We start from the raw sequence: 54809 nt of genomic DNA, 5'->3' as shown, positions 1-54809 counted from the left end.
TGAGCAGTTGCGCAGACTCCTGCGGCTGCTCAATAGGGTGATGGGGCATGGGGCGACCTTGTTATGAGGGCGCACCAGCGCCCTTTGTCTCATGCCGTATTTCAGCCCCGGCCGTATCTCAGGTCAAATTCTTTGAATTGATGACGCGATTCAAATTGCAAATCAGCGCACGGCCCCGGCAAAGCTGGCACATTGCTGGCGCCAGGCCTGGGACTGCATGAGCGCCAGCGCGGCCTGCTGCGCGCGGGTCGCCTGCTCCTGCGAAGGGGTCAGGAAAGCAATGGCCGTCTGCACCTTGGGCGCAATCAGAGGACGCACCGAGATCCGGGCCGACTCGGGCAGCGTCGCCACCAGCGCACCAGGCAGCACGCTGTGCAGACCGCCTTCGGTCACGGCCAGCATCAGGCTCAGCACGGAATTGGTCTCCATGGCCGCACTGACCTCGCAGCCGGCTGCCACAAAGCTCTGGTCCACAATCAGCCGGTTATGCATGTCCGGCGTCAAAAGACATAGCGGCAGCCTGGCCGCCTGAGCCCATTTCACAGGTTTCTGGCTCTGCTCCCCAGCCGCAGGACTGAGCAGGAAATAATGCTCCTGATACTGCGGCCACATGGTGATGCGGGCGCTGCGTGCCGTGCGGCGGCCCGACTCCAGCCTTTCGCTGTAGCCCAGGGCCAGATCTAGCGAGAGATCTTCGAGTCCGGTTTCTATCTCAAGCGAGCTCATGGAGAGCACCATGGGCGTGATGCCCGGGTGCTGGACCCGCAGCAGCGCTGCAAAGCGCGTCAGCATGGGGATGGCCGTAGGCACGGCAGCCATGCGCAGCAGACCCTTGAGCTGGCCGGCTGCGGCGCTCAGATCCTGTCTCAGCGCCTCCTCGGCCCTGAGCATGGACAGTGCCGTGGCCAGCACCTGCTCGCCCTCGGGAGTCAACCCGCCAAACACGCGGCCGCGCCTGACGATGACGGCACCGAACTCGTCCTCCAGCGCCTTGAGCGCATTGGACAGTGCAGGCTGCGTGATATGGCAGGCCTGCGCCGCCCTTGCGAAATGGCGGTGCTCGTTGAGCGCCACCAGATAACGCATGGAGGTCAGAAGGTTCATCAGGTATTGCTGCTCACCGTGATCGTGGGGAACTTGCTGGAGAAGTCCTTGGCCTTGAGAGCCACCTTCACGGCCAGATCGCGCGCCACCTTTTTGTAGACCTGTGCGGCTTCACTCTCGGGCTCGGCCACCACCGTGGGCTTGCCGCTGTCGGCCTGCAGGCGGATCTGCAGCGACAGGGGAAGCGCCCCCAGATAGTCGATGTTCTGTTCTCCTGCCATCTTCTTGCCGCCGTCTGCGCCAAAGATATGTTCGACATGGCCACAGTTGGTGCAGACATGGGCAGCCATGTTTTCGACCAGGCCGAGAATCGGCACGCCGACCTTCTCGAACATCTGAATGCCCTTCTTGGCATCGATCAGGGCGATGTCCTGGGGCGTGGTCACCACCACGGCACCCGTCATGGGCACGCGCTGGGACAGCGTCAGCTGGATGTCGCCGGTTCCGGGCGGCATATCGACCAGCAGATAGTCCAGATCCTTCCAGTTGGTCTGGCGCAGCATCTGCTCCAGCGCCTGGGTGGCCATGGGACCGCGCCAGATCATGGCCTGGTCGTTGTTGACCAGCAGACCGATGGACATGACCTGCACGCCATGGTTCTCCAGCGGCTCCATGGTCTTGCCGTCATGGCTTTCGGGCTTGCCCGAAACACCCATCATCATGGGCTGGCTGGGGCCGTAGATGTCGGCATCCAGAATGCCCACGCGGGCACCTTCGGCGGCCAGCGCCAGCGCCAGATTGGCCGTGGTCGTGCTCTTGCCCACGCCGCCCTTGCCGGACGAGATGGCGATGATGTTCTTCACGCCGGGCAGCAACTGCACGCCACGCTGCACGGCATGCGAGGCCACCTTGGTGGTGATGTTGACCGAGATATTGCCCACGCCCGCCACAGTCCTGGCCGCAGCGATGAACTGGCTGCGCAGGGCAGGCTGCAGGCTCTGGGCCGGATAGCCCATCTCCACATCGAACGAGACATCGTCACCGGCAATCTGCAGATTGCGCAGGGCGCGCGTGCTCACAAAGTCCTTGCCAGTGTGCGGATCAAGCACGGTGGCCAGCGCGCTCAGAAGCGCTTGTTCTGTAACAGCCATTGGATTTAGTTTTCCAGAGGTTTCTTCAATGAGGGATAGTCTAGCGAAGCTGTCCAACCCCTGTGCACAGGAGACAATGCAGCCCTTTGCCCAAGATTTGAGAGACAGCCCGTGAAATTGAAGATGGCCGAAAATTCCCTGTTTGCAGTCCTGATGCGCTCACGCTGGTGGATCAGCTTTGCGATCTGCGCTGCGGTGGTGCTGGTGTCGCTGGCGGTGTTCCCCAAAGACATTTCGCCTTTTGCCGCTCTGGGAGCCTTCCCGTTCTTCGTCGTCGGCTGCATTGCCTGCTACAAGCAGCTGCGGGCCCCCAGCCCGGCCAGGCTGGAGCAGATTCAGCAGGTGATCGCCGAGCAGTCCTGGGCCGACTTCAGCGCACAGTTGCAGACAGCCTGGCAAGCCGAAGGCTATGAGGTTCAGCGCCTGAACCAGGCCGGTGCCGATCTGCTGCTGACACGCAACGGTCAGACCAGCGTGGTCGGCGCGCGCCGCTGGAAAGCCGCCGCCCATGGCGTGGAGCCGCTGCGCGAGCTGCAGGCCGCACAACACAAGCTGAAAGCCGATCTCTGCGTTTACGTGGCTCTGCAGCCTCTGGGCGAAAATGCCGCCAGCTGGGCCGCGCAGAATCAATTGGTGGTGCTGGATGCCAAGTCCATCGCCACGCTGATTGCCAAGAACCAGAAAAAGAGCTGACGGCCGCAGCAGACTGTCACCAGGGCCGCCGGCCCGTTCGATGGCCCGGCCCACCTACCGCCCGCGGCCCAATCCGGGCACACTGCAGCCATGGCGGCAGTGCAGTTCTCTCCCACCCTCCCACCCAGTCTTGCCGAAGCAGAGCGGCAGAGCTCCATAGGCCCTAGCTCCAGCATCGGGCAGACCGGCCTGTTGCTCAGCGGCGGCGGCGCCCGGGCTGCCTACCAGGTCGGCGTGCTGGCCGCCATCGCCGAGCTGCGCCGCGCTCGCGGTCTACAGCATGGCCCCAATCCCTTTCCAGTGCTTGCTGGCACATCGGCAGGCGCCATCAATGTCGCAGCCCTGGCTTGCCATGCCGATGCCTTTGACAGCGCAGTGCGGCGCATGCTGCATGTCTGGGGCCATATGCATACCGAGCAAATCTACAAGGCCGACTCTCTCAGCGTGCTGCGCAGCGGCGCACGCTGGCTGACGCTGTTGTCGCTGGGCTGGGCGCTGGCCCGCTGGAGCCGCATGCGCCCGCGCTCGCTGCTGGACAATGCTCCGCTCAAAACCCTGATGAACAGCGGCCTCATGCCTTTCGAGCGCATCCCACAGCTCATCGACAGCGGTCATCTGCACGCCCTGGCCATTACCGCATCCAGTTACAGCAGCGGTCAGCACATCACTTTCTTTCAGACTCGCGAGGCTTTGAGCCCCTGGGTGCGCGACCAGCGCAAGGCCGTGCAGACCCTGCTGACCGCCGATCACCTGCTGGCCTCGTCGGCCCTGCCCTTCATATTTCCAGCCATGCCGCTGCCCATGGACGGACATCTCGAGCATTTCGGCGACGGCTCCATGCGTCAGACTGCGCCCCTGGCACCAGCGATTCATCTGGGCGCCAGCAAACTGCTGGTCGTCGGCGCGGGCAGACGCCACGAGCCTGTGAGCAGTCAGCCGCAGGTCGATGCCAGCTATCCCACACTGGCCCAGGTGGCCGGGCACGCGCTGTCCAGCATTTTTCTGGACACGCTGGCTGTGGACATAGAGCGTGCCGAACGCATCAATCACACGCTGAGCCTGATTTCTCCGGCCGAGCGCATTCACAGCCGGCTGCGCCCTATCGAGGTACTCGCCATCACCCCCAGCGAGCGCATCGACGATATTGCCACGCGCCACATCGACAAGCTGCCGCTGCCGGTGCGCACCTTGCTGGCCACGCTGGGCGTGCGCTCAGGCACGGGCAACCCCATGCGTGACGGTGCGCTGGCCAGCTACCTGCTGTTTGAGCAAGGCTATACCCGTGAACTGATAGCACTGGGCCGCAAAGACGCACTGGCCCGAAGTGAGGAGCTGTGCGCCTTCCTGGGTTGGCCTAAAGAATGTAACAAATGTTAATGATGCGAAAGGAGCTAGGCAAATGATGCGTGAGACACTTTGCATGACCTTCATCATCTTTCCGGCAATCGCCTAGTGACTCCATCCCCACAGCCCATCCGCGCTTCCAAATCGCTCAAGCTCTCGCTGATCCTGCCTTTTGTTGCACTGATTGCGCTGCTGACATCGGCCCTGGGCATGCTCTGGTACTGGACGGGCAGCAACACGGTGTCCGCCTTGTCCGAACAGGTGATGGAAGAGAAAGCCGAGCGTATCGCGCTGATCGTGGATCGTCACCTGCACCCATCCAGCGCCGTGCTGGAGGCTGCGTTTCCCAGTGGCCAGCCCGTAGCTGCCGATATCCGCGAACATATTCCCGACCTGATCTCCCGGCTGTGGGTGGCGACCTCGCTGCATACCCGGCCCAATGACTATGTGTATTACGCCAATATCGCGGGCCAGGGCATTGCTCTCAAGCGAGTGGCTCCAGAACTGGGCCAGTTACGCCTCAAGACTCGGTCCGGCGAGCACCGCAGCTACTTCAAGGTCGCCAGCATGCATGCCGAGCCGATCTACGAATCCACCGAAACCAATCTGTTCGAGCCGCGCCAGCGCCCCTGGTTCAAGCTTGCGGCGGAGTCGGCCGATGTGATCTGGACGCCTGCCTATATCGACTTCAGCGCCAAGGACCTGGTGCTCACGCGCGCGCGCCGCATTCTCTCCAGCAAGGGCAGCCTCGAGGGTGTGGTTGCCACTGATATTTCGCTGCGCGCGCTCAATGAATTCGTCAACCAGCTGCATCTGAGCGAACATGGCCGCGCCTTCATCATCGAGGCCGACGGCTCCCTGATCGCCGCCACCGGCATGCCCAACATCCACCGGCGCGAAGACGGCAAGCTGGAGCGCATGAGCGCCGCCAACAGCCAGGACCCGCTGATTCAGGCGGTGTACGACAAAATCCAGGGCGCCTTCCAAGCCTCGCTGTCCAGCGACGGCCCCGACACGGCCCTGCTCGAAGATGACAGGCACAACCATATTCGCATTGCCTACCGGCGCCTGAGCAATGGAGCCGGTCAGGACTGGATGGCCGTGGTGGCCGTGCCGCACAAGGACATGCTGACCGGCGTCTACCGCCATATGGCCCTGGTGGGCAGCCTGGGCCTGCTGGCCCTGGTCGTGGCCGTCGTCATCGGCACCCGCATCTTCGGCGCCGTGGCCAACGATATGCGCTCGCTGACCCGCGCCGTGCGCCGCGTGGGCCTGGGCGAAATCGACACGCCGATCGAAGTACAGCGCCGCGATGAAATTGGCGAGCTGGCCCACAATTTCCACCGCATGCGCCACAGCCTGTTTACCGATGCACTGACCGGGGCCAGCAACCGCAGCGCACTGCAGCATATTCTGACCACACTCACCCGCCCCCTGCCCGGCCAGAGCATGGCCACCCCGTTTGCCCTGCTGTTTGTGGACCTGGACCGCTTCAAGCCGCTCAATGACCGCTGGGGCCATGACAACGGCGATCTGGCACTGGCCGAGATCAGCCTGCGCCTGCGCAATCTGCTGCGCCCCGATGACGTCGTGGCGCGTCTGGGCGGTGACGAGTTCATCCTCATCCTGCGCGGCGTCAGCGACGAGGAGCAGGTACAGGCCGTGCGCCTGAAGATAGAGCATGCGCTGCAGCAGCCGCTGGGCACGCTGCAAGGCATTCCCGAGGGCGAAGCCGTGACCGTGGGCGCATCCGTGGGACAGGCCCTGTATCCCAGGGATGCCCAGGATGCACAAAGCCTGCTCAAGGTGGCCGACCAGGACATGTATCGCAACAAAAGGCCTTCGGTGGGCTGAGCGCAGCCTCGGCTATCGCTTCCAATTTTGAAGCTGCTTACGCTTTATATTCATAGAATTACTATTAATTTCAGCTTGAAAACAATATGTTCACTATGTAATTAGCTATAAAAAGCAAAGCGAATGCCGCTCCCGAACGAACTCGGCGGGCACCGCCGCAAAACCCGCGCCCGCAGCCTGATGCCAAGCCCTTCTAGAATGACGGGTTCTCTGTGAAAGCTGTTTCCTCATGACCGCACGCAAACTATTCGTCACCACCGCCCTGCCGTACGCCAACGGCAACTTCCACATCGGCCACATCATGGAATACATCCAGGCCGACACCTGGGTGCGTGCGCAGCGAATGCAGGGCAATGCGGTCAACTTCGTGGGTGCCGACGACGCCCACGGCGCGCCCATCATGATTGCCGCCGAAAAGGCCGGCAAGACGCCCCAGCAGTTCGTGGCCGACATCGCCGCCGGCCGCAAGCAGTATCTCGACGGCTTCCACATTGCCTTCGACAACTGGAGCAACACCGACAGCGCCGAAAACCACGAGCTGTCCAAGCAGATCTATCTGGACCTGAAGAAGGCCGGCTTCATCGAAACCCGCACCATCGAGCAGTTCTTCGATCCCGAGAAGAACATGTTCCTGCCCGACCGCTTCATCAAGGGCGAATGCCCGCGCTGCCACGCCAAGGACCAGTACGGCGACAACTGCGAAGTCTGCAGCTCGGTCTACGCGCCCACCGACCTCATCAACCCGTTCTCGGCCCTGTCGGGTGCCACGCCGGTGATGAAGTCGTCCGAACATTTCTTCTTCAAGCTCTCCGATCCGCGCGCCGTAGAGTTCCTGACCGAGTGGACGCAGAACGGCAAGCATGTGCAGCCCGAAGTGGCGGCCAAGATCAAGGAATGGTTCGGCGTGCGCACCAACCCCGACGGCTCGACCAGCGAAGGCCTGGACGACTGGGACATCAGCCGCGACGCGCCTTACTTCGGCATCGAGATCCCCGACGCGCCGGGCAAGTACTTCTATGTCTGGCTCGATGCGCCCGTGGGCTATCTGGCATCGCTCAAGGAACTGCTCAACCGACGCGGCGAAGACTACGACGCCTATATGGCCGACCCCGACCTGGAGCAGTACCACTTCATCGGCAAGGACATCATCACCTTCCACACCCTGTTCTGGCCTGCGATGCTCAAGTTCAGCGGCCGCAAGACGCCGACCAGGATCTGCGTGCACGGCTTCATGACCGTGAACAACGGCGAGAAGATGAGCAAGAGCCGCGGCACCGGCCTCGACCCGCTCAAGTACCTGTCGCTCAAGATGAACCCCGAGTGGCTGCGCTACTACCTGGGCGCCAAGCTCAACGGCAAGAACGAAGACATCGACTTCAATCCCGAAGACTTCATGCTGCGCGTCAACTCCGACCTGATCGGCAAGTACGTGAACATCGCTTCGCGCGCCGCAGGCTTCATCAGCAAGCGCTTTGACGGCAGGCTGGGTCAGGTAAGCGAAGACGGCCAGGCCCTGCTGGCCGCGCTTCGCGAGCAGCAAACCGCCATCGTCGCCGCCTACGAGGCCCGCGACAGCGCCCGCGCCGCGCGCGAGATCATGCTGCTGTGCGACAAGGTCAACAGCTATGTGGACGCCAACAAACCCTGGGAACTGGCCAAGAAGGAAGGCATGGATGCGCGCCTGCACGATGTGTGCACGACCTGCATCGAAGCCTTCCGCATCCTGACCATCTACCTGAGCCCCATCCTGCCCGGCGTGGCCGCCGAAGTGGCCCGATTCCTCATCGTGCCGCCCGAGAGCTTTGCCGACGTGGTCAAGCCCCTGGGCGCAGGCCACCAGATCGGCATCTACCAGCATCTGATGCAGCGCGTCGATCCCAAGCAGCTCGAAGCCCTGTTCGAAGCGCCCGCCGGCCAGGCCGCCCCCGCCACCGAACCCGCCAAGGCCGAGAAGAAGGCTGCCAAGAAGGCCGAGCCCGTGATCGACCCCAATGCCCCCGGCGGCGAGCCGCTGGCCGAGACCATCAGCATCGACGACTTTGCCAAGGTCGATCTGCGCATCGCCAGGATTCTGGAATGCAAGACGGTCGAAGGCTCGACCAAGCTGCTGCAGCTGACGCTGGACGTGGGCGAGAAGGACGAAAACGGCCAGCCCAGGACCCGCAACGTGTTCAGCGGCATCAGCAGCATGTACCAGCCTGAGCAGCTGCAGGGCAAGCTGACGGTGATGGTGGCCAATCTGGCACCGCGCAAGATGAAGTTCGGACTGTCCGAAGGCATGGTGCTGGCCGCCAGCCACGCTGACGAGAAGGCCCATCCCGGCATCTATGTGCTGGAGCCCTTCCCCGGCGCCATGCCCGGCATGCGGATTCATTGATCTCATGATCCCCCCTGAGTCGCCTTCGGCGCCTTCCCCCCGAGGGGACGACACCTTCGCCGCGAGGCGGCAGGGCCGCCTTAGGCGCTTGCCCGGTGTCTCCTCCCGGGGGCGTGCCTCATCAGGCTCCTGCGGCTTCTGGCTGGCTGGAGTTTTTTTATGCCTGGCGCTTTCGGGCTGCACCGTGATCGCCGTCACCGGCACTGCCATCAGCGTGACAGCCGGGGCCGTGGGCCTGGCCGCCGATGCCGCCATCGGCACAGCCAAGATCGTGGGCAAGGGGGTTGGCAAGGCCGCCGATGCCTTGATGGATGAGGATCAGCCCGATGCCAGCGGCGTGAATATTCGCTACCGCGATCCGTCGGCAAGCGCTCCCGCAGCGGCAGAAATGCCGGCAGCGACCGCCAACACCATGCCTGCCGCGCCCTCTGACGGGCTGCCGCCGCAAAACTGACGAATCACCCGCATCCGTTCACAGGAAACCGCATCGCGCTACACATCAGATAGCGCAATGCGGTTTTTTCATGCCCTGGCGCGCACCCACAAGCACAAGCGCAGCGCATAACTAAATAACCAATAACTTCCTGTTACACCACCGGGATATTGAGCTTGTCAGAGCCGGTCCGCTTCCTAGAATCCGACTCCATCAGCTCTGCCTGCTCCGCCCCTGCCCAGAAGAATGCTCGACATTCACCACACATAACAAAGGCCGCGCACATTCAGGCATCGAGGTCATAAATCCCCCACGCGGCCTTGCGTGGGGACAACGGGAGGCCCCATGCGATCGAAACCCTTGCTCACTTCAGCGCGCTCTGCGCTATGGCTGGCTCTTGCCCTGGCAGCGCCGCTGCCCAGCCTGGCCAGCTCTGCTGCCACCTCCTTGCGTGTGCAGGATGTGGCCGTGCTGGCTGCCAGCTGCGCCAACTGCCACGGCCCGGACGGCCGCTCCACGGGCGTCATTCCCCAGCTGCGCGGCCTGCCCGAGGCCCATCTGCTGCAGCGCCTGCAGGCCTTCAAGGCCGGCACCGCCAAGGACGCCACCGTCATGACCCGTCTGGCCAAGGGCTACGACGATGAGCAACTCAAAGCGCTGGCCCAGTGGTTCAGCAAGAAGGGCCAGTAATGCAGATCAATCGTCGTCAAATTCTCGGCGGTGCCGCCGCCGGCGCAGCCAGTTTCGCCGTGCCCGCCATCGTGCAGGCCAAGGCAGCTTCGGCCCATGTGGTCGTGATCGGAGGCGGCTTTGGCGGAGCCACGGCCGCGCGCTATCTGCGCCAGTTCGCACCGCATATCCAGGTCACACTGGTGGAGCCGGCCGAGCGCTTCTATACCTGCCCCTTCTCCAATCTGTACCTGGCCGGCCTGCGCAGCTGGGACAGCATAGGCCACGGCTACGGCGGTCTGCGCAAGGCCGGCGTGAACGTGGTCCATGCACGTGCCGACCAGGTCCTGACCGACTCCAGGCGCGTGCTGCTGTCCAACGGTCAGGCGCTGAGCTATGACAAGCTGGTACTCTCGCCCGGCATCGACATGCGCTGGAATGCACTGGAAGGCTATGACGAGGCGGCCGCCCAACTCGCTCCCCATGCCTGGAAGGCCGGAGCACAGACCCAACTGCTCAAGAAGCAGCTCGAAGCCATGCCCGACGGCGGCAAGTTCGTGATGGTCATCCCTGCCAACCCTTTCCGCTGCCCGCCCGGTCCCTACGAGCGCGCGGCCATGGTGGCGCACTACCTCAAGAAGCACAAACCAAAGTCCAAGATTCTGCTGCTGGACGACAAGGATGCCTTCTCCAAGCAAGGCCTGTTCATTCAGGGCTGGAAAGCGCTTTATGGCGACATGATCGAATGGGTCAAGCAGGCCGATGACGGCAAGGTCACACGCGTGGATGCCAGGAACCTGGAAGTGGAAACCGCGTTCGGCACCAGGCACAAGGCCGATGTGCTCAACGTCATCCCGCCCCAGAAGGCCGGCTTTATTGCCGACCGTGCCGGCGTGACCAATGCCAGCGGCTGGGTGCCCGTCAAGCCCGAGTCCTTTGAGTCCACTCAGGTCCAGCATGTCTATGTGCTGGGCGACGCCACGATTGCCGCGCCCATGCCCAAGTCCGGCTTTGCCGCCAATACGCAAGGCAAGGTGGCCGCTGCCGCGATTGCCGCCGAGCTGAGCGGCCAGCCCCTGCCTGCGGCGGCCTTTGCCAACACCTGCTACAGCTTGATCGGCACCGACTACGGCATCTCCGTGGCCGGCGTCTACCGCACGGCGGCGGGCAAGCTGATCGAGGTGCCAGACTCCGGCGGCGTGAGCCCCTTGAACGGCGATGCCGCCTTCCGAAAGGCCGAGGCCGACTACGGCGCAGCCTGGTACAAGGCGATCAGCGCGGATATCTGGGGTGGTTGACTAGAGGCATCCCCCTGAGGCGCTGACGCGCCTTCCCCCTTCTCTCGCGACGCTTCGCTTGCGGGAAGGGGGACGCTGGCTTTGCTGCGGGACTGCCCTTGCTCGCCAGCCCGAGCGAAAGTTCACGCTTCATGCGCTGGATGCGAATCTCTGCCACCCGCCCTCCTCTGCTTTATTGAACGACTGATATGTTGTTGTGGTCTGTTTTTTTGCTGGGCATGGCCTTCGGCGTCGCCGCGCGGCTCGGACGTTTCTGTCTGCTGCGCGGGCTGCGCCAGCAGGTGGGACTGGACGAGGAAGCCGCGCCCGGCCAGGCACCTGCATTGCAGGGCTTTGCCCTGGCACTGGCCGTGGCCTTGCTGGCCTCGCAGGGGCTGCAGGCTCTGGGAATGCTCAATCTGAGCCAGGCCGCCATTGCGCGGCCCAGCTTTTCCATGGCTGGCGTGCTGATTGGTGGTTTGCTGTTTGGCATCGGCATGGTGCTGGCACGCGCCTGCGGAGCACGCTCTCTGGTGCTGCTGGCGGGAGGCAATCTGCGCTCTCTGGTCACCCTGGTGTTTCTGGCGCTGGGCGCACAACTGGCCATGACCGGTGTGCTGACGCCTCTGCGCCTGTGGCTGCAGACCCTCGCCCCCCTCACTCTGGCTCACGCCACCCTGCCCGCCTATCTGCCCTCCTTGAATACATGGCTGCTGACGCTTGGTCTGGCCTTGCTGCTGCTGGCCTACGCCCTGCTGCGTCCCGGCCTGCGCCAGAGCCGCTTGCAGTGGGGCAGCGCGTTGCTCATAGGCCTGCTGGTGGCTGCCGGCTGGTGGCTGACTGCGCATATCGGGGTCGATGAGTTCGAGCCGGCCCGCCTCACCTCGCTGAGCTTCATCGGCCCGATCGCCGAGACCCTGCTCTATCTGCAACTGTCCGTGGGCCGCGAACCCGGCATAGGCCTGGCGCTGACGGCGGGCGTGCTCGCCGGCGCATTTCTCGCAGCCCTTGGCAGTCGCACGGCACGCTGGGAAGGCTTTGACTCCACCAGCCGCCTGGCTGCCAGCGCCGGTGGCGGCCTGCTGATGGGCGTTGGCGGCGTGCTGGCCGCAGGCTGCTCCATAGGCCAGGGGCTGAGCGGGCTGTCCACGCTGTCACTGGCCAGCTTTGCGGCCGTTGCCGGCATCCTGCTCGGAGCGCTTCTCAGCCTGCGCCTGCTGCGCCAGCAATAGCGCTGGCTTCGCTTGGGTATTCACCTCCGGATCAGGACCTGCTCCTAGAATCTCCAGCCACCAGCTCTGCTTGTGCCGCGTGTCGGCTGAGAGGCAATCCCATCGCGCTGCGCCCAAGCTTGCTTCCCTCCACCGAATCCGAGGCCTGGATCAGGCCCTCATTCCCATTACAGGAGCAATGCTCATGCAACGTCGCCATTTCCTCTGGACTCCGCCCGCACTCGCCCTGGGCGCCGCTGCCGGCCCGGCAATGGCAGCACCCGCCATCATCAGCAGCCAGTCGCCCATCCTGCCGCGCAAGGGCAAGGGGCCGCGTATCGTGATCTGCGGCGGCGGCTGGGGCGGCCTCACGGCGGCACGCTATCTGCGCGAGCTGATTCCCGCTTCTGACGTCGTGCTGCTGGAGCGCAATCCGACCTTCTGGTCCGGCCCCATGAGCAACAAGTGGCTGGTGGACATAGTTGGCACGGACTTCGTGAACCGCGACATGCTGCACCCGGCCAACAAATACGGCTACACGCTGCTGCAGACCGAAGTCACAGGCTTCGAGCGCGACAAAAAGCTGGTGCGCACGGCCCATGGCCTGATCGAGTACGACTTCCTGATTCTCTCAGGCGGCATTCGCAACGATTACGAGGCCTGGTTTGGCAACGACCAACACGCCATCGAGTACACGCGCACCCACTTTCCCAACGCCTACATCCCCAATCAGGAAATGCTCTCGCTCAAGAGCAAGGTCAAGAACTTCAAGGGAGGCACGCTGGTGATGACGCTGCCGCCACCGCCGCATCGCTGCCCGCCCTCGCCCTATGAGCGCGCCTGCCTGATCGCCTGGCATATCAAGAAGAACAAGATTCCCGGCAAGATCCTGATCCTCGACCCCAAGCCCAAGATCGCCCCCATCGGCGTGGGCTACAAGCAGGCTTTCGAAGAGCTGTACGCAGACATCATCACTCATGTGCCCAATGCCGGCGTCAAGGAAGTAGACCCCTTCAACAAGCAGATCAAGACCGCTGCGGGCGACTTCAAGTTCGACGACGCCATCCTCATGCCGCCCCACCAGGCCGCCGACATGGTCTGGAAGGCGGACCTGATAGGCAAGGATGCCGCCACCGGCAAGCCCACGGGCTGGGCCGATATGCATAACCGTCTGTTCCATGCCAGGAGCGACGACCGCGTCTACTTTGTGGGCGATCTGATGGGCGCGATCTCGCCCCAGTTCGGCCACTATCCCAAGAGCGGCCATGTGGCCAACTACATCGGCAAGATCGTCGCCCGGAACATTGCCGAGCGCGTGGCCGGCAAGGAGGTCGTGGCCCGGCTGCCCGACAACCTCTGCTACATGATGGTCAACGGCGACCCTCAGGAAGAAATTTCGGTGAAGTTCGAATACGAGGTGGACGCCAGCGGCCAGGTCAACCAGACCCAGATCGACATGGATGTGCGCACCTCCGATCTGGTCAAGGAGGACTTTGCCTGGATCAACGGCAAGTTCGGAGATTTCCTGGGCACTTAAATCTCCCCCTGAGCGGTTTTGCCGCTTCCCCCTCTCTCTTCGGGAGGGGGACGACGCCCTCTGCTAGGCGCCCCCGCCGCGAGGCGGCTCTTGCTTGGCGTCTCTCGCTTGGAGTCGGTGCGATTTTTGAAGTTTTGTTAATTGGATTGAAGAGAAGCAATGTTCAAGAACACCACCCGTAGAAGCATGGTGCTGAACTCGGCGGCAGTCGGGGCCAGTCTGGCTCTGCCCGCATCGGCTCTGGCGCAAGCCAGCAGCGCGGCCAAGAATCCGCTGGTCGGGCCACTGGCGCCGAACCCAGCCGAGTTCAAAAAGCTCATGGAGCAATTCACCGGCGGCAAGGCCACTCAGGCCGATGGTCTGCAGCTGGAGGTGCCCGTGCTGGCCGACAACCCCAGCGCCGTGCCCGTCAAGGTCAAGGTGATGCTGCCCATCACCGAGCAGGACTGGTGCGAGGAGATCATCGTGCTGGCCGAGCTCAACCCCTCGCCACTGACCTGCCGCCTGCAGTTCACCGCAGCGGCCGGAACGGCCGAGGCGGCGGTGCGCATACGCCTGTCCCAGTCGCAGACTGTTCACGCGCTGGCGCGCATGAAGAGCGGCAAGGTACTGGTCGCCAAACAGGCGACGACCGTGGCCGCCAGCGGCTGCGGCATGTGAATCTGGAAACACCCCCTGAGTCGCTGCGCTCCCTCCCCCTCTGTTGTGCCACGCTTTGCGTGGCCGAGGGGGACACCGCCCGCGCGGCAGGTCGGTCTTTGCGCGGCGGTTGCTGGCCCAGGCCCACTTCTGGTTCGGGGCGTAGTTGCATCCACATTCACGATGGATGCCTGAACTGAAAGGAATTTAGATGAATAAGCCACCCCGCGTCTGGGTCAGCAATGCCAGCCCCAAGAAGGGCGAAGTGCTGCGCGTGCGCGCGCAGATGGAACATGTCATGGAAAGCGGTCTGCGCACCGACCCGGCCACGGGCAAGGTGCGCCCGCGCAATATCGTCAGCCGCTTTGAAGCCAAGCTGGGCAATACCTTGCTGTTTGCCTGGGAGCCAGGTATTTCGATTGCCCAGAACCCTTATATCGAGTTCACCTTTGTGGCGCGCGAAAGCGGCGAGCTGAATATGCAGTGGAAGGACGAGCAAGGCCAGACACTGAGCGCCCAGAAGACAATCAGCGTCGCCTGATCGCGAGCTCCCCACGCCTGCCCACTACGTGTGGCCGCGGCCCCGGCGTTTTCATCTTGGGCGGCCCGGCGATGAAAAAGCCCCGTCCGGTTTGCACCGGAGCGGGGCTTTTTCATGGATGACAGACCTCAGTTGCCCTGATAGCGGCCGGGGCGATGGCTGATCCACAGGAACATGCTCATGATGACCGCAGCGAGCACCGAATACGCCACACGCTCCAGCGGCACGATGGCCAGCGCCAGCAGCACAACAGTGCAGTCGATCATCATCTGCACCTTGCCGGCGCGAATGCCGTAACGGTCCTGCAGATAGAGAGAGACGATGGTGGCTCCGCCCAGGCTGGAATGATGCCGTGCGAGGAACAGGCAACCCGACCCCATGAGCAAGCCTCCAGCCACGGCCGCATAGAGCGGATTCAGATAGTCGATATGGATGAAGCGCGGGCCCACATCGGCCATCAGCGCCAGCATGGCAACCGAGACAAAGGTCTTGATCGTGAACTCCGCGCCCATGCGCCTCCAGGCAAACCAGTAGAACGGCAGATTGATGACGAAGAAAATGGCGCCGAAAGGCAGTCCCGTCACATAGTGCAGCAAAAAGGCCACGCCCGCCGTGCTGCCCGTGAGCAGTCCCGCCTGCGCAAACAGCATCATGGTGATGGAGACAAACAGCGAGCCCGTGAACAGGGCCTGCGCGTCCTCGAAGCGGCCATGGCGCAGGCCCGAAGTGGCCGGCGCAGCAGCAGCGGGGGCATCCATGCGGCCGGCCAGAGCAGAGCTGGCCGAAGAAGATAGCGGTGTCGACATGTCGGGTAAGACAGCAAGATTGATGCCCATGATCTCGATAAAGACCGGGGCGAGCCGGTGCGGATAACACCGGGAAACCCCTTAATTTTACGGATGGACTCATGCTGTATGCACATGATTTGCTGCAACGCAACAAATCCCGAAGGGGAATTTCAGGCGCAACTCCGTCGTATATTTCAAGCTTTTCGGCATCCATCGCTTACAGGGAAAGCGTCAAAAGCTATCAATTCAGAAGCATCTCGACTCCCCCGCCACCACAGCATTCAGCCCCTCTTCAGACCAGAGGCAAAAAAGCCCTGTCTGCGCCATCGCAAACAGGGCTTTGAACAGATCCGGTGGCTTTGCAGGCGATCAGCCGCGCGACTCGTCGGGCAGGCGTTCGCGGTTGAGCGTGCGCAGCACCCGGCCATCGGCGCCAAAGGTCACCGTGAACTGCATCTCGCGCGTGGGCGGATCGATGTAGTTCCAGTCCCAGTCGGTTTCCTGCTTGAGCTTGTAAGTCATCATCTTGGCAGGCTTGCCCAGCATGCGGCGCACCTCGTTTTCCTCCATGCCGGGCACGACCTTGGCAAACACATGCGGGGCCAGCACCTGGCGCAGCGCACTCATCTTGCCGTCAGTGTCTATGGTGATCATGTAGTTCCTGGCGCCGGCCGGCTGACGGTTGTACTCGAAGGTGCGCGAGCCGTCTTCCTCGTTCCAGATGCGCTCGGGCTCGCCGAACCGGGCGCGCACATCGGCCTCGGTGGACAGGCCTTCCTCCAGCTCCTTGATCTTCTGCTCGTCGCAGCCCAGCAGCGCCAGGGTGCTGATAGCAGCCGCCACCAGGGCCGCCGTCAAACGGGAAAAAATATTCATGGGCTTGGATCACAATGCTTGCCAGACAGAATGCGAATTCTGACATCAAGCCACCCGCGCACGCGCGCCACTTTTGCAAATGCTTGTCAAAACGGAGCTATCCCCAGTGAGCACAACCATAGAGCAGCTGTTTTCCCAATTCACCAGCGCCGCACAGGCGGCCCAGGATCAGCAGGACAAATGGCTGATCATCGATCCCGTCTACGAACACCTGGAGACACTGCAGGACGCCGCACTGGAGCAGGTTCTGCCGCATATCCTGACGCTGATCGAAACCTATCCCGAACTGGACTATGGCGGCCCCGGTCCGTTCGGTAGCCTGATCGAGGAGCACCCCATGGCCGCCTACACCCCGGCCTTGCTGGCGTCGCTGGAGCGCCAACCCAGCGTGCAGGTGATAGGCTGGCTGGACCGCACCATGCGCGTGGACGAGGACTTCCAGCGCAACGACCCGAACCCGGTCGGATCCGCCGAATTTGCCGCTGTGCTGCGCAAGATCGTCGATTCGCCATTGGCCTCGGACGACTGCAAGGAGTTCGCGCAGATCTGTCTCAAGGATCTATAAGAACGAGCTTGCGATCTCTACGCAGCCGCGTTGGAGCGCAATCGGGATGAGTTCGAAGCGGTGGCTCGCCGCTTGCACCGGGGTGCAAGCAAGAGTCAGCGCGTAGAAATCGCCCGATTTCGCTCCAACCCTTCGGGACAGTGTCTTTGCGGACGCCCGGTCAGGGGCGGTCTGCGGCGTTGCCTCGCCGTCCGCGCAAATCCTCGCAACAGCAGAGCTATTGCTGCGGTATCGCGCGCGGGGGGCCGCCCCCTGGCATCCCATCCCGCAAAGCCTCTGTCGCGGCGCGAGGAGATCGCAAGCACGTTCTAAAGGCCCGGTGCGGGCCTGGCGCCCGCGTCGGGCTAAAATCCGCTGTTCTGAGAGGTTTTACACATATGTCTTTCTTCCGTCGCCCCGACTACCGTTCCGACACCACCAACTTCATCAACGACCTGAAGCAGCAAAAGCCCGAGCTGGACAAGCAACAGCAAGCCGGTCGCGCCCTGCTGTGGGACAAGGACGTGAACTATGAAGTCTGGGAAGATCTGCGCGCCGGTCGCGTGGAACAACAGCCCTACGTGTACCAGACCAACCACTCCTGATCTTTTCGATGAAATCAGCCTCAAGCGCTTACTCATCAAGCGCGCTCAGCTCTGCAATCCATAGCAGACCATGAGCGAGGCTGAAAAACAGACCCTGTTGCCGGGCCAGAACCCGGACGCTTCTGATCCGTCGCCTTCGGTCGTCGATCAGGTGGCCCTGGCACGCCTGTACGGCGAGCCCCTGTTTGCGCTGCCCCAGGATCTCTATATCCCGCCCGATGCGCTGGAAGTCTTTCTCGAAGCCTTTGAAGGCCCGCTGGACTTGCTGCTCTACCTGATCCGCAAGCAGAACTTCAATATCCTCGACATCCCCATGCTGGACGTGACGCGCCAGTACATGACCTATGTGGACGAAGTGCGCAGCCGCAATCTGGAGCTGGCAGCCGAATATCTGCTGATGGCGGCCATGCTCATCGAGATCAAGTCGCGCATGCTGCTGCCGCCCAAGAAGCAGGAGGACGGCGAAGAAGCCGAAGATCCGCGCGCCGAGCTGGTGCGCCGCCTGCTCGAATACGAGCAGATGAAGCTGGCCGCCCAGCAACTGGGACAGCTGCCCACCTACGGGCGCGACTTTCTCAAGGCCACGGTCTATATCGAGCAAAGCCTGCAACCGCGCTTTCCGGATGTGGAAATCGGCGAGCTGCAAGCCGCCTGGCGCGACATCCTCAAGCGCGCCAAGCTGGTGCAAAGCCACAAGATCACGCGCGAAGAGCTGTCGGTGCGCGAGTACATGAGCCAGATCCTCAAGCAGCTGCAGGGTCAGCGTTTTGTGGAGTTCGAGCGCATCTTCAATCCGGAAAAAGGCTCGACCGTGCTGGTCGTCACCTTTATCGCCATGCTGGAGCTGGCCAAGGAAACGCTGATCGAAATCACCCAGGCCGAAGCCTACGCGCCCATTTATGTGCGCCTGGCCTATACCCCGGTGTGAGGCTGGAGAACAGTTGCAGGGCCTCGGCCTTGTAACCCTATGGCCCACCAGAAGTTCAGCAAGGGCTTACATTCGCATCCTTGGCTGCAGCACGCCAGCCTCCTGTTCCACCGCGCCTTGACGCGACACCTACGACATGACATACAGCGTCAAAGAAATTTTCTACACCTTGCAGGGCGAAGGCGGCCAGGCCGGCACGCCGGCCGTGTTCTGCCGCTTTGCGGGCTGCAATCTGTGGACCGGCCGCGAGCAGGACAGGCCCAAGGCCATCTGCCAGTTCTGCGACACCGATTTTGTCGGCACCGACGGCACGCTGGGCGGCAAGTTCGCCACGGCCGATGAACTGGCCGAGCGCATCCTGAGCCAGTGGCCTGCCGACGACAGCCGGCACCGCATGGTGGTGCTGACTGGCGGCGAGCCTTTGCTGCAGGTCGACCCAGCCCTGATCGCAGCCCTGCATGCGCGCGGTTTTCGTATCTCGGTGGAAAGCAACGGCACGGTGGCCGCACCCGAGGGCATAGACTGGCTGTGCATCAGCCCCAAGGCCGGTGCCGACTGGATTCAGCGCAGCGGACAGGAGCTCAAGCTGGTCTGGCCTCAGCCCACGTTCGATCTGGCGGCCATTGAAGCCAGCACCGAGTTCCAGCACTATTTTCTGCAGCCCATGGACAACGCCCAGCAGGGCAGCAATATTGCCGCCTGTATCGCGCAATGCATGCAGCGCCCCGGCTGGCGCCTGAGCCTGCAAACCCACAAGCTCACGGGAATTAGATGACCCCCCTGAGTCGCTTCGCGCCTTCCCCCCGGGGGGACGACGGCCTTTGCTGCGGGGCGGCCCTTGCTGGCCGTGCGCCATGGGGTTCGTTCCCAGCTCAAAGGCCGAAGGCAATGCTCAGCGCCACCGATCACTGATATGCAGTTCACCGTTCACCAGCGTTTTTTCTTCGATGCCGCCCATACCCTGGAGCGGGCTATCGAGACCGAGGGCAGCCGCCGTATTCACGGCCACACTTATTGGGCGGAAGTCAGCGTGAGAGGCCCGCGCAATCCGGACAACGGCATGGTCATCGACCTCGGCCACCTGCGCGCGCGCCTGGAGCTGCTGCGCGATCAACTAGACCATCACTTTCTCGATGAAGTGCCGGGCCTGGGCAAGCCCACGCTGGAAAACCTCTGTCTCTTCATCGCCAATGCCCTGGCCGATCTTGAGCCCGCTCCCAGCCGCATCCGCGTCTGGCGCGACAGCATCGGCGACGGTTGCGTGCTCGATCTGTCCTGAAGACAGCCGCCGCATAAGCCCCGAAACAAACCCCAAAAAAAGGCCCCGCTATTGCGGGGCCAGCTTGCTGAGAGTCAGACGGCTTCCCCACCAGGAGGCCTAACTCGGCAAGATCATCAGGCAGCAGAGTGCGGCAGCCGCCGCAGCTCTTTGCTGCCCATGCTCTTAGAAATTGTGGCGCAGGCCGATTTCGTAGCCCGTCAGGCTCTTGCCCACAGCGGGTGTAGGGCTCAGCGACGAACCCAGCTTGCGGGAAGCCTTGTCGTCGTTGCTCATGCGTGCCACGGCCGCATAGATTTCGGTGCGCTTGGACAGCTTGTAGCCATAGCCCAGGGCAAGACGCTGGGAGTCCGCATCGTTTTGCTTCTTGTCCTTGTACCAGGTGTAGGCAGCGCGCAGTTCGCCGGCTCCCAGAGGCATTTTCACGCCCAGGCTGTACAGATCGACACGCTTGCCGTTGCCGCGGTCGGACGCGATCAGCAGCATGGGAGTGACAACGCCGAAGTTGTAGGAAGCGCCCAGATTCATGGTCTTGTAGTCCACGCCAGCGGCAGCCGTGCCGCCGCGGGCGATGCCGTAGGCTGCGGCAACGTTCAGGGGACCGTTGGCATAGCCCAGACGCAAGCCGGTGGAGCTGGCCAGGCTGTGGTCGTCGGCCTGCTCGCCGAAGCTGTGGGTCAGCTGACCGTAGACGCCACCCAGCTTGGGCAGCAGATAGCTGATGGCATTGGAGTTGCGCTTGGGGTTGGAACCTTCGGAGGTGCCTGCAGCCGAGCCGCTGATCAGGTTATGGCCGTTGATGGCGCCCATGCCGGTGTCGCCAAAGGCATGGAAGGTTTCCAGGTTCTGGTAGGCGGGGGTCTTGTCGCGACCCAGGCGGACTTCACCGAAGTTGCCCAGCAAACTGACGGTGGAGCGGCGATCGAACTTGAAGCCGGAAGCCGTGCCGCCGTCCACGCTCAGGCTGCCCTCCAGCCAGAAATCGGCCTTCAGGCCGCCGCCCAGATCTTCCACGCCGCGAAAGCCCAGACGGCTGCTGGAGTTGCCGCCGTTGGCCAGGCCGGAAACACTTTTGCTGGTCGTGGAGATGTGGGCCACCGACACGTCGGCCACGCCAAAGACGGTCACGCTGGATTGAGCCAGAGCACCGGCGGAAACGGTCAGGGCGGCAAGGGCGAGAAGAGTTCGTTTCATGCTGTTCACTTGTTTGTAGAAATGAGAAAGCCCATGCAGTACGGAAATGGCCTGCCTTGGACGGGCCCCGTCTGGGACTGAAGTCATTAAACAAAGTGAAAATGAAACATTAGTTACAACCCTTAAATTCCCAACAAAACAACAATCTCAACCACAATCGTCACATCGTCCTACATCAGCGGTTGGCAGAACTATCGACATCGAGAATGCGCAGGCGCCGCATTTCCCTGTCAATGCCCTCAATGAACTACATGGGTTTTACCGATCGCATTTAGACTTGCGTGATTTTTCGCAAGCACAGGCCTGCCCCATTCCAGCAACGCGCAAAGCGCCCCAGAGAGACAACCATGTTCCGCACCCTGCTCAAATCCAAGATCCACCGCGTCAAGACCACGCAATGCGAGCTGCACTACGAAGGCTCCTGCGCCATCGACGAGGATCTGCTGGATGCCGCCAACATTGCTGAAAACGAACAGGTCCATATCTGGAATATCGACAACGGAGAGCGCTTCGTGACCTACGCCATCAAGGGCGAGCGCGGCTCGGGCATGATTTCCGTCAACGGTTCGGCCGCTCGCCGCGCCAGCGTGGGCGATCTGCTCATCATTGCCGCCTTCGCCCAGGTTCATGAAAGCGATGTGGCCGAGCACCAGCCGCAGCTGGTCTTTGTGGACGACAGCAACAAACAGGTCGAGCTGCGCCACAAAGTGCCCACCCAGATGCTGTAAAAACGGCTTTTGCCTCCAACACCGAGCGAGAGAACTCCATGCCTCATCTGCATATTGAATACACCGACAACCTGACCGGCCTGAACGAGCGCGAACTGATGCGCGACATCAACGCAGTGGTCTGCTCCCATCCCACCGTTCTCGATGAAGCCGATGTGAAGGCCCGTATTGCCCGCCTGAACATGGACCATGTCTATATCGGCACCCAGCCCGAAAAGCGCGGCTTTGTCCATGTACACCTGCAGCTGATGGCAGGCCGCAGCACCGAAGCCAAGAAGCAGATGTCGGACGGCATTGCCGAAGTCCTGAGCCGCCTCGTGCCCCAGCCTGCCGATGTGATGGTGCAGCTGAGCGTGGACGTATCCGATATGGACAAGGCCACCTACTTCAAGGGTCGCCTCTAAGTCCTTCACGACTCCCGCAACAGCGCCCGCAGCCCATGCTTGCGGGCGTTGCTGTTTCAGGGACATCGGCCTGAATAAAAATCGCCTTGCCTTCTCCAAAGGCACAAACAGCTCTTGAATCATGAGCAGACCTGACTCTCGCCCCCGCTGCCCCCACTGTCACCGAGCACTGCGCACCTGCATCTGCTCGCTGGCCCAGGCGGTCGCGCATCAGGCCGAAGTGCTGATCCTCATGCATCCCATGGAAGTGCATGAAGCCAAGGGCACGGGGCATTTGCTGCATCTGTGTCTGCCGCATAGTCGGGTCATGGTGGGCGAGGAATTCGATGCCACCGAGCTGGAAGCGGCTCTCCATGGAAGCTGGGCCAGCTGGGCCGATACCGATGGTGCGCCACGCCACAGCCTGCTGCTCTACCCCGATACCGCAGAGCAGGATGCCGCCCTGGGGCTGGCTGCGGCCAGCCCCCTACCCTTGCCCTGGCCGCAGCCGCCAGAGCGCCTTCGGCTGGTGGTCATCGACGGCACCTGGCGCAAAAGCCGCAAGATGCTCTATCTCAATCCTGCACTGCAAGCCCTGCCCCGCCTGCCCCTCCAAAATGTGGAGGACTCCGGCTACGCCATCCGCAAGGCCCATCTGCCAGGGCAGCTCTCCAGCTTCGAGGCAGCGGCCCAGGCCCTGGCACAGATACACAACTGGACCTCAGATGGGTCAGCCAATGCAACACTGCATGAAGTCTTCAAGCAGTTTGTGGCGCAGCAAATGCAGCTGCGCCAACACAATCAGGCGCCCCAAAGGAGCGCCTGATGTTCAGCCGTCAAACGGCTTTTCGACTCAGCGGTTGTTGACCACCTGCTCGGGCACATCGGCAGGCTTGGCGGGATCGGTCACCACCAGAGCGGGGCCGCTGCGCTCGCTCTTGCCGCGCTTGCGCTCTGCTGCTCCATCGTCGGCGCTCAGGCTGTCGCGGGTGTTTTTCTGCACGGCAATCGCACCGAACAGGGCCAGCGCAAAAGCCATGGCATAGAAACCTTTTTCGCTGAGCTGCAACGTGGCGTTGAAGAGACCTGTGCCCAAAAGCAGCACCGCGATGATCAGCGCCACCCAGCTGATGCCGTAGTAAATGCCGGTCACGGCAACGCCTTCGAGCTTGTCGCGCACGGTTTTCTGCAGCGAGATGGCCGAGTACAGGCCCAGCACCAGCACGGCAAAGTAAAAGCCTTTCTCGTTGAGCTGCATGGCTGCATTCCACAGCCCGGCCATGAAGGCTACGACACCCAGCAGCAAGGCGGCCCAGGATGCGCCGACAAAGGCGGTTGAAGGCTTGTGGCTGGTGACGGCTTGAGAGTTCATGAGCTTGTCTCGAAAGTTGTGGTGAACGGATAGTAGAAAATCCATTCTCTCAAGCCAAGAGTTTCTTCACAAGGTATCGCCAGAAGATACCCAAAGAGCTATTTTTACTCACCAGGCGCTGGGCTTGGGTTGCAAGCATGCTTACATATGCCCTGAGCTACAACCATTGCCAGGCCATCGCGCGCAGGCTCTGGGCCTCAGTCCTCATCCTCGACTTCGTCCCCATCCATGGCGGCATTGAGCTCCTCCTGGACATGAGGCGGCATGCCGTCTTCCCAGCCATGCTCGTCGACATAGGCATAGATATCGGGTTGCTCGCCGGGCACGGCCTGCAGCATGATGGCCGGAATCTGCCATTTGGCTTCATCGCCCTTGACGGCTTCGCTGGTCCAGTCATAGCCAGGATGCTTTTCATTGCCCGTGGGCGAGGCCAGATCGTTGGCCGGATCCCAGCCAATGGTGGCCGGAGCAAGATTGCCCTGTTCAAAGCGCTGGCTCAGTGCCTGCACACGGGCCCAGCCTGAGCGGTTGATGCTGGGGACCTTGTCCTGCGAAGCATAGTGCTGGAAGTAGCCCGGCTGCTGATACCAGTACAAGGCCTTGGCAACGGCCGGCTCCAGCTTGGGATACTTGCTGATCCAGTCGGGCAGCGCGCTGCCGTTGTCGTAGTTCATGGTGGTGACCACGGCCAGCCACTGAAGGGGCGTGGCAGTGGCCAGGAATTCCTTCATCAGGTCCAGATACAGGGCATCAAAGTCGTCGTCATCCATGGCTGAGACTCCTCCAGGTTGCTTACATCCGCACGATAACAAACCAGGCCTAGGCGATCAAACGAGCATCCAGCCAGCCACGCAGGCTATTGATAAAGGCCCAGCCGCTGGCATGACGCGCCTGCTCCAGCGTCACCACCTGCTCCGTCAGCCGGCCCTGGGACAGGGCCAGTGCCCGCCCCACGCCCGGCAGCAGCCCGCATTGCAGCGGCGGGGTGACCCAGCGCCCATCCAGCTGCACGGCAATATTGCCGCGCGTGCCTTCGGTGATCTGACCGTCCTCGTTGAAAAGCACGATATCGAAAATGCCGGCGCTCTGGGGCTTGAAAGCGTCGTAATGCTGACGTACCGAGGTTTTGAAACGCACCACATCACTATGCGCCACCGCGTTTGCAATGGGTTGATGCGCCAGCTGCAGCGCCACCGGCTGGACCGAGGGCGGCAATGGCTCGGCCGTGATCTGCACTTCACCGGTGATCGAAAGCGCCAGCCGCACGCGCCAGTCGCCCATGGAATGCGTCTGACTGGCCATGCGCTCCATATCGGACTCCAGCTGCATCTGCATCAAGGGATAGCGAAAATGCTGTGCAGTAATCTGCAAGCGGGCCCAGTGCAAGGCCCAGTTCTGCCAGCGGCCATCCTTGAGCGCCAGGGTTTCGAGAATTTCAAGATTCGTGTTCATGCTCCAACACCTTGCTCAAGCACCTTTAGAAAAGCCTGCTTGTGCTGCCATTCCATCCATTCATCGGCCGCATTGGCGCTGGCCGTGATGCCGCTGCCTATGCCGCAGCTCAGGCGCCCATTCCTGAGCACCACTGTGCGAATGGGAACATTGAAAGTTGCATGAATACTCCCCGGCTTGGCCCCGGGTCGCACCACGCCCAGCGCACCGCAGTAGACACCACGAGGCTCGGGCTCCAGCTCGCGAATCAGGCGCATGGCCTGGCGCTTGGGCGCCCCGGTGATCGAGCCGCAAGGGAACAGCGCCCCGAATACATCCATCAGCCGCACATCCGGGCGCGTGCGTGCCACCACATCCGAGGTCATCTGCCAGACGGCCGGCAGTGCCTGGACCTGAAACAGCTGCGGCACTTTCACGCTGTACGGCACGGCTATGCGTGACAGATCGTTGCGCAGCAAGTCCACGATCATCACGTTCTCGGCCCGCTCCTTGGCCGACTCGCGCATGGTTTGCGCGGCCTTCGCATCGGCTTCGGGGGTCCTGCCGCGCGCCGCCGTGCCCTTCATGGGGCGGGTCAGAATCCGCTCGCCGTCCCAGTCGAAAAACAACTCCGGGGACAGCGACAGCACCTGCATGTCGCCGCTGTCGACCAGCGCCGCATAGCCTCCGGGCTGGGCCTGCTGCAGCCTTGCAAACAGCTCTTGGGCCAGGGCGGAAGTATCGGACTCTTTCTCCCCCGAAAGCTCTGCAATCAAGGGGGCCGTGTAATTGATCTGATAGCAGTCGCCCGCCGCGATGGCCGCATGAATGCGCGCCACATGGGCATCGAACTGTTCGCGGCTCAGAGCCGTCTGCCAATGTATTGCCGCAGAAGGCACGGGCGGGTTCTGCCCGCAGGCAGCCAGCGGCCCACGATGCAGGCCGAACCAGACCAGCGGCTGGTCAGTGGAATTCCTATGCACGGCCTCGGCATAGGCGCGATCAAACCCGCTGGCCGCCTCATAGGCCAGCCAGCCCACGCACCACAGGCCTTGCTCGGCAGCCTGCTGCACGGCTTCCAGCACGGCAGGTACGTCCTCGGGCCGATACGCTTGCAAGACCTTCTCGGGCTCGCCAAAGCCATGCTGCAAACGGGCAGCACCCGTCTGCCAGGGAGCGGTGAAATCAAGAACGGTTTTCAAGTCAGATCACCTGCAAGCACACTATCAATATGCGCCGAATGCTATCAAACTTGCTATATCCATCAGCCTGGCATTGCCGGCATAAAAAAACGCGCTGAAGGAATCCCTCAGCGCGCATCCACCAATGGGCCACCTCTGTCGGGTAGCTAAGAGAGAACTCTGTTACTTGCCGCCCAGTTGCGACTGGTACTTGGCCACGGCAGCCGTGTAGGCGGGGCTGGCCAGCAGACGCTGGTATTCGGCATAAGCCTTGCGGTACTCGGTGCTGAACTCTGTTTCGACATAAGCCGCAGGCGTGGGCATATAACCCAGACCTGCACGCTGGTACATCTCAAGGTCGGCCATCACTTCGGCACGACTTTTGCTGGAGGTTACGGAAGTTTGGGGGAGGTCTTGAGCCATGGCAACCGCGGCGCTGGCGGTCAGCACAGCTGCGGTCAACAAACGGGTGAGGGAGCGCATTTTCAATCCTTTCAACGGCGCAGCGGCGGAAAGAAGACCTGCCGCGTGCTGCACGACTGAACTATGCGCCCGGCCCCCACGAGCCGTCTGTGCGTTTTCTCACGCAAAAACTCATTTCACATTGCGAAAAATCAATGCGCTTCTTCGAGCAACAGCCGCAGGCCATCGACGCGGCAAAGACGCAGATTGCGCCCTTCACGTCTGAGCAGACCCAGGCGCGTGAGCCGCGACATCTCGCGTGCGACCTCTTCGCGGCTGGTGCCCAGCATCAAGGCCAGATCGTTCTGGCGCGGAGCTGGCGACAGCAGGGCCTCGTCGTTCTCGATTCCCGCCATCTCGGCCCGCTCCAGCAACTGGGCATGCAGGCGGCCTCGCACCGTGAGGGTTCCCAGACTGACCACACGCCGTGCCAGCACCCCGGCCAGCTCGCTGAGCCGCTGAACCACGGCCCGCATGACCAGAACATCGCTCATGATCAATGCTTCGAGCTCTGCACTGGAAAGCGATGCCACCAGGCTTTCATGCGTGGCCTGCACCTGCACGGACACATGCTTGACCAGAGGCTTGGACGCGAAAGCACCAAAAAAGAAACCGGGCTCCAGATAACCCAGAATCATGGCCCGCCCGCTGGTGCTGTAGCTGCCGACACTGAGCTGGCCGTTGATCAGCATGTACATGCGCTCATCGGTATAGGCCCCGTGCAGCACCTGTCCCGACTCCAGCCGGTGCCAAAGGCATTGCCCCGCCAGCACGGACAGCCTCTCGTCGGACAGCGACTCCAGCCAGCTCACGCTGCGCAGCCCCTGCCAGGCCACGGCTGACACAGGCGCTGAAACCGAGGGCTGCGGGGGCTCGAGCATGGACATGAACAACCTTGTGCAAAAAGAAATGGAAGGCCGCAGAACGCAGGGCCATGCAATGCATGGCCACACAGCATAGTAAGGTGGCCGACAGCAGCCATACCCTTTTTCAACGTGGCGCTGCAGCGCAGCATCGCATAGACTCGCGGGCAAATTTGCCTGCAGGCTTTTCTGCGGGGCCCAGCCATAGACAAGACCAGGAGACATCCCATGACCGCTACCGGCACGCCTTACGGCACCATCCCCCCCTCTTCGCCCCAGCCCCAGCGCCGCCCCGTCAGCCTGCCGCGCCTGGCTCAGATGCGCGCGGCCGGTGAAAAAATCACCATGCTGACGGCCTATGACGCCACGTTTGCCGCAGTGGCCGACGCGGCCGGGGTGGAGTGCATCCTGGTCGGCGACTCGCTGGGCATGGTCTGCCAGGGCCTGCACAGCACCGTGGGCGTGACGCTTCAGGATATGGCCTATCACACGGCCAGCGTCACGCGCGGCCTGCATCGCGCCCAGGCCACAGCCTGGGTGATTGCCGACATGCCCTACGGCAGCTATGCAGAAAGTCCCGAGCAGGCCATGCGCAGCGCCTGCCAGCTGATGCAGGCCGGCGCCCATATGGTCAAGCTCGAAGGCGGTGGCTGGACCGCTCCCACCGTGCGCTTTCTCGTCGATCGCGGCGTGCCCGTCTGCGCCCACCTGGGACTGACACCGCAGACCGTGCATGCACTGGGCGGCTACCGCGTCCAGGGCAAGGACGAGCAGGCAGCGGCCACGCTGCGCCAGCATGCGCTGGAGCTGCAGGACGCCGGGGCCGCCATGCTGGTGCTGGAGATGGTGCCCGCAGCCCTGTCCGCCCAACTGACCGAAGAGCTGCCGCTGTGCCACACCATAGGCATTGGCGCGGGCAATGGCACGGCCGGCCAGGTTCTGGTGCTGCACGACATGCTCGGCGTAAACCTGGGCAAGATGGCCAGGTTCGTGCACAACTTCATGGCCGATGCAGGCAGCGTCAAGGGCGCCATGGAGGCCTATGTGCAGGCCGTCAAGAATGGCAGCTTCCCCGACAATGCCCTGCACGCCTGGTGAACCCGGGCCTTTGTTTTCGTTTTCCCCCACTGTTCGAGTCATGCAAATCGTTCACACCATCGCCGACCTGCGCGCCGCTCTGGCCGGTCGCGGTCGCCCTGCTTTCGTACCCACCATGGGCAATCTGCACGAAGGCCATCTCTCCCTGGTGCGCCAGGCCCGCCAGCACGGCGATGTGACCGTGGCCAGCATCTTCGTGAACCGCCTGCAGTTTCTGCCTCACGAAGACTTCGACAGCTACCCGCGCACCTTCGATGCCGACTGTGCCAAGCTGGAAGCCGAAGGCTGCGACATCGTCTTCGCGCCCAGGGAGAAAGACCTCTACCCCGAGCCGCAGACCTTCAAGGTCCAGCCCGATGCGCAGCTGGCCGACATCCTGGAAGGCCACTTCCGCCCCGGTTTCTTCACCGGAGTCTGCACCGTGGTCATGAAACTGTTCCAGGCCGTGTTTGCCACCACGGGCGGAGGCACGGCCGTTTTCGGACAGAAGGACTATCAGCAGCTGATGGTGATCCGCCGCATGGTGCAGCAGTTCGCCCTGCCCATCGAGATCATCGGCTGCGCCACGGCACGCGCCGACAGCGGCCTGGCCCTGAGCTCGCGCAACGGCTACCTCAGCGACGAACAGCGCGTGCAGGCCATGGCGCTGTCGCAGGCGCTCAAGGCCCTGGCCGATGCCGCGCGCCAGGGCGGCAATCTGGCCGATCTCGAAGCGCAGGCCATGGCCGCGCTGCGCGCCAAGGGCTGGGAGCCCGACTATCTGAGCGTGCGCCAGCGCAGCGACCTACAGACACCTGTCGATGCGCGCAGCGGCGATCTGGTGGCCCTGGGTGCGGCACGCCTGGGCAGCACCCGGCTCATAGACAACCTGGAGTTCTAGGATTCCGCATCCCTCTTAGGCACGGGGCAAGGGCATGCCGGCCCTTGCCTGGCGCCCTTGATTCAGGCCGCGCCGGTGTCCAGCGTCAGGAACAAGACAAAGGCATGGAGCGCCATCAGCACTGGTAGGAGTCCACCGACGACTGACTGGGCAAAGCCTGCAGCGCAAGCCCCTGCCCCTTGAGCCGGCAAAACAGGCCGCTGCCCATTTCCAGCTCCAGCACAAAATCGGCATCGCTGACAAAAGGCAGGGGCAGGCTGCGCAGACGCTGACCAGCAATATGCAGCTGCGCTTGCCGGACACGGCCCACGGCGGCCAGGATTGGAGTCAAATCAGCCTCTGAAGCTTCTTCAGTAAGCGCAATGTGCTTGCATATCAATAGCAACGGCTGCCACAGGCCCTCCCCGGCCCCGGCTCGGTCACCGTCAAGCACACGGGCAGCGGAAAAGCGGATCTGCAATGCGCCGTCCTGCAGGCTGATTGCGGCGACCTCGGAATCTTCAAACTCGAAATTCATGGGCCCGAGCATAGCGCTCTGGCACCTTGGCAACAGCAGCCAGGGCCGCTGCCGCGCATACTGCCGGCTACTCCACACAAGAAGGAACGAGGAGCCAAATGAGCGAAAAACTGTATCTCGATGATCTGTACGTGGGCCAGAAGTTCGTCAGCGAGGGCTACCCGCTGGATGAAGCGCAAATCATTGCCTATGCCAGGCAGTTCGACCCCCAGGTCTTTCACCTCGACCCCGAAGCCGCCAAGCACACCTTCTTCCAGGGCCTGGCCGCCAGCGGCTGGCATACGGCCTCCATCAGCATGCTGCTGGTGACGCAAAGCATTCCCCTGGCCGACGGCGTGATCGGTGGCGGCATGGAAGAGCTGGCCTGGCCCCAGCCCACACGCCCTGATGACGTGCTGCAGGTCGAGTCGGAAATCGTGGAGATCATTCCTTCCCAGTCCAAACCCAACCGGGCCCTGGTGCGCGTGCTCTCCCACACCAAAAACCAGCGCGGCGAGGTGTTGCAGCGCTTCAGGCCCAAGATGGTGTGCTTCAAGCGCCCGGCCTGACCCTCGCGCAGCAAAAGTCCTGGGCACTGCTTAATATCGCCCACCGGCGCTGCCTGCTCTGCACAGGCAGCGCATCACTTGCTGCTGCGATATGAATCCCCATTTTTCCATGAGCCGATGGCGCGCCGAATGGGCGCCCAGCGTACCGCGCGAGCTGCTGGCCGGCGCCGTCGCCACGTTTGCGCTGATTCCCGAGGTCATTGCCTTTTCCTTTGTCGCGGGTGTAGACCCGGCCGTGGGGCTGTATGCCTCCTTCATCATCAGCATCGTGATTGCCGTTTTCGGCGCACGTCCGGCCATGGTCTCGGCAGCGGCCGGCTCGGTGGCCCTGGTGGCGGCTCCGCTGGTCGCATCGCATGGTCTGCAATATCTGCTGGCCGCAGGCTTGCTGGCGGGTGCCATGCAGATCGCCTTCGGCCTGTGCAAGATGGGCAGCCTGGTGCGCTTTGTCTCCAGCTCGGTGCGCACGGGTTTTGTCAACGCGCTGGCCATTCTGATCTTTTCAGCCCAGCTGCCGCATCTGCATGGAGCCAACACCGCCACCTGGGCCATGCTGGCCCTGGGCCTGGCCCTGATCTACGGCCTGCCCTGGCTGGGACAGAGGCTGCAGCTCAAGGCGCTGGGAGCCATTCCCTCACCACTGATCTGCGTGCTGGTGCTGACGCTGCTGGCCAGCTTCATGGGTCTGCCGCTCAAGACTGTGGCCGATCTGGGTCATCTGCCGGACAGCCTGCCGCTGTTCGCCCTGCCCGAAATCCCTGCGAGTCTGGAGACGCTGCGCATCATCGCCCTGCCAGCCCTGGCCATTGCCATGGTGGGCCTGCTGGAGTCGGTTCTCACGGCAGCCGTGGTGGACGACCTGACGGGCACGCCCAGCAACAAGAGCCGCGAGTGCACGGGCCTGGGCCTGGCCAATGTCTCGGCCAGCCTGTTCGGCGGCATTGCGGGCTGCGGCATGATAGGCCAGGCGGTGGGCAATGTGAAATACGGCGGCCGCGGCCGCCTGTCCACCCTGTTTGCCGGGGTGTTTCTGCTGATTCTCATGGTCGCCCTCAAGCCCTGGGTGTCCCGGGTACCGGTGATTGCTCTGGTGGCCATCATGGTCATGGTGTCGGTCTCGACCTTCGACTGGAAGTCGCTGGGCAATCTGGTGCGCCACCCGCGCCTGTCCAGCTCGGTGATGCTGGTGACGGTGGTCATCACCATCGCCACCCACAATCTGGCCGCCGGCGTGGTGGCGGGCGTGCTGCTCTCGGGCGTGTTCTTCACCTTCAAGGTGGCCAATATGCTGCAGGTCCAGGGCGGCCTGAACGAGGCTGGCGATCTCTATACCTGGACGGTGAGCGGCCAGGTGTTTTTTGCCTCTGCCGATGCTCTGATCGAAGCCTTCGACGTGCGTGCCGCGGCCGGCAAGCAGGCCCGCATCGATGTCGGTGGCGCGCATTTCTGGGACATCACCGCCGTGGGCGCGCTGGACAAGGTGATGGAGCGCCTGCGCCAGCATGGCTGCCACGTGGAGCTGACGGGGCTGGACGAGGCCAGTCAACGACTGATAGAACGCATCAGGGTCTAGGTTTGGCGGCTGGTGGCCGCTTATTTCAGGCTGGTCTGCGACAGGCGCTTGGCATTGGCCACGGCCTTGCGGCGAATCGGCGCCAGGCTTCTGGCCGCCACCTTGTCGGCCGCCACGGGCAGCTTCTGACCCATGGTCCAGGGGTTGCGCATCCAGGCCAGACACAGTTGCTGCTGCACCTTGAACATTTCGGCCCCCATGGTCAGCCAGGCCTGACTGAAGGCGACCTGCTTTTCCACCACCATGCGCGTGAACTCCTTCTGGTCGCGCGCAGAGAGCACCGGACCGCTGAGGGCCATGCGCGTGAGCCGGTGGTTGATGACCTGAGGCACGGCCATGCTGATGTCCAGCAGTTCGCTGGCAGTGCGGTGGGGGATGGCGGATTCAGGCATGTGTAACTCCTTGCATTCAGGCGTTTTATTGTGCACTGCAACATAGAAGTTTGCGCAAGCTCACCTGTGAAAGCCCTATCGCCGAATTCAGCGCCTGTGCCCAAGCAGGCTGAGTGCCTCCTGCTCCAATGCCGCCGTCAGCCAGGGCAGGCCCGCATCGGCAGGCCGGTGCAGCGGCAGCAGCATATGCACCTGAAACGCTATCGAAAACGCCAGCGGCCGCACCACCAGCTGCGGGCCGGCACAAGCCCGCGCAGTCAGCGGGTTGACGATGGCCAGACCCAGGCCGTGCTGGACCATGGCGCAGACGGCAACGGCGCTGGCGGTCTCCAGGCTCAGCCGGCGCTGCACGCCGGCGCGGGCAAACACCGCATCGATCTGCGCCCTGTAGGGGTCGTCGCGCGCCAGGCTGATGAAGGATTCGCCTTCAAAGTCCCGCGCGCTGAGCAGCGCCTTCTGCGCCAGCGGGTGGCTGGCAGGCAACACGGCCACTTCGTCCATGGCAGGCAAGGGCTGGCTGCGTGTGCCCGGTGGCGCATCGGCCAGCTCGGACAGGCCCAGATCGAAGCGCTGGGCCGCCATCCATTCCTGCAGCAGCGGTGCCTCCTGGGTGCTCACGCTCACGGCCACTGCGCCGTGACTGGCCTGCATACGCGCCAGCGCGCCCGGCAGCAAGGCGTGGCTGAGGGCTGGCAGACACAGCACGCTGATGCTCGCCCCTTGCGGGCGCCCCAGCTCCACGGCGCGGTCGATCACGCGCTCCAGGCCCTGCCAGCTGCGCCGCACCTCGTCCCAGAGCAGCAAGGCACGTGCATTGGCACGCAGCCGGCCCTGCACGCGCTCGAACAGCGCATAGCCCAGCAGTTGCTCCATGCGAGCCAGCTCGCGGCTCACCGTGGGCTGCGAGGTATAGAGCAGTTGCGCCGCACCCGTGACGCTGCCGGCCGTCATGACGGCACGGAACACCTCGATATGGCGATGGGTGATGCGCTGAGAAGCTTCTGAATCGGTCATACCAAAAGCATATCAATATTGAATGATCTTCAAAAATCAAGCTATTGGACTGAATAGATAGTCGCATGCATGATGCGCTGAACTATTCCCTTTCAAGAGACCACCCATGGCAAACCCCTTCTCTCCCGCACAGCTCTGGAACCTGGCCGACCAGTACGGCACGCCGCTGTGGGTGTATGACGCCGCCACCATCCGCGAGCGCATTGCCCAGCTCAAGGCTTTCGACACCGTGCGCTTTGCCCAGAAGGCCTGCTCCAACATTCACATCCTCAAGCTCATGCGCGAGCAGGGCGTGAAGGTGGATGCGGTTTCGCGCGGCGAAGTCCTGCGCGCGCTGGCGGCGGGCTTTACGCCCGGCTTCGGCGAACCTGCCGATATCGTCTTCACGGCCGACGTGATGGACGAGGCCACGCTGGCCACCGTGGTGGAACACCAGGTGCCTGTGAACGCGGGCTCCATCGACATGCTGCACCAGCTGGCCGCCGTGTCCAAGGGCCACCATGTCTGGCTGCGCATCAACCCCGGCTTCGGCCACGGTCACAGCAACAAGACCAACACCGGCGGCGAGCACAGCAAGCACGGCATCTGGCACAGCGAACTCGAAGCCGCACTGGACGCCATCAAGGCCGGCGGCCTGGTGCTGGCCGGCCTGCATATGCACATCGGCTCGGGCGTGGACTACGGCCATCTGCAGGAAGTCTGCGGCGCCATGGTCAAGCTGGTCGAGCGCACCAAGGCGGCGGGCGTGGACCTGCATGCGATTTCGGCCGGCGGCGGCCTGTCCATCCCCTACAAACAGGGCGATGCCACCATCGACACCAACCACTACCACGGCCTGTGGGATGCGGCGCGCAAGCAGGCAGAAGGCATCGTGGGCCACAGCCTGGGTCTGGAACTGGAACCCGGCCGCTTCCTGGTGGCCGAGTCCGGCGTGCTGCTGGGCACCGTGCGCGCCACCAAGAATGCGGGCAGCAACCACTTCGTGCTGGTCGACACCGGCTTCAACGAACTGATGCGCCCCAGCATGTACGGCAGCTACCACGGCATGGAAGTGCTGCGCCGCGACGGCCAGAGCCTGCCCGCGCAGGACAGCGTGGTGGCCGGCCCGCTTTGCGAATCGGGCGATGTCTTCACCCAGGGCGACGGCGGCGTGGTGCTGCCGCGCTCGCTGGCCGGCGCCAGCGTGGGCGACCTGCTGGTGATTCATGACACGGGCGCCTACGGCAGCTCCATGTCCAGCAACTACAACACCCGCCCGCTGGCCGCCGAAGTGCTGGTCGATGGAGCGCAGAGCCAGCTGATTCGCCGTCGCCAGACGGTGGAGGAACTGCTGGCCCTGGAATTGGGCTTGTAAGCTCCCCCTGAGCCGCTTTGCGGCTTCCCCCTCTCTCTACGCGCTGCGCGCTATGGGAGGGGGACGCAGCCATCGCTGCGGGGCGGCCCTTGCTTGGCTGCTCTTGTTTGGCCCGCGCCCTTTAGCAATTGCATCTTCAAGTTAAATAGCAGCTAGCGCTTATCTTTAAAGGGTTTCAGGCCAGAATCACCTGAATTTCTTTTCTCTATGGCACCGCGCAGTGCCCAATGAGCTCTCTCCATGTCACAGCAACCCGCCACTTCCCCCCATCGCCACACGCTGACGGGTATTGGCTTTACGGTGCTGGCCTGCGCCTGTTTTTCGATACTCGATACGGGCTCCAAATATGCGGGCGCCCTGCTGCCACTGCTGATGGCGTTGTGGCTGCGCTATGCGCTGCAGTCGGCGCTGACCGTGGGCTTTGGCGTGGCTCGCCATGGACTGGACATCTTTCGCACCCGGCGCCCGGGCTTTCAGTTTCTGCGCGCCATTCTGTTTTGCCTGAGCAATGCGCTGGCCATGCTCAGCCTGCGCTATCTGCCGCTGGCGGAGTTCACGGCCATCGTGGCGCTGACGCCGCTGGCACTGACCCTGCTGGCTGGGCCAGCAGGTCAGCCCCTTGCGCTGGGTGCTGGTGGCGCTGGGCTTTGCGGGTACGCTGGTCATCCTGCGGCCGGGCGGCGGCCAGTTCAGCGGCTGGGCCCTGGTCTGGCCTGCGCTGCAGCTGCTGGCCAATACCGCCTATCAGATCCTGAGCAGCCGCATGGCGGGCAAGGAGCGCCCGCTGACCACGCAGATCTACACCAGCCTAGTGGCCCTGAGCCTGAGCTGCATGGCCCTGCCCTGGGTCTGGCAGCTGCCGGACAGCGCCGCGCTCTGGCTGGCCGCGATTGCCATGGGTGCAGGCAGCGCCGTCGGACACCTGATGCTGCTCAAGGCTTATGAAAAAGCCGAGCCTGCGACCATCACGCCGTTTCTCTACAGCCAGATTCCCTGCGCGCTGCTGGCAGGCTGGCTGGTCTATGGCCATATCCCCGACCAATGGGCCGTACTGGGCATGGTCGTCATTGCGCTGTGCGGGGCGGCGAGTGCCTGGCTCAGCGTCAGAGAGGGGAAATAGGCATCGCCTCTAAAACAATAGCTTCGAGCACATGAATTCATTGCATTTCAGACATAAAAGCATCTGAAATCCATGAATATCAGGCGCTAGCAGCTATGGTTTTATTGGCTTATTCGCCGCGCGGATCGCGCACCATCAGGTGCTGCACGGCTTCGGTGACCGGCAGCTGGCCGTCCAGCAAGGCAACCACGGTTTCGGTGATCGGCATTTCCACACCGACCTGGCGTGCCCGGGCGAGCACGGTGCGGGCGCTGTACACGCCCTCGGCCACATGGCCCAGCGAGGTCACGGCCTGCTCCAGGCTCTTGCCTTCGGCCAGCAGCAGACCCACCTTGCGATTGCGCGAGAGATCGCCGGTGGCGGTCAGCACCAGATCGCCGAGGCCGGACAGGCCCATGAAGGTCTCGGCGCGCGCGCCCAGCGCCACGCCCAGGCGCGTCATCTCGGCCAGGCCGCGCGTGACCAGGGCTGCACGCGCGTTCAGCCCCAGCTGCAGGCCGTCGCAAAGACCCGTGGCAATGGCCAGCACATTCTTGACGGCACCACCCACTTCCACGCCCACGATGTCCTGATTGGCATAGACGCGCATGGCTTCGCCGTGAAAGGCCGACACCAGCAGCTCGCTCACGCCCTCATGGGCGCTGGCTGCCACCAGAGCCGTAGGCTGCTGGCGCGCCACCTCGGCCGCGAAGCTGGGGCCGCTGAGCGCACCGCTTTGCAGCTGCGGCGCCACCTGCTGGCAGACTTCATGCGCCATCAGCCCATAGCTGCCGGCAGGTGCGTCGGCGGCCACGGCCTCGAAGCCCTTGCACAGCCAGACCACGGGCCGGCGGCAATCCTTGAGCTGGCCCAGCCACTGGCGCAGCGCCGCCATGGGCGTGCCCAGCACAATCAGATCGGCATCCGCAACATGGGCCATCACATCTCCGCTGACCACCGTAAGCGCATCCGGGAAGCGGATGCCGGGCAGATAGCGGCTATTGGCGCGCTCGGCCTGCATGAGCTGCGCCTGCGCCGGGTCACGCGCCCAGAGGCTGACGCGATCCTGCTCCGGATGGGTGGCCGCGCTGATGGCCATGGCCGTACCCCAGGCGCCAGCGCCGATGACAAGAATTTTCATACCTGAATTTTGATAGCAGTTTGTGCACAACGCACAAGAAAAAGAGGCCGCTAGGGCCTCTTTTTTGCCTGGCTGCCGATTCTTGCACATCGCAGGAATCAGCAATTGCCATCAGCTTACTGGGGCAGCTGGCCTTCGGCCTGTGCTGCGGCAGCCGCTTGCTGCTGCTCGTACATGGCCTGGAAGTTGATTTCGGCCAGGTGCACGGGAGGGAAGCCGGCGCGGGTCACCACGTCGGCCACGTTGCCGCGCAGATAGGGGTAGATGATCTGGGGGCAGGCAATGCCGATCACGCCGCCCATCTGATCTTCGGGCACGTTGCGGATTTCGAAGATGCCGGCCTGCTTGGCTTCGACCAGGAACACGGTCTTGTCCTGAATCTTGGTCTGAACCGTGGCGGTCACGGCCACTTCGTAGACGCCTTCAGCCACGGGAGTGGCTTCCACACCCAGCTGGATGTCCACGCTGGGCTGCTCTTGCTCCAGCAGGATGGCGGGAGAGTTGGGCTGCTCCAGGGACAGGTCCTTCAGATACACGCGCTGGATCTGGAACACGGGGCTGTTGTCTTGTTCGGCCATGATGAGCTAGGTCTTTCAGAAAATCTTGAGAGGGAAATGAAAATGCCTGCGCAGAGGACTAGCACGCAGCTATCCTCACAGCAGGCATTTCCATGAAATAGCGCTTTGCATTATGCAGTGACAGCCAGAGGCTGCATCGTAGCAAGCAGCACAAAGCGCAAATTCATGCCGTTTGGCGGCAGTGGCACGGCAAGTAATCAGCTTTGCAGCAGGGGTAGCAGACCGCCCTTGGCATCCAGCGCCATCAGATCGTCGCAACCGCCCACATGGGTATCGCCAATGAAGATCTGGGGTACGGTGCGGCGGCCGGTGACCTGCATCATGTGATCGCGGGCAGCGGTATCGAAATCGATGCGAACTTCCTCGATCTGATCCACGCCCTTGGACTTGAGAATCTGCTTGGCACGAATGCAATAGGGGCAGACGGCGGTGGTGTACATCTTCACGGCTTGCATGAGCAACTTCCTTGTAGTTTTTGCAATGCAGCATGCTGTGCTGCAATCGTCAGAGTTCTCAGTTGCGGCCGAATCAGGCTTTTTCAACCGGCAGGCCGGCATCGCGCCAGGCCTTCATGCCGCCAGCCAGCGCCTGGGCCTTTTCGTAACCCAGCTTCTTGGCCACGGCCTCGGCACGCACGGCACGGGCGCCCGATGCACACACCAGCACCACGGGCAGCTGCTTGTTCTTGACGGTGGTGGGCAGCTTTTCTTCCAACTGGCTCAGCGGCAGGTTCCTGGCTCCGTTGACATGGCCGGCGGCAAACTCTTCGGGCTCGCAGACGTCCAGCACCACGGCTTTTTCGCGGTTGATCAGGTGCACCGCAGCCGCTGCCGACAGCGAACCACCTGTCGCTCCGCGCAGTGCGGGCAGCAGCAGCATCACACCCGAAGCCACGGCAATCAGGATCAAATACCAGTTATCAATGATGAATTTCACGTCATTCCTTGGGATGGCAAACCGAACGATTTTAGAGGCAGGCTTGCCGGCGGATCACGCCAGAGAGCCACAGCCCCTCCTCCCGTAATCCCAAACCCTCTGTTCATATGCCCCAGGGCGCAAGTGAGTGCTCTGCACAATCCCCGAAGGGCCCAACAGGAATAGCTTGGCGGCCACCGCTGGACACGACCGGCTTACCTTGCCTCAAGCCCGGACAAAGGCCAGCCCCTAAAATGCACGGTTTTGACTTTGTGTCATTACTGCTTTGCTACTTTGAGAGAATCCATGTACAAGCTCGTTCTGATCCGCCACGGTGAATCCACCTGGAACCTTGAAAACCGCTTCACCGGCTGGACCGATGTGGATCTGACTGCCACCGGCGTCGAACAGGCCAAGAAGGCCGGCCAACTGCTCAAGGCAGAAGGCTATGACTTCGATGTGGCCTATACCAGCGTGCTCAAGCGCGCCATCCGTACCCTGTGGCATGTGCAGGATGAAATGGACCGCACCTGGCTGCCCGTGGTGCATAGCTGGCGCCTCAACGAACGCCACTATGGCGGCCTTCAGGGTCTGAACAAGGCCGATATGGCCAAGCAGTACGGCGACGAGCAAGTGCTGGTCTGGCGCCGCAGCTACGACGTGCCGCCTCCCGCCCTGGAAGCCACCGACCCGCGCAGCGAACGCAGCGATGTGCGCTACGCCAAGCTGCAGCCCGAGCAGATCCCGCTGACCGAGTGCCTCAAGGACACGGTGGCCCGCGTTGTGCCGTTCTGGGACGAGTCCATCGCACCCGCCATCAAGGCCGGCAAACGGGTGGTTGTGGCCGCACACGGCAACTCCATCCGCGCCCTGATCAAGTATCTGGACAACATCGCCGACGACCAGATCGTGGGCGTGAACGTGCCCAACGGCATTCCTCTGGTCTATGAGCTGGACGCCGACCTCAAGCCCATCCGCCACTACTACCTGGGCGACGCCGAAGCCGCAGCCAAGGCTGCAGCGGCAGTTGCAGCCCAGGGCAAGGCCTGAGAGAGACCTCTTCACCGTTCCTGTTCAGGCCGCTTGCGCAGTCTGAACAGGACTGACACGGCAAAAGGCCTGTGGAACCTCATGGGCCTTCCGCCGTCCAAGGTGTATATTGCGAATGGTTTAAGGGGTGCTATGGGTCAAAAAATCAAAATTGCAGGCTGGATCTCTGTGGGCGTGGTCGCCGGTGCGTTGACCACCGTATCCCTGCAGACGCTGGCTCGCGGGGGTGTGACGCCTCTGCCACTTGAAGAAATCCAGCAGTTGTCGGCCGTCTTCGGCCTGATCAAGACCGATTACGTGGAGCAGGTCAGCGACAAGAAGCTGATCACCGACGCCATCTCCGGCATGGTCTCCAGCCTGGACCCTCACTCCCAGTACTTCGACAAGAAAACCTACAAAGAATTCAAGGAAGGCACTTCCGGCAAGTTCGTGGGCGTCGGCATCGAGATAACCATGGAAGACGGGCTGATCAAGATCGTCTCCCCCATCGAAGGCTCGCCCGCTTTCCGTGCGGGTCTCAAGACCGGCGACCTGATCACCAAGATCGACGACACGGCCGTCAAGGGCCTGACGCTCAATGACGCTGTCAAGCGCATGCGTGGCGAACCGAATACCAAGGTGCGCCTGAACATCCTGCGAAAGGATGAAAGCCGCAGCTTCCCCGTCACCATCACCCGTGAAGAAATCAAGACCCAATCGGTCAAGGGCAAGGTGATCGAACCTGGCTACGCCTGGATTCGTCTGAGCCAGTTCCAGGAACGCACCGTCGATGACTTTGTCCGCAAGGTCGAGGAAATCTACAAGCAGGAACCCAATCTCAAGGGCCTGGTGCTGGACCTGCGCAACGACCCCGGCGGTTTGCTGGATGCGGCCGTAGCCATCTCTGCGGCCTTCCTGCCACCCGATGTGCCCGTGGTTTCGACCAACGGCCAGTTGGCCGAAAGCAAGGCCGTCTACAAGGCTTCGCCCGAGTTCTACGCCCAGCGCGGTTTTGGCGACCCCTTGCAACGCCTGCCTGCAGCACTGAAAAAGCTGCCTCTGGTGGTGCTGGTCAATGAAGGCTCGGCCTCGGCCAGCGAAATCGTGGCCGGAGCTCTGCAAGATCACAAACGCGCCACCGTCATGGGCAGCCAGTCCTTTGGCAAGGGCTCGGTGCAAACCGTGCGCCCTCTGGGGCCCGATACGGCTCTCAAGCTGACGACGGCGCGCTACTACACGCCTAGTGGAAAATCCATTCAGGCCAAGGGCATCGTGCCCGATGTGATGGTGGACGAGACTGCAGACGGCGATTTGTTTGCTGCATTGAGCATGCGTGAAGCAGACCTTGAAAAGCATTTGTCCAGCGGACAGGGTGCGGAGGTCAAGAACGATTCACTTGAAAAGGCCCGCGAGGAAGCGCGCAAACGCCTGGAAGAGGAAGCCAAGAAGCCAGCCGCCGAACGCCGCCTGCCGGAATTCGGGTCTGAAAAGGACTTTCAGCTGCAACAGGCACTGAACAAGCTCAAAGGCCAACCTGTCAAGGTCAGCAAAACCCTGACGGAGCGCAAAATCGAAGAGAAGCCCGGAGACGCGACGGCCGCGGACAAAAAGCCCGCTGACAAGAAAGCGCCCGAAAAAGGCGACTCCGACAAGAGCAAAAAATAAGCACCGGGTTATGGAACCCGCTCAAAATCAGCCGGGCTTGCCCGGCTTTTTTCTTGGAACCATGGAAGCAAACCGATGAATGACGATCAATTGCTACGCTATTCCCGTCACATCATGCTCGACGAGATCGGCATCGAAGGCCAGGAGCGCATTCTGGCGGCGCATGCAGTGATCATTGGAGCTGGCGGCTTGGGCTCGCCTGCCGCACTCTATCTGGGCTCGGCAGGTGTAGGGCGCATCACCATCGTCGACAACGACGTCGTGGACATGACCAATCTGCAGCGCCAGATTGCCCACACGACCGAGCGCATAGGCATGCCCAAGGTGGAATCGATCCGCACTGCCGTACATGCCATCAATCCCGGGATCGAAGTTCGCTGCATCCAGCAGCGTGCAACCGAGACCCTGCTCGATGAACTGCTGCCCGAGGCAAGCATCGTGCTCGACTGCACCGACAACTACAAGACCCGCCAGACCATCAATGCAGCTTGCGTACGCCACGGCGTACCCCTGGTCGAAGGAGCTGCCATCCGTGTCGATGGCCAGTTGATGGTCATTGATCCACGCAACCCCGACAGCCCATGCTATGCATGCGTCTTTCCGCCAGAGGCTGAATTCGAAGAGGTTCAGTGCTCAACCATGGGCGTCTTTGCTCCGCTGGTTGGGCTGATCGGCACCCAGCAAGCTGCAGAAGCACTGAAGCTGATTGTCGGTTTTGGCCGATCTTCTGTCGGACAACTTCAAATGCTTGATGCACGTTCCATGGAGTGGAGTAGGATGAAAATTGCTAGGGTTAAAACCTGTGATATCTGCGGAACGCCAAACACAAATTACAAAAAATGACAATACAATGATTTTTTCATGGGCCGTAATTGATTTTCCACATTGAGAATTGAAATGACTCTCGCCGCTTGATCCTTGGCGTCCACCTCATCAGCTTGCTACCGTCGTGAAACTGCGTACCTTTCTTGTTGAAGACAATCCCACGATTCGCGACAACCTGATTGCGACGATGGCGGAGCTTGCCGATGTGGAAGCGGTGGGGGTGGCAGAGACCGAAGCCGATGCTGTACGCTGGCTCAGCCACAACCCTGACGCCTGGGATCTGGTCATCGTGGACCTGTTCTTGCGCGAGGGCAGCGGTCTCGGCATCGTCACAAGCCTTCAACATCGACCACCGCAGAAAAAGCTGCTCGTGTTGAGCAATTACGCGACCGCCGATATACGACAGCGCTGCCTTGAACTCAGCGCAGATGCCGTATTTGACAAATCCAACGAAATCGATGCGCTTATAGATTTCTGTATTGATTTAAATACCAGTAAATCTTGAAAATAACGCAAAATAAAAAAGGCTTGAATATTTCAAGCCTTTTTTATTTGAGTCTGCATTAATCGATCAATCGATTTTTCAATGCATAGTATGTCAGATCGCTATTTGAGGAAAGGCCCATTTTTTCCATGAGCCTTGTCCGGTAAGTGCTCACTGTTTTCACGCTCAACGAAAGCGATTTGGCAATGTCTCCAGCCGTCTCGCCGCGCGCAAGCTTCAGGAATACCTGAAACTCACGCTCCGACAATTGCTCGTGTGCCGGAACATCATCCTTGCGGTTGAGTTGCTGGGCCAGGAGATCGGCCACTGCCGGCGTCAGGTAACGCCTTCCCAGAGCCACAGTCCGGATGGCCTCTGCAATATCCTGAGGATCGCACTCCTTGTTGAGATATCCGCTGGCCCCCTGACGAATCAAGTTGATTGCGTAATGCTCCTCAGGGTATCCACTAAGTATCAGGATGCCCATATCAGGTGCTTTGGCTCTGAGCATGGCCAAGGCATCTATGCCGCTTTGCCCTGGCATGGACAAGTCCATCAACAGCACGTCAATTTCATGCTCCCGAACCAGGTCAATGGCCTCCCGCCCATTGCCCGCTTCTCCCACGACCCTCAGATCTACATGTTCCGACAGGAATTGGCGTAATCCCGAGCGAACAATCGCATGGTCATCCACTATGCCTACTTTTATCATGAACACCTCTTTTCATGAAACTGCGCTCATCTCCAGGGCGCATCACATTTTAAGACCCGCACTATGATGTCAGTCGTTGACGCTACGGTTATGCAGAATATCAGGTAATTGCCTTGTAGGTGAGAGGATGTAGATGCGTTGGACCAATATCCGCAAAATTGCAGTCAGCCTGACGATCGCAGTCATTGCGGCAGTCTTAATGGTAAGCATTAATGAAGCTGGCTATAAGCGTTCGTTGCAGGCTCTGGACACGCTCACCAAGACGCAAGCCACCAGAGCCAAGCTCAATTTGCTGATGCAGCAAATGCTGGATGCGGAAACCGGCCTGCGCGGCTACCTGCTGACAGGAGAGGAGCGCTATCTCGAGCCCTATAACTCTGCCTCCGCCGCGATCAGCAGCAGCATGGATGACCTGCGCGGCATCTTCATCATGGACCCCAAGGAGCTGGCAACCTTTACTCCACTGGCCCGCCAGGTCGAGCGCAAGACCAGCGAAATGGAGCTGAGCCTGCGCCTTTATCGCCAGGGCAACGATGAAGCGTGGCGCTTTGTGATGTTTACCGACGTAGGCATGGAAAACATGGATGCCATACGGGGCCACATCAAAACCCTGATGGACAGCATCGATCAGCGCGTCAAGTCCAATCTCGCGGATATCGAACAAACGCTGGGTCTGTCACGCCTGGGAATTGCGACAGTGACCGCCCTGGGGATTCTGGGCTTCTTCATGTACCTGCGACAGGCCAATGCGCTGCAGCACTCACATCAGCGCGAGCAGGAGATTCAGCGCGATGAACGCAATCGTCTGGAGGAAGTCGTTCGCGACCGCACAGCGGCCCTCACCGAGCTGGCAACCCATTTGCAGCAGGTACGCGAGGATGAGCGAGCGCACTTGGCACGTGAGTTGCACGATGAACTGGGCTCGCTGCTGACCGCCGCGAAACTGGACGTTGCGCGCCTCAAGTCCAAGATCGACACCTCGACACCCGACGTCTCCGAACGCATCACCCATCTGATCGAGACGCTCAACAGCGGAATTGCACTCAAACGCCGCATCATTGAAGACCTCCGACCCTCTTCTCTCTCCAACCTGGGCCTGACCACCGCGCTGGAAATCCTGACCCGGGAATTCGGTGAACGCAGCAACATCGAGGTGGAATGCAGCCTGGAGCAGGTGGACCTGCCTGAATCCACGCAGCTGACGGTCTATCGCGTCGTACAGGAGTCGCTCACCAACATCGGGAAATACGCCAGGGCCAGCCATGTCATCGTCACGGTGCATAACTATCCCACCTATGTGGCCGTGCAGATCCAGGACGATGGCCAAGGCTTCGAGACGGCCAGCATGCGCCCCAACTCCCATGGACTGGCAGGCATGAAACACCGCGTTGAAGCTGTCGGCGGCAGGCTTACCGTGGCATCCCAGCTCGGCAAGGGAACCACGATCTCGGCAGTCATTCCTTTGACAATGGCAAGCACCTGAACTGGACGCACATGTCAACGCAGTCCTACATGACTGTCCCTAAATACCCCGACCCTGGTGACAGAAGCTCACCGTCAAGCTTGGGCTGCTCAGTTCTCTACATTCAATACATGGCCGCACGGCAATGCCTGTCGGCCTGCATTCGATAGGAGAAAACCATGTTGCACTACGCCATTGTCTTTCTGGTGATTGCCTTGATCGCTGCAGTGTTCGGCTTCGGCGGCATCGCGGCCAGCGCCGTAGGTATCGCCAAGATTCTGTTTTTCGTGTTTCTGGTCATGGCCGTCATCACCTTCCTGATGGGCCTCGTGAAGAAATAGCATTGGTGCCAAATGTGTAGAACTTTGTTCCGGCACATTGCACAAACCACCAGTATTCGCCATGATCGCTCTCAGCTTCTGCCTCCGAAAGGCCGGGTTACGAAGACTGGCGTTACTTCACGCTGTCACGATAATTTCTAGATTTCAGGGAGTTCCAAACAATGAGCCAAGCCGTAAAAGACGCCAAGGACACGGTTGAAGATCTCAAGGACGCCGCCAAGGAGCTGGCTGCCGATGCCAAGGAATCGGCAAAGCATGCCGCCCAATCCGCCCAGAATGTGGCCCACAAGGTAGCCGATGCCGCTGAAGATGCAACGGACTCCGGCAAGCAGGCCGCCCAGAAAATGGTGAATGAAGCTCAGGACGTGGCAGAGGACGTCGCCGACAAGGTTCATGACGCCGCACGCCGCGCACGGCGCACAGCCTCCGAGGCCATCGACTCCACAGGGCGTCATATACGCAATATCGACGACAGCGAAAACCCGCTGATCGACAACCTTGCCAACCGGGCACAGGATCTGGCCGAGCGCAGTATCAACTTCTGGGCCGACAGCTCGCACCGCGCACGCCGTCAGTTCAACACCGCAGCGGATGCGACCACCAAGTATGTGTCCGCACAACCCGGACGCTCCGTGCTGATCGCCGCGGCGACCGGGGCGGCTCTGGCGACGGCTTTCTTTCTGGGCCGCTCGCGCAGGAAGTGAGCAGGAATTCACTCTGAGCCGTTTTTCGCAAGCGTTCTTTGCGCCTTTTCAAAACCAAGGGAGAACCATATGAAGAATCTGACTCGCGCTTTGGCTTTCAGTCTGGTCGCTGCAACGACCGTGCTGGCAACCACAGCCTGTTCGGTGGCTCGTGACCAGCAGACTGTGGGCTCCTATGTGGACGACGCCGGCATCACCACTGCGGTGAAGGCCAAGATGGCCGAAGACAAGAATGTCTCTGCAACCGCCATCAGCGTCGAAACCATGAACGGCACCGTGCAGCTGTCGGGCTTTGCCAAATCCGAAGCAGAAAAGGCCCGTGCCGGCGAAATTGCCCGCACGACCAAGCATGTGCGCGAAGTGCGCAACAGCATCGTGGTCAGACCCTGATCTACCCGCATGAGGCAAAGCCCTGTCCGAGGGCTGCACTTCCAGCCCCAAAGCCAGCTTTTGAGCTGGCTTTGTTTTTTCCTACAACCGGGTCGCTGACTTCGCCATTAAAGTGTCCGCATGCAAGTTTTCAATTGCGAGGCCTGCGGCCACCTGATCTATTTTGAAAGCCTGCAATGCGTGCATTGCGGAGCAAGCCAGGCATTCCTGCCCGACCAGTTGCGCGTCGGCATTCTGCCCCCGGCCGGGGGCCCCGACACACGCTACCGCGCCTGCGCCCACCGACACAACATCAGCCTGTGCAATTTTGCGATCGAGGCCTCAGACCCGCAGCCGCTTTGCGTTTCCTGCCGACAGACCGAATGGCTGCCGGACGGCAGCGATCCCGCCAATGAGCTGCGCTGGGCCAAGATCGAGGTCGCCAAGCGCAGGCTGTTCTACACCCTGGCCAGGCTGGGCCTGCTGGACCCTCATGGGCACCGCGTAGCCGAGCCGCGCTTTTCCCTGCTCGCAGACCTGCCCGGCCAGAATCCCGTCATGACCGGCCATGCCAGCGGCATGATCACGCTCAACGTGGTCGAGGCAGACGACGACGAACGTGCCAAACGCCGCCAGGCCTTGCACGAGCCCTATCGCACGCTGATAGGACATCTGCGTCACGAATCGGGACATTTCTACTGGGATCAGCTGATAGCCAACAGCGAGCATCTGGAGCGCTTCAGGGCATTGTTTGGCTATGAGAATCAGGACTATGCCCAGGCCCTGCAGCGCCATTACGGCAAGGACCCGCTGGACAACAGCTGGCGCGGTCAGTTCATCAGCGCCTATGCCACCTCACACCCCTGGGAGGACTGGGCCGAAACCTGGGCTCACTATCTGCACATGGTGGACTTGCTGGAGACCGCAGCCAGCTACGGCACCTGCATTACCGTGCCGGACATACCCAGCACGGGCCAGCAACTCATTCAAAACCCGCTGGGGCCGGTGCCGCCCGATTTTTCGGTGATGCAATCCCAGTGGGTGCCGCTGACCCTGCTGCACAACAGCCTGAATCGCAGCCTCGGCCATGGCGATGCCTATCCGTTTGCCATTTCCGGCCCGGCCTGGGACAAGCTGCGCTTTGTCCACGAAACCATCAGCAGCTATCGCAGCAGGGCGACTAGCCAGGGAGGCTGAAAGCTCAGGCCTTGCGGCCGACCTTGACCATCAGGCGCTCATGCACGCCCTTGGAAACAAACTTGTCCACATCGCCATTGAGCGTGGCAATCTCGCGCACAAAGGTGGAGCTGATGAACTGATAGCGATCGCTGGGCGTGAGGAACACGGTTTCCACTTCGGGCATCAGCGTGCGGTTCATGCCGGCAAGCTGGAACTCATAGTCGAAGTCCGTCACCGCACGCAGGCCGCGCACCATGGCCTTGGCGCCGCGCGCGAGCACAAAATGCGCGAGCAGCCCGTCAAAGCTCTCCACCTCCACCTGAGGATAATTGGCACAGGACTCGCGCACCATGGCAATGCGCTCTTCCAGCGTGAACAGCGTCTTTTTGTGATGGCCTGCCGCCACGGCCACGATGACCTTGCCAAACAACTGTGCAGCCCGGCGCACCACATCTTCATGCCCCAGGGTGATCGGGTCAAAGGTTCCGGGGTAAACAGCAATCAGGTCCTGACTCATGGCTTATCTCTCTCCTGCGGGTCTTGATGAGGGTGAGGGCTGCTGCAGTGCAGCGTAAAGAGATTATGCATTCAGGCCTGCACAGCGCTGAGCCATGCAAAAAAGAGCTGCTGGCGCCTCTGCTCGAAGCGCCAGCAGCTCCCGGTTCGGCTGCAAGGCTTTACTGCTTCTTCAGCAGATGCGCATGGACGGCGCCGGCCTTCAGATAGCGGTGCAGCTCCAGCCCCATTTCCAGCAGGCGGTCCTCGGCCCAGGCTTCGGGAGCTTCCAGATAAATGAAGCCGCCATCATTCAAGGCCGCCGTGGCGGCCTTGAGCGCGGGCTCGAACAGCTCGGTCTGACCGAATGGCGGGTCCAGCAAAATCAGATCCTGGCCCGCCACGGTCTTCAGGCAGCTCAGCGCATCACCGCGCTGCACCTTGACCATCCTGGCATCGAGCTTTTGCTGAAGACGCTGCAGCTGCTGCACCAGGGCTGCATCCTGCTCGTTCATGATGACGCTGCTGGCGCCGCGCGATGCGGCTTCGAAACCCAGCGCCCCCGTGCCCGCGAAGGCATCGACGCATTTCCAGTTGCTCAAGTCCTGGCCCAGCCAGTTGAACAGGGTCTCGCGCACGCGATCGGGCGTGGGCCGCAGACCGGGCTTTTGCGCCACGACCAGGCGCGTGCGGCGCCATTGCCCGCCAATGATGCGGATTTCACCGGCCCCCGTGGCGGCCGGCTTGGCTGCAGCGGGCTGGGCAGCCTTGGCTCCGGGGCGGGCCGGACGGCTGGCCGCCAGCTCCTGCGCCTTGCGCTCGGACTCGTGAATCATCTTGTCCAGCGCCTTGCGGCCTGCGGGGGTGTGTAGCTTGATGGCGCTGCGGCTCATGGCTTGGCTCCGAGAGTGATGGTGACCATGCGCTCGGGCTGAACCATGCGCTGCATCGCCTCCTTCACGTCCTTGGTGGTCAGAGCCTGAACGCGATCGGTCCAGTGCTCCAGATAATCGAGCGGCAGGCCATTCCAGGCAATGTTGGCCACATTGCCCAGCAGCTTGCGATTGCTGTCTATGCGCAAGGCAAAGCCGCCGATCAGGTTGTCCTTGGCCGCCTTGAGTTCCTTGTCGCTAGGACCTTCGGCAATGAATTTGCGCAATACGTCCTGCGAGACCTTGAGCGCCTCGGCCGCCTGATCGGGCCGGGTCTGCAGGCCGATAATGAAGGCGCCGCGATCCAGTCCGGGTGAGAAGTCGCTGGAGACGCCATAGGTCAGGCCCCGCTTTTCACGCACCTCTTCCATCAGTCGCGAAGTGAAGCCGCCGCCGCCCAGGATATGGTTGCCCACCATCACGGCGAGAAAATCGGGGTTGTTGCGCGCAATGCCGGGCTGGCCGATCAGCACCTGGGCCTGGGCCGACTCGAACGGAATGTTCTCGACCTTGGCTTGCTGCAGATCCTGCACCTTGGCCACGGCAGGCAGCGGCGGGCAGTCGTTGCCATTGGTGGCCTGCAGCGGCCCCAGCAACTGCTTGACCATGGCATCGGCCTGCTGGCGATTGACCGCCCCCACCACGCTGACCTTGGCGCGGCAGGCGGCAATCAGCTTGCGGTGAAAATCCTGCATGGCCGAAACATCGATCCGGCCCAGGCTGTCGACCGTGGTCTGATAGCCATAGGGCGAGCTGCCGAACACGGCCTTGCGGAATGCCTTGGAGGCCACGGTGCCGGGACGGGTGTCGGCTTCCTTGATGGAGGCACTCCAGCGCTCGCGATCACGCTGCCACACGGCATCGGGCCAGCTTAGCGAGGCGATCTGGCGCGCCGCCAGGGCCACGGCCTTTTGCTGCAGATTGGGCTCGGTCAGAGTGCGCAGGCCGTAGCTGAAGCTGTCACGCCCCGCACTGGCGCCAAAACTGGCGCCCAGGTCGGCCCAGGCCTGACCCAGGCCATTTTCATCCAGCGCAGGCGCATCGCCTGCCGCCTTGATGCCCTTGGAGGACATCATGGCCACGGCTGTCGCCAGGCCCACCTTGTCCTCGGGATCACGGCGGCTGCCGGCGTCGAAGTCCACCTGCACATCCACCATGGGAATGCCAGGACTTTGCACCAGCCAGACCTGGGCGCCACTGGGCTGGGTCCAATGCTCTATCGGCAGCAAGGCCCAAGCAGATTGGGTTAGAAAACCCATTCCAGCGCTTACCACAAAAGCGCCAGCAGCTATCTTTTTCATAGTTTTCATATGTTTCTCCGCTGCGCTCAGTGCATGGATTTGTCTGCATCCGCCTTGCCCGACATGGGACGCTGGGGCTTGCTACCCGCCGGCAGAGGCTGAGGCACCAGGGTGCCGACAGTGAGCTGGTCGTCGCCAAAATATTTGGCGGCCACGGCCTTCACATCGTCAGAGGTGACTTTGCGCAGTTCGGCCAGCAGCTTGTCCTCGGCATCCAGCGGCATGTTCTGAATCCAGTAATTGCCCAGGTTCTGGGCCTGGCCCATGACGGAATCACGCTCATAGACGTTGGATGCCATCCACTGCGTCTTGACGCGCTCCAGTTCGTCAGCCTGCACGCCCTCCTCGGCCACCTTCTTGATCTGGGCACGCAGCGCAGCCTCCACATCGGCCACGGTCTTGCCCTGGGCCGGAACGCCGGTCAGCATGAACAGGCTGGGCCCGCGCCCCATGATGTTGGCCGAGCTGCCGGCGCTATCGGCCACACGGCCGTTGGCCTGGCCTTCGCCCTGTACCAGGGCGCGCTCCAGGCGAGCACCGTCATAACCGTCCAACACGGCGGACAGCACCAGCAGCGCCAGCGCATCCTTGTCCTCGGCCTGCAGCTTGTCCACGCTCTTCAGCGTGGGGGTACGATAGGCCATGGCGATAAAAGCCTGCTCGGCAGGCTGCTTGACCTCGATGCGGCGCACGCCGATCTGCCTGGGTTCGATCTGCGGCTTGCGCTGCGGCAGGGCACGCGCGGGAATGCTGCCGTAATACTTCTCGGCCCAGGCACGCACCTGGTTGACGTTCACGTCCCCCACCACGACCACGGCGGCGTTGGCAGGCACATACCAGCGCTTGTGGAAATCGCGCACATCGCCGGGCGTCATGGAGTTCAGATCGCTCATCCAGCCCACCACGGGGCGGCGATAGGGCGAGGCCATGAAGGTGGCCGCCATCAGTTGCTCCATCAGCATGGCGCGCGGCTGGTCGTCGGTGCGCATGCGGCGCTCTTCCTTGATGACCTCGATTTCCTTCTTGAATTCGGAGTCCGGCCACTGATTGTTGGCAAAACGGTCGGACTCCAGCTTCATCACGTCTTCCAGACGGCTGGACGGAATCTGCTGGTAATAGCCCGTGTAGTCACGCCAGGTGAATGCGTTTTCCTGGCCGCCCAGCGCCGCCACGCGACGCGAGAAGTCTCCGGGCTTGACGCTTTTGGAGCCCTTGAACATCATGTGCTCCAGCGCATGGGCCACGCCCGTGGTGCCGTCGACCTCGTCCATGGAGCCTACGCGTACCCAGACCATGTGCACGGCCGTGGGCGCGCGCCGGTCGGGCTGCACGATCAGCTGCATGCCGTTCTTCAGCGTGAACTGTTGCACCTGTGGCGCGGCCGCCGTGGCGACAGCAGGCACAGGTTGCGACGATGCGCCCGGCGCAGCCAAGGCTGCCCCAGCGCTCAAACAGGCCATTAAGCCCAGTACAGGGAGTGCGCGTACATGTTTCATAGAATGATGCGATTCTAAAAACCCGCCAATGTTCAGTTTTTTCAAGAAAAAGCCCAGTTCACCCGATGCAGTGAACACCACGCCCGCTGCCGAGGCAGCCGCGGCGCCCGCTCCTGCCCCGCAAACCGGGCCCGCTCCACAGGATACGCCTGCCGAAAACGGCAGCAGCTCCTGGTGGCGCAAGCCCTTTGGTGGCGGCGCGACGGCCAAGGCCGCCGAAGATCAGCCTGCCACTCAGGATTTTGTAGCAGCCCCCGAGCCTACCGCAAAGCCGCAAGCCCCAAATTCCCGTCAAAACTGGATGGAACGGCTGAAAGCCGGTCTGCGCAAGACCGGCTCCAGCATCGCCACCGTCTTTACCGGCACGCAGATCGACGACCGGCTCTATGAAGAGCTGGAAGACGCGCTGCTGATGGCCGACACCGGCGTCAAGGCCACCCTGCATCTGCTGGAAGACCTGAAGCGCCGCGTCAAGGACACCAAGACCACCGAGCCTGCCGCCGTCAAGGCGCTGCTGGCCGATGCGCTGACCGATTTGCTGAGGCCCCTGGAAAAGCCGCTGACCATCGGCGAGCACACACCGACCGTCATCATGGTGGCCGGCGTCAACGGTGCGGGCAAGACCACTTCCATCGGCAAGCTGACCAAGCATCTGGCCGACGGCGAGCAGTCCGTGCTGCTGGCCGCCGCCGACACCTTCCGCGCCGCCGCGCGCGAGCAGCTGGGCGTCTGGGCCAATCGCAACACCGTGGAGATCATCAGCCAGGACGGTGGCGACCCCGCCGCCGTGAGCTTCGATGCCGTTTCAGCCGGAAAAGCGCGCAAAAAGGATGTGGTGCTGGTCGATACGGCCGGACGCCTGCCCACGCAGCTGCATCTGATGGAAGAGCTCAAGAAGATCAAGCGCGTGGTGAGCAAGGCCGACGGCACGGCGCCTCACGAGGTGCTGCTGGTGATTGACGGCAATACCGGCCAGAACGCCCTGACCCAGGTGCGCGCCTTCGACGATGCGCTGCAGCTCACGGGCCTGATCGTCACCAAGCTCGACGGCACGGCCAAGGGCGGCGTGCTGGCCGCGATTGCGCAGGAGCGCCCCGTGCCCGTCTACTTCATCGGCGTGGGCGAGAAGATCGAGGATCTGGAGACCTTCAGCGCACGCGAGTTCGCCCAGGCCCTGCTGTCCTGAAGCACAATAACCATAGCTTCCAGCGCTTTATCTATCGAGTTTTCAGATAGATTCAGTACTGAAACCCAATAAAGGAGCGCGCAAGGCGCTCCTTTTTTATTCAGCCTTCAGAGCTGCACCTGCTGCTTGATCCACTTGGCATAGTCGTTCAGGCAGCGCTCGGTGCGCATGGTGATCTGGGGCACCTCGTAGCTGTGATGGCTGCGCAGCAGCGCGGTCAGCCGCGGCAGGGCTTCGGGCAGGGTCTTGCAGATCAAACGCCATTCGGGAGCGGTCTGCAGCACGCCGTCCCACTCGTAATACGAGGTGATGCGCTCGGTCTGCACGCAGGCCGCAGCCTTGGCCGAGACCAGCGCCCGCGCCATGTCCTCGGCCTCGGCCGAGTGCCCAACGGTCGTCGTCACCACGCACAGCGTGGCCCAATGGCTGTCCTGCGCGGACGCGGACTTGAGAGGTGCGGTCTGGGTAGATGTGGTGCTCATGTCGCCTAGTCTAGGCCCAAGACCGCCCTGCCCGCCACCGCCTTACACCGGATACAGACCCAGCTGCTGCGCGCGCAGCCGCGTCAGTCCCAGCAGGGCATCGGTGAACGGAGTGGTCATGCCGCACATGGCGCCCATCTCGCGCACGGCGCCCACCAGGGCATCCAGCTCCACCGGCTTGCCGGCTTCCACATCCTGGAGCATGGAGGTCTTGAAGCCGCCCAGCTTGAGCGTGACCTGATGGCGGTCCTGCGGACTGTCGGCAATCGGCAGACCGATGCGCGCGCCGATTTCGCGGGCTTCCAGCATCACGGCCGTGATGAAGTTGCGCACCAGCTCATCGCCCAGAATCCTGTCCGTGGTCGCGCCCGTGATCGCACTGACGGGGTTCATGGTCATATTGCCCCAGAGCTTGTACCAGGCGTCGCGCTGGATATTGTCGCTGAGCCTGAGCTCGAGACCACCCGCACGCAGCAGCTCGGCCAGCGCCAGCAGGCGCGGCGTGGGCGCATCGCCGGACTGGGCCGTGGGCTCGCCGACGATCAGGCTGTTGCCGAAATGCCGGCGCACCACGCCGGGAGCGTCAAGGGAGCAGCTGGCATGCACCACCGACCCGAGCACCTGCTCGGTGGGAATGGCGCGCGCAATCTCGCCCTGCGGATCCACGGCCTTGAGCTGCAGGCCGCGCAGGCTGGCATCCACGCCACCGGCCAGAAACCACCAGGGCACGCCGTTCATGGCGGTCAGCACCAGGGTCTGCGGGCCGATCAGCGGTGCGACGGCACGCGCCACATCGGGCATGGACGGCGCCTTGACGGCAATCACCACCACATCCTGCACGCCCAGAGCGGCCGGGTCCTGCTGCGCATTGACGGCCACGGTCTCACGCTCCTCGCCATGCACCAGCGTCAGGCCGTTGTGCTGCAGCGCAGCCAGCGTCTGGCCCCGCGCCACGGCGCTCAGCTCGCAGCCGGCCCTGGCCAGCGCCACGCCAAGCCAGCCGCCAATGGCTCCGGCACCGTAGATACAGACTCTTTTCGGACTCATGCTCTTGTCTCTCCTGTCTTATAGAACTCTCAAAAACAGTAGCTGCCGGTGCTTTACCGTAAAGCATCTGAAGACTATCCGCCCTTGAAACCAGACGAGATCTTCGCGGCCGCTGCTCATTGTTGATACGTTAACAGCAGTATCCACCCGCGCGACACTGAAGGCCGTTGACAGCTGGACACCCCGCACTGCGCGCCGTGCCAGCTGCCCTGTTATCGCATTTTCAAGGACCGATTCATGAGCTCCAACACCACCGTCGTCAATCTCACAGCCCAGATCACGGCACTGGCCACTGCCTTGCGCATCGTGCTGGACGCCAGCCCCCAGGCTGCCCAGACACGCGAGCAACTGGCTGCCGCTCTGGACAAGAGCATTCACGACGCGCTGGAAGAAGGGGTCTGGGACAACGCCGACGGCGTCAAGACCATCAGAGCAGCGCTGCTGGGCTGATCGCCACCGCGCCATGAAAAAGCCGGGCCCAAGGCCCGGCAAAAGAGAAGCAACAATCAACGATCTCGCTCAGGCCAGCGCATCACGCCAGCGTATAGGCCGTCTTCACCGTGGTGTAGAACTCCTGGGCATAGCGG

Annotated in this window: 62 protein-coding genes (1 of these 62 running past the window's edge); 36 read left to right on the top strand and 26 right to left on the bottom strand. The window is 62.2% G+C overall.

What is annotated here, in order from left to right:
- The 3 genes from AAIL66_RS09410 to apbC form a co-directional block, all read right to left on the bottom strand.
- A protein-coding gene (locus AAIL66_RS09410; protein WP_343496555.1) for a formate dehydrogenase subunit gamma crosses the window boundary here: on the bottom strand, positions 1-49 show its beginning. Its footprint begins 2096 nt before the window's first position; only the first 49 of its 2145 coding nucleotides appear in the window; the start codon lies at positions 47-49; its stop codon lies beyond the left edge, outside the window.
- A gap of 113 nt (positions 50-162) precedes the next feature.
- Complete coding sequence (locus AAIL66_RS09405) at positions 163-1104, bottom strand: LysR family transcriptional regulator (RefSeq protein ID WP_343496554.1); 942 nt, start codon at positions 1102-1104, stop codon at positions 163-165.
- Entirely contained in the window at positions 1104-2195 is a 1092-nt protein-coding gene (apbC, locus tag AAIL66_RS09400) for an iron-sulfur cluster carrier protein ApbC (RefSeq protein WP_343496553.1), read from the bottom strand. Before apbC ends, AAIL66_RS09405 begins: the two co-directional genes overlap by 1 nt.
- 123 nt (positions 2196-2318) lie before the next feature.
- On the opposite strand from apbC, the gene AAIL66_RS09395 reads away from it, so the two are divergent.
- The 11 genes from AAIL66_RS09395 (at position 2319) to soxZ (ending at position 14770) form a co-directional block, all read left to right on the top strand.
- A complete protein-coding gene (locus tag AAIL66_RS09395; protein ID WP_003065830.1) occupies positions 2319-2888 on the top strand; it encodes a restriction endonuclease in 570 nt (189 codons plus the stop codon).
- Between the two features lie 90 nt (positions 2889-2978).
- The gene (locus tag AAIL66_RS09390; RefSeq protein ID WP_343496552.1) at positions 2979-4265 is read left to right on the top strand and encodes a patatin-like phospholipase family protein; all 1287 of its coding nucleotides are present in this window, start codon (positions 2979-2981) and stop codon (positions 4263-4265) included.
- Positions 4266-4340: 75 nt separating this feature from the next.
- The gene (locus AAIL66_RS09385; RefSeq protein ID WP_343496551.1) at positions 4341-6086 is read left to right on the top strand and encodes a diguanylate cyclase; all 1746 of its coding nucleotides are present in this window, start codon (positions 4341-4343) and stop codon (positions 6084-6086) included.
- 229 nt (positions 6087-6315) lie between these two features.
- On the top strand, positions 6316-8463 hold the full coding sequence (gene metG, locus AAIL66_RS09380; protein ID WP_034377801.1) for a methionine--tRNA ligase: 2148 nt from the start codon (positions 6316-6318) through the stop codon (positions 8461-8463).
- Between the two features lie 184 nt (positions 8464-8647).
- Positions 8648-8917, top strand: a complete 270-nt coding sequence (locus AAIL66_RS09375) for a hypothetical protein (RefSeq protein WP_231905935.1) — start codon at positions 8648-8650, stop codon at positions 8915-8917.
- A 339-nt stretch (positions 8918-9256) separates the two neighbouring features.
- Positions 9257-9586 carry a c-type cytochrome gene (locus AAIL66_RS09370; protein WP_034391663.1) on the top strand — a complete coding sequence of 110 codons (330 nt, stop codon included), beginning with the start codon at positions 9257-9259 and terminating at the stop codon, positions 9584-9586.
- On the top strand, positions 9586-10863 hold the full coding sequence (locus AAIL66_RS09365; RefSeq protein ID WP_343496550.1) for an NAD(P)/FAD-dependent oxidoreductase: 1278 nt from the start codon (positions 9586-9588) through the stop codon (positions 10861-10863). Before AAIL66_RS09370 ends, AAIL66_RS09365 begins: the two co-directional genes overlap by 1 nt.
- A 188-nt stretch (positions 10864-11051) precedes the next feature.
- Positions 11052-12074: a YeeE/YedE family protein gene (locus AAIL66_RS09360; protein WP_343496549.1), complete on the top strand. Its 1023-nt coding sequence runs from the start codon at positions 11052-11054 to the stop codon at positions 12072-12074.
- Between the two features lie 184 nt (positions 12075-12258).
- Positions 12259-13590 (top strand): FAD/NAD(P)-binding oxidoreductase, encoded by a 1332-nt coding sequence (locus AAIL66_RS09355; protein WP_003065814.1) that lies wholly within the window; start codon positions 12259-12261, stop codon positions 13588-13590.
- A gap of 159 nt (positions 13591-13749) precedes the next feature.
- Complete coding sequence (locus AAIL66_RS09350; protein WP_343496548.1) at positions 13750-14250, top strand: thiosulfate oxidation carrier protein SoxY; 501 nt, start codon at positions 13750-13752, stop codon at positions 14248-14250.
- 190 nt (positions 14251-14440) lie between these two features.
- Positions 14441-14770: a thiosulfate oxidation carrier complex protein SoxZ gene (gene soxZ, locus AAIL66_RS09345; RefSeq protein WP_343496547.1), complete on the top strand. Its 330-nt coding sequence runs from the start codon at positions 14441-14443 to the stop codon at positions 14768-14770.
- A 128-nt stretch (positions 14771-14898) separates the two neighbouring features.
- Here soxZ and AAIL66_RS09340 read toward each other — a convergent pair whose 3' ends face one another.
- Both AAIL66_RS09340 and AAIL66_RS09335 read right to left on the bottom strand, forming a co-directional pair.
- A complete protein-coding gene (locus AAIL66_RS09340) occupies positions 14899-15606 on the bottom strand; it encodes a YitT family protein (protein WP_343496546.1) in 708 nt (235 codons plus the stop codon).
- A 321-nt stretch (positions 15607-15927) separates the two neighbouring features.
- Positions 15928-16434, bottom strand: a complete 507-nt coding sequence (locus AAIL66_RS09335; protein ID WP_343496545.1) for an outer membrane protein assembly factor BamE — start codon at positions 16432-16434, stop codon at positions 15928-15930.
- Positions 16435-16540: 106 nt separating this feature from the next.
- Here AAIL66_RS09335 and AAIL66_RS09330 point away from each other — a divergent pair, with 106 nt between their 5' ends.
- From AAIL66_RS09330 to AAIL66_RS09310, 5 genes are all read left to right on the top strand, one after another.
- Entirely contained in the window at positions 16541-16999 is a 459-nt protein-coding gene (locus tag AAIL66_RS09330; RefSeq protein ID WP_224648778.1) for a hypothetical protein, read from the top strand.
- A gap of 377 nt (positions 17000-17376) precedes the next feature.
- Complete coding sequence (locus AAIL66_RS09325) at positions 17377-17583, top strand: DUF3460 family protein (protein WP_003051953.1); 207 nt, start codon at positions 17377-17379, stop codon at positions 17581-17583.
- A gap of 70 nt (positions 17584-17653) precedes the next feature.
- Complete coding sequence (locus tag AAIL66_RS09320; RefSeq protein WP_343496544.1) at positions 17654-18511, top strand: ScpA family protein; 858 nt, start codon at positions 17654-17656, stop codon at positions 18509-18511.
- A gap of 136 nt (positions 18512-18647) precedes the next feature.
- Positions 18648-19286 (top strand): 7-carboxy-7-deazaguanine synthase, encoded by a 639-nt coding sequence (queE, locus tag AAIL66_RS09315; RefSeq protein ID WP_343496543.1) that lies wholly within the window; start codon positions 18648-18650, stop codon positions 19284-19286.
- A 138-nt stretch (positions 19287-19424) separates the two neighbouring features.
- On the top strand, positions 19425-19790 hold the full coding sequence (locus AAIL66_RS09310; RefSeq protein WP_034391679.1) for a 6-carboxytetrahydropterin synthase: 366 nt from the start codon (positions 19425-19427) through the stop codon (positions 19788-19790).
- Between the two features lie 165 nt (positions 19791-19955).
- Here AAIL66_RS09310 and AAIL66_RS09305 read toward each other — a convergent pair whose 3' ends face one another.
- Positions 19956-20984, bottom strand: coding sequence for a porin (locus tag AAIL66_RS09305; RefSeq protein ID WP_343496542.1), 1029 nt, complete (start codon positions 20982-20984; stop codon positions 19956-19958).
- Between the two features lie 347 nt (positions 20985-21331).
- On the opposite strand from AAIL66_RS09305, the gene panD reads away from it, so the two are divergent.
- The 3 genes from panD to AAIL66_RS09290 all read left to right on the top strand — a co-directional run bounded on the left by panD (position 21332) and on the right by AAIL66_RS09290 (position 22921).
- The gene (gene panD, locus AAIL66_RS09300) at positions 21332-21712 is read left to right on the top strand and encodes an aspartate 1-decarboxylase (protein ID WP_003065787.1); all 381 of its coding nucleotides are present in this window, start codon (positions 21332-21334) and stop codon (positions 21710-21712) included.
- A gap of 38 nt (positions 21713-21750) precedes the next feature.
- Positions 21751-22116: a 5-carboxymethyl-2-hydroxymuconate Delta-isomerase gene (locus AAIL66_RS09295; RefSeq protein WP_034355716.1), complete on the top strand. Its 366-nt coding sequence runs from the start codon at positions 21751-21753 to the stop codon at positions 22114-22116.
- Positions 22117-22237: 121 nt separating this feature from the next.
- Positions 22238-22921: a tRNA-uridine aminocarboxypropyltransferase gene (locus AAIL66_RS09290; RefSeq protein WP_343496541.1), complete on the top strand. Its 684-nt coding sequence runs from the start codon at positions 22238-22240 to the stop codon at positions 22919-22921.
- Positions 22922-22948: 27 nt separating this feature from the next.
- On the opposite strand, the gene yiaA is transcribed toward AAIL66_RS09290, so the two are convergent.
- From yiaA to AAIL66_RS09260, 6 genes are all read right to left on the bottom strand, one after another.
- Complete coding sequence (yiaA, locus tag AAIL66_RS09285) at positions 22949-23467, bottom strand: inner membrane protein YiaA (RefSeq protein ID WP_003065781.1); 519 nt, start codon at positions 23465-23467, stop codon at positions 22949-22951.
- 197 nt (positions 23468-23664) lie between these two features.
- Complete coding sequence (locus tag AAIL66_RS09280) at positions 23665-24237, bottom strand: DUF4274 domain-containing protein (protein WP_034355721.1); 573 nt, start codon at positions 24235-24237, stop codon at positions 23665-23667.
- A 49-nt stretch (positions 24238-24286) separates the two neighbouring features.
- Entirely contained in the window at positions 24287-24919 is a 633-nt protein-coding gene (locus tag AAIL66_RS09275) for an aminotransferase class IV (protein ID WP_034355724.1), read from the bottom strand.
- The gene (gene pabB / locus AAIL66_RS09270) at positions 24916-26100 is read right to left on the bottom strand and encodes an aminodeoxychorismate synthase component I (RefSeq protein ID WP_343496540.1); all 1185 of its coding nucleotides are present in this window, start codon (positions 26098-26100) and stop codon (positions 24916-24918) included. The genes AAIL66_RS09275 and pabB overlap by 4 nt, the downstream gene beginning before the upstream one ends.
- A 162-nt stretch (positions 26101-26262) precedes the next feature.
- Complete coding sequence (locus AAIL66_RS09265) at positions 26263-26562, bottom strand: DUF4148 domain-containing protein (RefSeq protein ID WP_034355729.1); 300 nt, start codon at positions 26560-26562, stop codon at positions 26263-26265.
- A gap of 131 nt (positions 26563-26693) precedes the next feature.
- Complete coding sequence (locus tag AAIL66_RS09260) at positions 26694-27428, bottom strand: Crp/Fnr family transcriptional regulator (RefSeq protein WP_343496539.1); 735 nt, start codon at positions 27426-27428, stop codon at positions 26694-26696.
- 204 nt (positions 27429-27632) lie between these two features.
- Here AAIL66_RS09260 and panB point away from each other — a divergent pair, with 204 nt between their 5' ends.
- Together panB and panC are read left to right on the top strand one after the other, a co-directional pair.
- A complete protein-coding gene (panB, locus tag AAIL66_RS09255) occupies positions 27633-28502 on the top strand; it encodes a 3-methyl-2-oxobutanoate hydroxymethyltransferase (protein WP_003065769.1) in 870 nt (289 codons plus the stop codon).
- Positions 28503-28542: 40 nt separating this feature from the next.
- Complete coding sequence (panC, locus tag AAIL66_RS09250) at positions 28543-29382, top strand: pantoate--beta-alanine ligase (protein ID WP_343496538.1); 840 nt, start codon at positions 28543-28545, stop codon at positions 29380-29382.
- Between the two features lie 115 nt (positions 29383-29497).
- Here panC and AAIL66_RS09245 read toward each other — a convergent pair whose 3' ends face one another.
- Positions 29498-29899 carry a hypothetical protein gene (locus tag AAIL66_RS09245; protein WP_343496537.1) on the bottom strand — a complete coding sequence of 134 codons (402 nt, stop codon included), beginning with the start codon at positions 29897-29899 and terminating at the stop codon, positions 29498-29500.
- Positions 29900-29997: 98 nt separating this feature from the next.
- Between AAIL66_RS09245 and AAIL66_RS09240 the strand changes: the two genes are divergently transcribed.
- Together AAIL66_RS09240 and AAIL66_RS09235 are read left to right on the top strand one after the other, a co-directional pair.
- Positions 29998-30447, top strand: coding sequence for a MaoC family dehydratase (locus AAIL66_RS09240; RefSeq protein WP_054074905.1), 450 nt, complete (start codon positions 29998-30000; stop codon positions 30445-30447).
- 91 nt (positions 30448-30538) lie between these two features.
- Positions 30539-32020 (top strand): SulP family inorganic anion transporter, encoded by a 1482-nt coding sequence (locus AAIL66_RS09235; protein WP_045838595.1) that lies wholly within the window; start codon positions 30539-30541, stop codon positions 32018-32020.
- 20 nt (positions 32021-32040) lie between these two features.
- Here the strand turns inward: AAIL66_RS09235 and AAIL66_RS09230 are convergent, their stop codons facing one another.
- The gene (locus AAIL66_RS09230) at positions 32041-32412 is read right to left on the bottom strand and encodes a polyhydroxyalkanoate granule-associated phasin (RefSeq protein ID WP_003072662.1); all 372 of its coding nucleotides are present in this window, start codon (positions 32410-32412) and stop codon (positions 32041-32043) included.
- An 87-nt stretch (positions 32413-32499) separates the two neighbouring features.
- Positions 32500-33426: a LysR family transcriptional regulator gene (locus tag AAIL66_RS09225; protein WP_045838596.1), complete on the bottom strand. Its 927-nt coding sequence runs from the start codon at positions 33424-33426 to the stop codon at positions 32500-32502.
- Positions 33427-33532: 106 nt separating this feature from the next.
- Here AAIL66_RS09225 and lysA point away from each other — a divergent pair, with 106 nt between their 5' ends.
- Positions 33533-34780, top strand: a complete 1248-nt coding sequence (gene lysA, locus AAIL66_RS09220) for a diaminopimelate decarboxylase (protein ID WP_034405137.1) — start codon at positions 33533-33535, stop codon at positions 34778-34780.
- A gap of 628 nt (positions 34781-35408) precedes the next feature.
- A complete protein-coding gene (locus AAIL66_RS09215) occupies positions 35409-35900 on the top strand; it encodes a DMT family transporter (RefSeq protein WP_343496649.1) in 492 nt (163 codons plus the stop codon).
- A gap of 109 nt (positions 35901-36009) precedes the next feature.
- Here the strand turns inward: AAIL66_RS09215 and AAIL66_RS09210 are convergent, their stop codons facing one another.
- The 4 genes from AAIL66_RS09210 to AAIL66_RS09195 form a co-directional block, all read right to left on the bottom strand.
- On the bottom strand, positions 36010-37020 hold the full coding sequence (locus AAIL66_RS09210) for an NAD(P)H-dependent glycerol-3-phosphate dehydrogenase (RefSeq protein WP_063664984.1): 1011 nt from the start codon (positions 37018-37020) through the stop codon (positions 36010-36012).
- Positions 37021-37136: 116 nt separating this feature from the next.
- Complete coding sequence (secB, locus tag AAIL66_RS09205; protein WP_003066740.1) at positions 37137-37598, bottom strand: protein-export chaperone SecB; 462 nt, start codon at positions 37596-37598, stop codon at positions 37137-37139.
- Between the two features lie 197 nt (positions 37599-37795).
- Positions 37796-38053: a glutaredoxin 3 gene (gene grxC, locus AAIL66_RS09200; RefSeq protein WP_003066738.1), complete on the bottom strand. Its 258-nt coding sequence runs from the start codon at positions 38051-38053 to the stop codon at positions 37796-37798.
- 73 nt (positions 38054-38126) lie between these two features.
- Complete coding sequence (locus tag AAIL66_RS09195; RefSeq protein ID WP_003066735.1) at positions 38127-38534, bottom strand: rhodanese-like domain-containing protein; 408 nt, start codon at positions 38532-38534, stop codon at positions 38127-38129.
- Between the two features lie 285 nt (positions 38535-38819).
- On the opposite strand from AAIL66_RS09195, the gene gpmA reads away from it, so the two are divergent.
- The 4 genes from gpmA to AAIL66_RS09175 all read left to right on the top strand — a co-directional run bounded on the left by gpmA (position 38820) and on the right by AAIL66_RS09175 (position 42537).
- Complete coding sequence (gpmA, locus tag AAIL66_RS09190; RefSeq protein ID WP_003066733.1) at positions 38820-39563, top strand: 2,3-diphosphoglycerate-dependent phosphoglycerate mutase; 744 nt, start codon at positions 38820-38822, stop codon at positions 39561-39563.
- Between the two features lie 132 nt (positions 39564-39695).
- Positions 39696-41207, top strand: coding sequence for a S41 family peptidase (locus AAIL66_RS09185; protein ID WP_034355765.1), 1512 nt, complete (start codon positions 39696-39698; stop codon positions 41205-41207).
- Between the two features lie 75 nt (positions 41208-41282).
- Positions 41283-42050 (top strand): HesA/MoeB/ThiF family protein, encoded by a 768-nt coding sequence (locus AAIL66_RS09180; RefSeq protein ID WP_034355768.1) that lies wholly within the window; start codon positions 41283-41285, stop codon positions 42048-42050.
- 106 nt (positions 42051-42156) lie between these two features.
- Positions 42157-42537, top strand: coding sequence for a response regulator (locus AAIL66_RS09175; protein ID WP_034355771.1), 381 nt, complete (start codon positions 42157-42159; stop codon positions 42535-42537).
- 58 nt (positions 42538-42595) lie between these two features.
- Here the strand turns inward: AAIL66_RS09175 and AAIL66_RS09170 are convergent, their stop codons facing one another.
- Entirely contained in the window at positions 42596-43228 is a 633-nt protein-coding gene (locus tag AAIL66_RS09170; RefSeq protein ID WP_003051886.1) for a response regulator transcription factor, read from the bottom strand.
- Positions 43229-43361: 133 nt separating this feature from the next.
- Here AAIL66_RS09170 and AAIL66_RS09165 point away from each other — a divergent pair, with 133 nt between their 5' ends.
- The 5 genes from AAIL66_RS09165 to AAIL66_RS09145 all read left to right on the top strand — a co-directional run bounded on the left by AAIL66_RS09165 (position 43362) and on the right by AAIL66_RS09145 (position 47301).
- The gene (locus AAIL66_RS09165; RefSeq protein WP_003066721.1) at positions 43362-44711 is read left to right on the top strand and encodes a CHASE3 domain-containing protein; all 1350 of its coding nucleotides are present in this window, start codon (positions 43362-43364) and stop codon (positions 44709-44711) included.
- Positions 44712-44869: 158 nt separating this feature from the next.
- A complete protein-coding gene (locus AAIL66_RS09160; protein WP_003051882.1) occupies positions 44870-45031 on the top strand; it encodes a DUF1328 domain-containing protein in 162 nt (53 codons plus the stop codon).
- Between the two features lie 161 nt (positions 45032-45192).
- Positions 45193-45735 carry a YtxH domain-containing protein gene (locus AAIL66_RS09155; protein ID WP_343496536.1) on the top strand — a complete coding sequence of 181 codons (543 nt, stop codon included), beginning with the start codon at positions 45193-45195 and terminating at the stop codon, positions 45733-45735.
- 69 nt (positions 45736-45804) lie between these two features.
- The gene (locus AAIL66_RS09150; RefSeq protein ID WP_003066716.1) at positions 45805-46125 is read left to right on the top strand and encodes a BON domain-containing protein; all 321 of its coding nucleotides are present in this window, start codon (positions 45805-45807) and stop codon (positions 46123-46125) included.
- Between the two features lie 120 nt (positions 46126-46245).
- Positions 46246-47301: a putative zinc-binding metallopeptidase gene (locus AAIL66_RS09145; protein ID WP_256628484.1), complete on the top strand. Its 1056-nt coding sequence runs from the start codon at positions 46246-46248 to the stop codon at positions 47299-47301.
- A 4-nt stretch (positions 47302-47305) separates the two neighbouring features.
- Here AAIL66_RS09145 and coaD read toward each other — a convergent pair whose 3' ends face one another.
- From coaD to AAIL66_RS09125, 4 genes are all read right to left on the bottom strand, one after another.
- Positions 47306-47800, bottom strand: coding sequence for a pantetheine-phosphate adenylyltransferase (gene coaD / locus AAIL66_RS09140; protein ID WP_034377907.1), 495 nt, complete (start codon positions 47798-47800; stop codon positions 47306-47308).
- Positions 47801-47960: 160 nt separating this feature from the next.
- Positions 47961-48671 carry a 16S rRNA (guanine(966)-N(2))-methyltransferase RsmD gene (gene rsmD, locus AAIL66_RS09135; protein WP_034391701.1) on the bottom strand — a complete coding sequence of 237 codons (711 nt, stop codon included), beginning with the start codon at positions 48669-48671 and terminating at the stop codon, positions 47961-47963.
- Positions 48668-50020, bottom strand: coding sequence for a pitrilysin family protein (locus AAIL66_RS09130; RefSeq protein WP_343496535.1), 1353 nt, complete (start codon positions 50018-50020; stop codon positions 48668-48670). The genes rsmD and AAIL66_RS09130 overlap by 4 nt, the downstream gene beginning before the upstream one ends.
- 17 nt (positions 50021-50037) lie before the next feature.
- The gene (locus tag AAIL66_RS09125) at positions 50038-51507 is read right to left on the bottom strand and encodes a pitrilysin family protein (RefSeq protein WP_343496534.1); all 1470 of its coding nucleotides are present in this window, start codon (positions 51505-51507) and stop codon (positions 50038-50040) included.
- 28 nt (positions 51508-51535) lie between these two features.
- Here AAIL66_RS09125 and ftsY point away from each other — a divergent pair, with 28 nt between their 5' ends.
- Entirely contained in the window at positions 51536-52693 is a 1158-nt protein-coding gene (gene ftsY / locus AAIL66_RS09120) for a signal recognition particle-docking protein FtsY (RefSeq protein ID WP_045838601.1), read from the top strand.
- A gap of 107 nt (positions 52694-52800) precedes the next feature.
- Here the strand turns inward: ftsY and cutA are convergent, their stop codons facing one another.
- Both cutA and AAIL66_RS09110 read right to left on the bottom strand, forming a co-directional pair.
- Entirely contained in the window at positions 52801-53175 is a 375-nt protein-coding gene (gene cutA / locus AAIL66_RS09115; protein WP_034355786.1) for a divalent-cation tolerance protein CutA, read from the bottom strand.
- 42 nt (positions 53176-53217) lie between these two features.
- Positions 53218-54222, bottom strand: a complete 1005-nt coding sequence (locus AAIL66_RS09110) for a 2-dehydropantoate 2-reductase (protein WP_343496533.1) — start codon at positions 54220-54222, stop codon at positions 53218-53220.
- A gap of 237 nt (positions 54223-54459) precedes the next feature.
- Here AAIL66_RS09110 and AAIL66_RS09105 point away from each other — a divergent pair, with 237 nt between their 5' ends.
- Positions 54460-54672, top strand: a complete 213-nt coding sequence (locus AAIL66_RS09105; protein WP_039049675.1) for a hypothetical protein — start codon at positions 54460-54462, stop codon at positions 54670-54672.
- The last annotated feature ends 137 nt before the right edge of the window (positions 54673-54809 follow it).

This window comes from Comamonas sp. F1-6, from assembly GCF_039581415.1.
Lineage (GTDB): Bacteria > Pseudomonadota > Gammaproteobacteria > Burkholderiales > Burkholderiaceae_C > Comamonas > Comamonas thiooxydans.
Note: the sequence above shows the minus strand (reverse complement) of the source record. Positions and strands in the feature narration are given on the sequence as shown.

Bases quoted from the DNA above. Each gene is read 5' to 3' on its own strand.
- AAIL66_RS09405 (WP_343496554.1), bottom strand. From the start codon at position 1,104: ATGAACCTTCTGACCTCCATGCGTTATCTGGTGGCGCTCAACGAGCAC.
- apbC (WP_343496553.1), bottom strand. From the start codon at position 2,195: ATGGCTGTTACAGAACAAGCGCTTCTGAGCGCGCTGGCCACCGTGCTT.
- AAIL66_RS09395 (WP_003065830.1), top strand. From the start codon at position 2,319: ATGGCCGAAAATTCCCTGTTTGCAGTCCTGATGCGCTCACGCTGGTGG.
- AAIL66_RS09390 (WP_343496552.1), top strand. From the start codon at position 2,979: ATGGCGGCAGTGCAGTTCTCTCCCACCCTCCCACCCAGTCTTGCCGAA.
- metG (WP_034377801.1), top strand. From the start codon at position 6,316: ATGACCGCACGCAAACTATTCGTCACCACCGCCCTGCCGTACGCCAAC.
- AAIL66_RS09365 (WP_343496550.1), top strand. From the start codon at position 9,586: ATGCAGATCAATCGTCGTCAAATTCTCGGCGGTGCCGCCGCCGGCGCA.
- AAIL66_RS09360 (WP_343496549.1), top strand. From the start codon at position 11,052: ATGTTGTTGTGGTCTGTTTTTTTGCTGGGCATGGCCTTCGGCGTCGCC.
- AAIL66_RS09355 (WP_003065814.1), top strand. From the start codon at position 12,259: ATGCAACGTCGCCATTTCCTCTGGACTCCGCCCGCACTCGCCCTGGGC.
- AAIL66_RS09350 (WP_343496548.1), top strand. From the start codon at position 13,750: ATGTTCAAGAACACCACCCGTAGAAGCATGGTGCTGAACTCGGCGGCA.
- soxZ (WP_343496547.1), top strand. From the start codon at position 14,441: ATGAATAAGCCACCCCGCGTCTGGGTCAGCAATGCCAGCCCCAAGAAG.
- AAIL66_RS09340 (WP_343496546.1), bottom strand. From the start codon at position 15,606: ATGGGCATCAATCTTGCTGTCTTACCCGACATGTCGACACCGCTATCT.
- AAIL66_RS09335 (WP_343496545.1), bottom strand. From the start codon at position 16,434: ATGAATATTTTTTCCCGTTTGACGGCGGCCCTGGTGGCGGCTGCTATC.
- AAIL66_RS09325 (WP_003051953.1), top strand. From the start codon at position 17,377: ATGTCTTTCTTCCGTCGCCCCGACTACCGTTCCGACACCACCAACTTC.
- AAIL66_RS09320 (WP_343496544.1), top strand. From the start codon at position 17,654: ATGAGCGAGGCTGAAAAACAGACCCTGTTGCCGGGCCAGAACCCGGAC.
- queE (WP_343496543.1), top strand. From the start codon at position 18,648: ATGACATACAGCGTCAAAGAAATTTTCTACACCTTGCAGGGCGAAGGC.
- AAIL66_RS09310 (WP_034391679.1), top strand. From the start codon at position 19,425: ATGCAGTTCACCGTTCACCAGCGTTTTTTCTTCGATGCCGCCCATACC.
- AAIL66_RS09305 (WP_343496542.1), bottom strand. From the start codon at position 20,984: ATGAAACGAACTCTTCTCGCCCTTGCCGCCCTGACCGTTTCCGCCGGT.
- panD (WP_003065787.1), top strand. From the start codon at position 21,332: ATGTTCCGCACCCTGCTCAAATCCAAGATCCACCGCGTCAAGACCACG.
- AAIL66_RS09295 (WP_034355716.1), top strand. From the start codon at position 21,751: ATGCCTCATCTGCATATTGAATACACCGACAACCTGACCGGCCTGAAC.
- AAIL66_RS09290 (WP_343496541.1), top strand. From the start codon at position 22,238: ATGAGCAGACCTGACTCTCGCCCCCGCTGCCCCCACTGTCACCGAGCA.
- yiaA (WP_003065781.1), bottom strand. From the start codon at position 23,467: ATGAACTCTCAAGCCGTCACCAGCCACAAGCCTTCAACCGCCTTTGTC.
- AAIL66_RS09280 (WP_034355721.1), bottom strand. From the start codon at position 24,237: ATGGATGACGACGACTTTGATGCCCTGTATCTGGACCTGATGAAGGAA.
- AAIL66_RS09275 (WP_034355724.1), bottom strand. From the start codon at position 24,919: ATGAACACGAATCTTGAAATTCTCGAAACCCTGGCGCTCAAGGATGGC.
- AAIL66_RS09265 (WP_034355729.1), bottom strand. From the start codon at position 26,562: ATGCGCTCCCTCACCCGTTTGTTGACCGCAGCTGTGCTGACCGCCAGC.
- AAIL66_RS09260 (WP_343496539.1), bottom strand. From the start codon at position 27,428: ATGTCCATGCTCGAGCCCCCGCAGCCCTCGGTTTCAGCGCCTGTGTCA.
- panB (WP_003065769.1), top strand. From the start codon at position 27,633: ATGACCGCTACCGGCACGCCTTACGGCACCATCCCCCCCTCTTCGCCC.
- panC (WP_343496538.1), top strand. From the start codon at position 28,543: ATGCAAATCGTTCACACCATCGCCGACCTGCGCGCCGCTCTGGCCGGT.
- AAIL66_RS09245 (WP_343496537.1), bottom strand. From the start codon at position 29,899: ATGAATTTCGAGTTTGAAGATTCCGAGGTCGCCGCAATCAGCCTGCAG.
- AAIL66_RS09240 (WP_054074905.1), top strand. From the start codon at position 29,998: ATGAGCGAAAAACTGTATCTCGATGATCTGTACGTGGGCCAGAAGTTC.
- AAIL66_RS09235 (WP_045838595.1), top strand. From the start codon at position 30,539: ATGAATCCCCATTTTTCCATGAGCCGATGGCGCGCCGAATGGGCGCCC.
- AAIL66_RS09230 (WP_003072662.1), bottom strand. From the start codon at position 32,412: ATGCCTGAATCCGCCATCCCCCACCGCACTGCCAGCGAACTGCTGGAC.
- AAIL66_RS09225 (WP_045838596.1), bottom strand. From the start codon at position 33,426: ATGACCGATTCAGAAGCTTCTCAGCGCATCACCCATCGCCATATCGAG.
- lysA (WP_034405137.1), top strand. From the start codon at position 33,533: ATGGCAAACCCCTTCTCTCCCGCACAGCTCTGGAACCTGGCCGACCAG.
- AAIL66_RS09210 (WP_063664984.1), bottom strand. From the start codon at position 37,020: ATGAAAATTCTTGTCATCGGCGCTGGCGCCTGGGGTACGGCCATGGCC.
- secB (WP_003066740.1), bottom strand. From the start codon at position 37,598: ATGGCCGAACAAGACAACAGCCCCGTGTTCCAGATCCAGCGCGTGTAT.
- grxC (WP_003066738.1), bottom strand. From the start codon at position 38,053: ATGCAAGCCGTGAAGATGTACACCACCGCCGTCTGCCCCTATTGCATT.
- gpmA (WP_003066733.1), top strand. From the start codon at position 38,820: ATGTACAAGCTCGTTCTGATCCGCCACGGTGAATCCACCTGGAACCTT.
- AAIL66_RS09185 (WP_034355765.1), top strand. From the start codon at position 39,696: ATGGGTCAAAAAATCAAAATTGCAGGCTGGATCTCTGTGGGCGTGGTC.
- AAIL66_RS09180 (WP_034355768.1), top strand. From the start codon at position 41,283: ATGAATGACGATCAATTGCTACGCTATTCCCGTCACATCATGCTCGAC.
- AAIL66_RS09170 (WP_003051886.1), bottom strand. From the start codon at position 43,228: ATGATAAAAGTAGGCATAGTGGATGACCATGCGATTGTTCGCTCGGGA.
- AAIL66_RS09165 (WP_003066721.1), top strand. From the start codon at position 43,362: ATGCGTTGGACCAATATCCGCAAAATTGCAGTCAGCCTGACGATCGCA.
- AAIL66_RS09160 (WP_003051882.1), top strand. From the start codon at position 44,870: ATGTTGCACTACGCCATTGTCTTTCTGGTGATTGCCTTGATCGCTGCA.
- AAIL66_RS09155 (WP_343496536.1), top strand. From the start codon at position 45,193: ATGAGCCAAGCCGTAAAAGACGCCAAGGACACGGTTGAAGATCTCAAG.
- AAIL66_RS09150 (WP_003066716.1), top strand. From the start codon at position 45,805: ATGAAGAATCTGACTCGCGCTTTGGCTTTCAGTCTGGTCGCTGCAACG.
- AAIL66_RS09145 (WP_256628484.1), top strand. From the start codon at position 46,246: ATGCAAGTTTTCAATTGCGAGGCCTGCGGCCACCTGATCTATTTTGAA.
- coaD (WP_034377907.1), bottom strand. From the start codon at position 47,800: ATGAGTCAGGACCTGATTGCTGTTTACCCCGGAACCTTTGACCCGATC.
- rsmD (WP_034391701.1), bottom strand. From the start codon at position 48,671: ATGAGCCGCAGCGCCATCAAGCTACACACCCCCGCAGGCCGCAAGGCG.
- AAIL66_RS09130 (WP_343496535.1), bottom strand. From the start codon at position 50,020: ATGAAAACTATGAAAAAGATAGCTGCTGGCGCTTTTGTGGTAAGCGCT.
- AAIL66_RS09125 (WP_343496534.1), bottom strand. From the start codon at position 51,507: ATGAAACATGTACGCGCACTCCCTGTACTGGGCTTAATGGCCTGTTTG.
- ftsY (WP_045838601.1), top strand. From the start codon at position 51,536: ATGTTCAGTTTTTTCAAGAAAAAGCCCAGTTCACCCGATGCAGTGAAC.
- cutA (WP_034355786.1), bottom strand. From the start codon at position 53,175: ATGAGCACCACATCTACCCAGACCGCACCTCTCAAGTCCGCGTCCGCG.
- AAIL66_RS09110 (WP_343496533.1), bottom strand. From the start codon at position 54,222: ATGAGTCCGAAAAGAGTCTGTATCTACGGTGCCGGAGCCATTGGCGGC.
- AAIL66_RS09105 (WP_039049675.1), top strand. From the start codon at position 54,460: ATGAGCTCCAACACCACCGTCGTCAATCTCACAGCCCAGATCACGGCA.